The 56305-nt window shown below is 67.4% G+C and carries 50 protein-coding genes, 1 tRNA gene and 1 riboswitch (2 of these 52 running past the window's edge); of the genes, 29 read left to right on the forward strand and 22 right to left on the reverse strand.

Translation table 11 applies throughout. From position 1 onward, the window contains the following. On the reverse strand, positions 1-1535 hold the 5' portion of the coding sequence (recN, locus tag ACFCQI_RS15375; RefSeq protein ID WP_395118126.1) for a DNA repair protein RecN. The gene continues 139 nt to the left of window position 1, outside the view; only the first 1535 of its 1674 coding nucleotides appear in the window; the start codon lies at positions 1533-1535; the stop codon falls past the left edge of the window. 122 nt (positions 1536-1657) lie between these two features. Between recN and hrcA the strand changes: the two genes are divergently transcribed. From hrcA to dapB, 5 genes are all read left to right on the forward strand, one after another. After that, positions 1658-2719, forward strand: coding sequence for a heat-inducible transcriptional repressor HrcA (gene hrcA, locus ACFCQI_RS15380; RefSeq protein ID WP_395118128.1), 1062 nt, complete (start codon positions 1658-1660; stop codon positions 2717-2719). Between the two features lie 81 nt (positions 2720-2800). After that, entirely contained in the window at positions 2801-3334 is a 534-nt protein-coding gene (gene grpE / locus ACFCQI_RS15385) for a nucleotide exchange factor GrpE (protein ID WP_395118130.1), read from the forward strand. A 98-nt stretch (positions 3335-3432) separates the two neighbouring features. Beyond that, on the forward strand, positions 3433-5349 hold the full coding sequence (dnaK, locus tag ACFCQI_RS15390) for a molecular chaperone DnaK (protein ID WP_395118132.1): 1917 nt from the start codon (positions 3433-3435) through the stop codon (positions 5347-5349). A gap of 109 nt (positions 5350-5458) precedes the next feature. Next, positions 5459-6586: a molecular chaperone DnaJ gene (gene dnaJ, locus ACFCQI_RS15395; RefSeq protein WP_395118134.1), complete on the forward strand. Its 1128-nt coding sequence runs from the start codon at positions 5459-5461 to the stop codon at positions 6584-6586. Positions 6587-6668: 82 nt separating this feature from the next. After that, positions 6669-7460, forward strand: coding sequence for a 4-hydroxy-tetrahydrodipicolinate reductase (gene dapB, locus ACFCQI_RS15400; RefSeq protein ID WP_395118136.1), 792 nt, complete (start codon positions 6669-6671; stop codon positions 7458-7460). A gap of 37 nt (positions 7461-7497) precedes the next feature. Here the strand turns inward: dapB and ACFCQI_RS15405 are convergent, their stop codons facing one another. Beyond that, positions 7498-8193 carry a 2OG-Fe(II) oxygenase gene (locus ACFCQI_RS15405; protein WP_395118139.1) on the reverse strand — a complete coding sequence of 232 codons (696 nt, stop codon included), beginning with the start codon at positions 8191-8193 and terminating at the stop codon, positions 7498-7500. A 215-nt stretch (positions 8194-8408) separates the two neighbouring features. Between ACFCQI_RS15405 and carA the strand changes: the two genes are divergently transcribed. From carA to greA, 3 genes are read left to right on the forward strand one after another with little or no spacing between them, the layout of a single operon-like run. Continuing rightward, on the forward strand, positions 8409-9536 hold the full coding sequence (gene carA / locus ACFCQI_RS15410) for a glutamine-hydrolyzing carbamoyl-phosphate synthase small subunit (RefSeq protein ID WP_395118141.1): 1128 nt from the start codon (positions 8409-8411) through the stop codon (positions 9534-9536). A 1-nt stretch (position 9537) separates the two neighbouring features. Then, a complete protein-coding gene (carB, locus tag ACFCQI_RS15415; RefSeq protein ID WP_395118144.1) occupies positions 9538-12765 on the forward strand; it encodes a carbamoyl-phosphate synthase large subunit in 3228 nt (1075 codons plus the stop codon). Next, the gene (gene greA, locus ACFCQI_RS15420; protein ID WP_395118146.1) at positions 12762-13238 is read left to right on the forward strand and encodes a transcription elongation factor GreA; all 477 of its coding nucleotides are present in this window, start codon (positions 12762-12764) and stop codon (positions 13236-13238) included. Before carB ends, greA begins: the two co-directional genes overlap by 4 nt. A gap of 226 nt (positions 13239-13464) precedes the next feature. Here the strand turns inward: greA and ykgO are convergent, their stop codons facing one another. From ykgO to ACFCQI_RS15440, 4 genes are all read right to left on the reverse strand, one after another. Then, positions 13465-13590, reverse strand: a complete 126-nt coding sequence (gene ykgO, locus ACFCQI_RS15425) for a type B 50S ribosomal protein L36 (protein ID WP_007080705.1) — start codon at positions 13588-13590, stop codon at positions 13465-13467. Positions 13591-13652: 62 nt separating this feature from the next. Continuing rightward, a complete protein-coding gene (locus tag ACFCQI_RS15430) occupies positions 13653-14564 on the reverse strand; it encodes a LysR substrate-binding domain-containing protein (RefSeq protein ID WP_395118148.1) in 912 nt (303 codons plus the stop codon). Positions 14565-14795: 231 nt separating this feature from the next. Beyond that, a complete protein-coding gene (locus ACFCQI_RS15435) occupies positions 14796-16814 on the reverse strand; it encodes an FAD-dependent oxidoreductase (RefSeq protein WP_395118150.1) in 2019 nt (672 codons plus the stop codon). A gap of 81 nt (positions 16815-16895) precedes the next feature. Then, on the reverse strand, positions 16896-17153 hold the full coding sequence (locus tag ACFCQI_RS15440; protein ID WP_395118152.1) for an acyl-CoA-binding protein: 258 nt from the start codon (positions 17151-17153) through the stop codon (positions 16896-16898). 104 nt (positions 17154-17257) lie between these two features. Here ACFCQI_RS15440 and cmk point away from each other — a divergent pair, with 104 nt between their 5' ends. The 11 genes from cmk (at position 17258) to bla (ending at position 28166) form a co-directional block, all read left to right on the forward strand. Beyond that, positions 17258-17938, forward strand: coding sequence for a (d)CMP kinase (gene cmk, locus ACFCQI_RS15445; RefSeq protein WP_395118154.1), 681 nt, complete (start codon positions 17258-17260; stop codon positions 17936-17938). 176 nt (positions 17939-18114) lie between these two features. Beyond that, the gene (gene rpsA / locus ACFCQI_RS15450; RefSeq protein WP_395118156.1) at positions 18115-19788 is read left to right on the forward strand and encodes a 30S ribosomal protein S1; all 1674 of its coding nucleotides are present in this window, start codon (positions 18115-18117) and stop codon (positions 19786-19788) included. 72 nt (positions 19789-19860) lie between these two features. After that, positions 19861-20160 carry an integration host factor subunit beta gene (locus ACFCQI_RS15455; RefSeq protein WP_395118158.1) on the forward strand — a complete coding sequence of 100 codons (300 nt, stop codon included), beginning with the start codon at positions 19861-19863 and terminating at the stop codon, positions 20158-20160. 121 nt (positions 20161-20281) lie between these two features. Further along, on the forward strand, positions 20282-20530 hold the full coding sequence (locus tag ACFCQI_RS15460; protein WP_395118160.1) for a DUF1049 domain-containing protein: 249 nt from the start codon (positions 20282-20284) through the stop codon (positions 20528-20530). Beyond that, positions 20527-21699 carry a lipopolysaccharide assembly protein LapB gene (gene lapB, locus ACFCQI_RS15465; protein WP_395118162.1) on the forward strand — a complete coding sequence of 391 codons (1173 nt, stop codon included), beginning with the start codon at positions 20527-20529 and terminating at the stop codon, positions 21697-21699. Before ACFCQI_RS15460 ends, lapB begins: the two co-directional genes overlap by 4 nt. Positions 21700-21706: 7 nt before the next feature. Beyond that, positions 21707-22732: a glycosyltransferase family 4 protein gene (locus ACFCQI_RS15470; RefSeq protein ID WP_395121379.1), complete on the forward strand. Its 1026-nt coding sequence runs from the start codon at positions 21707-21709 to the stop codon at positions 22730-22732. Continuing rightward, positions 22719-24617, forward strand: coding sequence for a polysaccharide biosynthesis protein (locus ACFCQI_RS15475; protein ID WP_395118164.1), 1899 nt, complete (start codon positions 22719-22721; stop codon positions 24615-24617). Before ACFCQI_RS15470 ends, ACFCQI_RS15475 begins: the two co-directional genes overlap by 14 nt. Next, entirely contained in the window at positions 24614-25489 is an 876-nt protein-coding gene (galU, locus tag ACFCQI_RS15480; RefSeq protein ID WP_395118166.1) for a UTP--glucose-1-phosphate uridylyltransferase GalU, read from the forward strand. The genes ACFCQI_RS15475 and galU overlap by 4 nt, the downstream gene beginning before the upstream one ends. Positions 25490-25567: 78 nt before the next feature. Further along, positions 25568-26857, forward strand: a complete 1290-nt coding sequence (locus tag ACFCQI_RS15485) for an NAD(P)/FAD-dependent oxidoreductase (RefSeq protein ID WP_395118168.1) — start codon at positions 25568-25570, stop codon at positions 26855-26857. After that, positions 26854-27201: a tRNA-binding protein gene (locus ACFCQI_RS15490; RefSeq protein ID WP_395118170.1), complete on the forward strand. Its 348-nt coding sequence runs from the start codon at positions 26854-26856 to the stop codon at positions 27199-27201. Before ACFCQI_RS15485 ends, ACFCQI_RS15490 begins: the two co-directional genes overlap by 4 nt. A gap of 92 nt (positions 27202-27293) precedes the next feature. Then, positions 27294-28166, forward strand: a complete 873-nt coding sequence (gene bla / locus ACFCQI_RS15495) for a subclass B3 metallo-beta-lactamase (protein WP_395118172.1) — start codon at positions 27294-27296, stop codon at positions 28164-28166. 18 nt (positions 28167-28184) lie between these two features. Here the strand turns inward: bla and ACFCQI_RS15500 are convergent, their stop codons facing one another. Beyond that, on the reverse strand, positions 28185-29108 hold the full coding sequence (locus tag ACFCQI_RS15500; RefSeq protein WP_395118174.1) for an MBL fold metallo-hydrolase: 924 nt from the start codon (positions 29106-29108) through the stop codon (positions 28185-28187). Positions 29109-29259: 151 nt separating this feature from the next. Here ACFCQI_RS15500 and ACFCQI_RS15505 point away from each other — a divergent pair, with 151 nt between their 5' ends. Beyond that, positions 29260-29601 (forward strand): hypothetical protein, encoded by a 342-nt coding sequence (locus ACFCQI_RS15505; protein ID WP_395118175.1) that lies wholly within the window; start codon positions 29260-29262, stop codon positions 29599-29601. Positions 29602-29610: 9 nt separating this feature from the next. Continuing rightward, positions 29611-30039, forward strand: a complete 429-nt coding sequence (locus ACFCQI_RS15510) for a DUF2231 domain-containing protein (protein ID WP_395118177.1) — start codon at positions 29611-29613, stop codon at positions 30037-30039. Here the strand turns inward: ACFCQI_RS15510 and alkB are convergent. The 5 genes from alkB to ACFCQI_RS15535 form a co-directional block, all read right to left on the reverse strand. Continuing rightward, positions 30017-30673, reverse strand: coding sequence for a DNA oxidative demethylase AlkB (gene alkB / locus ACFCQI_RS15515; protein WP_395118179.1), 657 nt, complete (start codon positions 30671-30673; stop codon positions 30017-30019). The genes ACFCQI_RS15510 and alkB overlap by 23 nt on opposite strands. Further along, positions 30670-31401 carry a 2OG-Fe(II) oxygenase gene (locus tag ACFCQI_RS15520; RefSeq protein WP_395118181.1) on the reverse strand — a complete coding sequence of 244 codons (732 nt, stop codon included), beginning with the start codon at positions 31399-31401 and terminating at the stop codon, positions 30670-30672. Before ACFCQI_RS15520 ends, alkB begins: the two co-directional genes overlap by 4 nt. After that, positions 31398-32474, reverse strand: coding sequence for a bifunctional DNA-binding transcriptional regulator/O6-methylguanine-DNA methyltransferase Ada (gene ada / locus ACFCQI_RS15525; protein WP_395118183.1), 1077 nt, complete (start codon positions 32472-32474; stop codon positions 31398-31400). Before ada ends, ACFCQI_RS15520 begins: the two co-directional genes overlap by 4 nt. A gap of 153 nt (positions 32475-32627) precedes the next feature. Beyond that, a complete protein-coding gene (locus ACFCQI_RS15530) occupies positions 32628-33329 on the reverse strand; it encodes a pirin family protein (protein ID WP_395118185.1) in 702 nt (233 codons plus the stop codon). Between the two features lie 118 nt (positions 33330-33447). After that, positions 33448-35010 (reverse strand): SDR family NAD(P)-dependent oxidoreductase, encoded by a 1563-nt coding sequence (locus ACFCQI_RS15535; protein WP_395118187.1) that lies wholly within the window; start codon positions 35008-35010, stop codon positions 33448-33450. A 280-nt stretch (positions 35011-35290) separates the two neighbouring features. On the opposite strand from ACFCQI_RS15535, the gene ACFCQI_RS15540 reads away from it, so the two are divergent. Beyond that, positions 35291-36187, forward strand: coding sequence for a hypothetical protein (locus ACFCQI_RS15540; protein WP_395118189.1), 897 nt, complete (start codon positions 35291-35293; stop codon positions 36185-36187). 15 nt (positions 36188-36202) lie between these two features. Here the strand turns inward: ACFCQI_RS15540 and gcvP are convergent, their stop codons facing one another. The 5 genes from gcvP to ACFCQI_RS15565 form a co-directional block, all read right to left on the reverse strand. Next, positions 36203-39070: an aminomethyl-transferring glycine dehydrogenase gene (gene gcvP, locus ACFCQI_RS15545; RefSeq protein WP_395118191.1), complete on the reverse strand. Its 2868-nt coding sequence runs from the start codon at positions 39068-39070 to the stop codon at positions 36203-36205. A 38-nt stretch (positions 39071-39108) separates the two neighbouring features. Beyond that, a riboswitch (glycine riboswitch) is annotated at positions 39109-39209 on the reverse strand. Positions 39210-39364: 155 nt separating this feature from the next. After that, entirely contained in the window at positions 39365-40897 is a 1533-nt protein-coding gene (locus ACFCQI_RS15550; RefSeq protein ID WP_395118193.1) for a PepSY-associated TM helix domain-containing protein, read from the reverse strand. After that, the gene (locus tag ACFCQI_RS15555) at positions 40894-41166 is read right to left on the reverse strand and encodes a hypothetical protein (protein WP_395118195.1); all 273 of its coding nucleotides are present in this window, start codon (positions 41164-41166) and stop codon (positions 40894-40896) included. Before ACFCQI_RS15555 ends, ACFCQI_RS15550 begins: the two co-directional genes overlap by 4 nt. Beyond that, positions 41156-41434, reverse strand: coding sequence for a hypothetical protein (locus tag ACFCQI_RS15560; protein WP_395118197.1), 279 nt, complete (start codon positions 41432-41434; stop codon positions 41156-41158). The genes ACFCQI_RS15555 and ACFCQI_RS15560 overlap by 11 nt, the downstream gene beginning before the upstream one ends. A 22-nt stretch (positions 41435-41456) precedes the next feature. Then, positions 41457-43580: a TonB-dependent siderophore receptor gene (locus ACFCQI_RS15565; RefSeq protein WP_395118199.1), complete on the reverse strand. Its 2124-nt coding sequence runs from the start codon at positions 43578-43580 to the stop codon at positions 41457-41459. A 437-nt stretch (positions 43581-44017) separates the two neighbouring features. Here ACFCQI_RS15565 and ACFCQI_RS15570 point away from each other — a divergent pair, with 437 nt between their 5' ends. Continuing rightward, positions 44018-44425 (forward strand): VOC family protein, encoded by a 408-nt coding sequence (locus tag ACFCQI_RS15570; RefSeq protein WP_395121380.1) that lies wholly within the window; start codon positions 44018-44020, stop codon positions 44423-44425. A gap of 210 nt (positions 44426-44635) precedes the next feature. On the opposite strand, the gene ACFCQI_RS15575 is transcribed toward ACFCQI_RS15570, so the two are convergent. Next, positions 44636-44722: transfer RNA gene (locus ACFCQI_RS15575), tRNA-Leu, on the reverse strand. A gap of 134 nt (positions 44723-44856) precedes the next feature. On the opposite strand from ACFCQI_RS15575, the gene rnr reads away from it, so the two are divergent. Genes rnr through ACFCQI_RS15590 form a run of 3 tightly spaced genes read left to right on the forward strand, consistent with a single transcriptional unit; the run spans position 44857 to position 48577 of the window. Beyond that, a complete protein-coding gene (gene rnr, locus ACFCQI_RS15580) occupies positions 44857-47556 on the forward strand; it encodes a ribonuclease R (RefSeq protein WP_395118201.1) in 2700 nt (899 codons plus the stop codon). Then, a complete protein-coding gene (rlmB, locus tag ACFCQI_RS15585; protein WP_395118202.1) occupies positions 47553-48299 on the forward strand; it encodes a 23S rRNA (guanosine(2251)-2'-O)-methyltransferase RlmB in 747 nt (248 codons plus the stop codon). The genes rnr and rlmB overlap by 4 nt, the downstream gene beginning before the upstream one ends. Continuing rightward, positions 48296-48577, forward strand: coding sequence for a hypothetical protein (locus ACFCQI_RS15590; RefSeq protein WP_395118204.1), 282 nt, complete (start codon positions 48296-48298; stop codon positions 48575-48577). Before rlmB ends, ACFCQI_RS15590 begins: the two co-directional genes overlap by 4 nt. 45 nt (positions 48578-48622) lie before the next feature. Here the strand turns inward: ACFCQI_RS15590 and rnt are convergent, their stop codons facing one another. Continuing rightward, positions 48623-49312, reverse strand: a complete 690-nt coding sequence (gene rnt / locus ACFCQI_RS15595; RefSeq protein ID WP_395118206.1) for a ribonuclease T — start codon at positions 49310-49312, stop codon at positions 48623-48625. A 12-nt stretch (positions 49313-49324) separates the two neighbouring features. Next, positions 49325-49831: a peroxiredoxin gene (locus tag ACFCQI_RS15600; RefSeq protein ID WP_395118208.1), complete on the reverse strand. Its 507-nt coding sequence runs from the start codon at positions 49829-49831 to the stop codon at positions 49325-49327. Between the two features lie 132 nt (positions 49832-49963). Here ACFCQI_RS15600 and ACFCQI_RS15605 point away from each other — a divergent pair, with 132 nt between their 5' ends. Further along, positions 49964-50416, forward strand: coding sequence for an Hsp20/alpha crystallin family protein (locus ACFCQI_RS15605; protein WP_395118210.1), 453 nt, complete (start codon positions 49964-49966; stop codon positions 50414-50416). Between the two features lie 106 nt (positions 50417-50522). Further along, positions 50523-51419, forward strand: coding sequence for a DnaJ C-terminal domain-containing protein (locus ACFCQI_RS15610; RefSeq protein ID WP_395118212.1), 897 nt, complete (start codon positions 50523-50525; stop codon positions 51417-51419). A gap of 191 nt (positions 51420-51610) precedes the next feature. Here the strand turns inward: ACFCQI_RS15610 and typA are convergent, their stop codons facing one another. Continuing rightward, complete coding sequence (gene typA, locus ACFCQI_RS15615; RefSeq protein WP_395118214.1) at positions 51611-53437, reverse strand: translational GTPase TypA; 1827 nt, start codon at positions 53435-53437, stop codon at positions 51611-51613. Positions 53438-53649: 212 nt separating this feature from the next. Then, a complete protein-coding gene (locus ACFCQI_RS15620) occupies positions 53650-55047 on the reverse strand; it encodes a GntP family permease (protein WP_395118216.1) in 1398 nt (465 codons plus the stop codon). Between the two features lie 173 nt (positions 55048-55220). Here ACFCQI_RS15620 and ACFCQI_RS15625 point away from each other — a divergent pair, with 173 nt between their 5' ends. Beyond that, on the forward strand, positions 55221-56305 hold the 5' portion of the coding sequence (locus ACFCQI_RS15625; protein ID WP_395118218.1) for a TonB-dependent receptor. It continues 1144 nt past the right edge of the window; the window shows 1085 of its 2229 coding nt (coding positions 1-1085); it begins with the start codon at positions 55221-55223; the stop codon falls past the right edge of the window.

Here is a 56305-nt window from a genome sequence, read left to right on the forward strand (position 1 = left end):
TCCCCGTCGCTCTGCTTGCTCACCCGCAAGTGGGCGTGACCTTGCGCGGCGACCTGCGGCAGGTGGGTCACGCAGAGCACCTGGCGACGGCTTCCCAGCGCACGCAGTTTCTGGCCGACCACCTCGGCGACCGCGCCGCCGATGCCGCTGTCGACCTCATCGAAGACCATGCTGCCGATCGAATCCTTGCCCAACGTAGCCACTTCGATGGCCAGACTGATGCGCGCAAGTTCGCCGCCGGAGGCGACCTTGCGCAGCGGCCGCGGTGGCTGGCCAGGATTGGCGCTGACCAGCAGCTCGCAGCGCTCCCGGCCCTGGGCGTCGGGTTCGTCGCCGGGCGTCGGCACCAGCTCGACGCGCAGTACGCCACCGGCCATGCCAAGTTCGCCCATCAGCGCACTGACTTCCTCGCCGAGCTTCGTCGCGGCAGCCATGCGCGATTGACCCAGCAGGTCCGCCGCGCGGGAGTATTCCTGTTGCAGGCGCTGAAGCTGACCGCTCAACTGTTCCAGTGCGTCGCCGGCGCCTTCGAGTTCGGCGTGCTCGGCGCGCAGCGCCAGCAGCCTCTCGTGCAGGGCTTCCGGCGGCAGCCGGTGGCGGCGCGAGAGCGCGTGCAGATGGCTCAGCTGCTGGTCGAGCGCGGCGTAGCCGGCCGGATCGAGGTCGACGTCTTGCGCATAGCGGCCCAAGCCGTCGGCGGCTTCGCCCAACTGGATACCGGCGTTGTCGAGCAGCTCCAGCCAGGGTGTCAGCCGGTCGTCCAGGGCGGCGAGTTTGCCCAGCTCGGCATGCGCTCGACCCAGGGCCCGGCGCAGGGCGAACTCGCCCTCGCCATCGAGCAGTTCCACCACGCCGGCGCTGCCTTCCGCCAGGCGGTCGGCGTTGGCCAGGCGCTTGTGGTTGGCCTCCAGTTCGGCCAGTTCGGTGGGTGGCAGCGCCCATTGCTCCAGTTCCGCCAATTCATGGCGCAGCAGCTCCAGCCGAAGTTCGCGATCCTCGCCGCCATTGAGCTTGTGCATGCGCTGGTTCAACTCGCGCCACTGCTCCGCCTGGCGGCGCACCTGGGCGATCAAGTCATCGTGGCCCGCATAAGCGTCGAGCACGGCCAGCTGATGGGCCCGCGAGAGCAGCGCCTGGTGTTCATGCTGGCCGTGGATCTCGACCAGCAAGGCGGCCAGCTCGCCGAGCTGGCGCGTGTTGGCGGGGCGGCCGTTGATCCAGGCGCGGGAGCTGCCTTCGGCACGCAACACTCGCCGCAACTGGCAGTTGCCGTCTTCGTCGAGTTCCTCCCGGCGCAACCATGCCTGCGCGTCGGGCAGTCCGGTCAAATCGAACTCCGCGGCCAACTCGGCGCGGTCGCTCTCCGCCCGGATCATGCCGCTGTCGGCGCGTGCGCCGGTCAGCAGCATCAACGCGTCGACCAGCAGCGACTTGCCGGCGCCGGTCTCGCCGCTGACCACGGTCAGGCCGGGGCCGAAAGACACCTCGGCGGCCTCGACGACGGCAAAATGGCGGACATAGAGCGAAGTGAGCATGGGCAGTTCGGCATTGGAATGGGAGAATTGTAGCGGGAGCCCGGGTGGGCAAAACACCGCATTCGCTTGCAAGCCGCGCGTGCAGACCTTATTTCTGTCGGGTCTCAGGAACTGCTACGGACATGATCCTTCCACACGGCCATGACCTCGATGCCCGCACGCGGCGCCTGCTGCGCGCGCTGATCTCCCAGTATCTGGTCGACGGCGAGCCGGTGGGGTCGCGCACGCTGGCGCGCTCCTCGGGGCTGGACGTCAGTCCGGCGACGATCCGCAACATCATGGCCGACCTGGAAGACGCCGGCCTGGTCGCTTCGCCGCACACCTCGTCAGGCCGCGTACCCACGCCGCGCGGCCTGCGCCTGTTCGTGGACAGCCTGATCGAGTTGCAGCCCTTGCCGCGCGCCGAGCTGGCGCGCTTGCAGAGCGAACTGCCACCGGGGCCTGCCACCACGCGCGACCTGCTCGGCAACGTGTCGACTTTGCTCTCGGCGATGACCCGCTTTGCCGGCGTGGTGACGGTGCCGCGCCAGGCCGACTTCCCGCTGCGCCACATCGACTTCGTGGCCCTGCCCGATGCGCGGGTGCTGGTGATCCTGGTGTTTACCGACAACCAGGTGCAGAACCGCATCGTGCAACTGCTCAAGCCGTTGCCCGCCGGTGAGCTGGAGCGGGCGGCCAATTATCTCAACACCCACTTCGCCGGGCTGCGCGTGGACGATATCCGCGCCCACTTGCTGGCCGAGGTACGCGAAACCGGCAGCGAGCTCAACCGGCTGCTGGCCAGTACGGTGGAGCTGGCCACGGCCTCGTTCGCGCCGCAGGCCAGCGATGCCGACATGCTGGTCAGCGGGCAGACCAACCTGATGGCCTGCGCCGAGCTGGCCGACCTGCAGCGGCTGCGCGACCTGTTTGACGCGTTCCAGCAGAAGAACGAGCTGCTCCAGCTGATGGAAGTCTGCGCGAAGGCGCCGGGGGTACGGCTGTTCATCGGCGAGGAGTCGGGCTTCGCGGCACTGGATGGTTGCAGCGTGGTCACGGCCAGCTATGGCGCGCAGGGGCGAATGCTCGGCGCTGTCGGCGTGATCGGACCCACGCGCATGGCCTACGAGCGGGTGATCCCGGTCGTGCAGGCCACGGCCGGATTGCTGAGCGACGCCTTGAATCGGGTCGCGGTGACCCTATAACCGGCAGCAGAGGCGGGATTTCTGGTTGATTTGGATGGCGGGCCACGGTGCCGGCCGCGAACTTTTTGTTGGGAGTGACGCATGCACGACAACGACACCCAGGCGCATGACGAGGCCATGGACCCCGGGTCGGCACCAGCCGTCGACGGCGACCAGTTCGCCAAGCTGCAGGCCCGCGTGGCCGAACTGGAGGCGATCAACGCCGAGCTGCAGGAAACGGTCTTGCGCGAGAAGGCGGAGATCGAGAACCAGCGTCGGCGCCTGCATCGGGACCTGGAGCAGGCCCGGCGGTTTGCCAACGAGAAACTGCTGAACGAATTGCTGCCGGTATACGACGGACTGGAGAGCGGCCTGGCAGCCGAGGGCGGCGACGTCGCCTCGATACGCGAGGGCCTCGGTCTCACCCTGAAAGCGCTGCTCAAGGTCGCCGGGAACCACGGCATGGCGCAGGTCGATCCGATCGGCCAGCCGCTCGATCCCGAGCGCCACCACGCGGTGAGCATGGTCGCGGCCCCCGGCCAGGCGCCGGGCACCGTGGTCAGCGTGCTGCAGAAAGGCTACGTGCTGAACGATCGCCTGCTGCGCCCGGCGCTGGTCGCCGTGGCGAAGGACTGAGCGCATCGCACGCCGCCGTCGGCATTGAATCGCTGCGGCAGAACCCCATCTGAAAACCATCGCGGCCGCCGGGCCGCCAATAGATTCGGAGCATGAACATGGGCAAGATCATCGGCATCGACCTGGGCACCACGAACTCCTGCGTGTCCGTGATGGACGGCAGCACGACCAAGGTCATCGAGAACTCGGAAGGCGATCGCACCACGCCGTCCATCGTCGCCTTCACCAAGGACGGCGAGGTGCTGGTCGGTGCCTCGGCCAAGCGCCAGAGCGTGACCAACCCGAAGAACACCTTCTACGCGGTGAAGCGCCTGATCGGTCGCAAGTTCAACGACGCCGAGGTGCAGAAGGACCTGAACATCGTGCCGTTCGGCATCGTGGCGCACGACAACGGCGACGCCTGGGTGCAGACCTCCGACGGCAAGAAGATGGCACCGCAGGAAATCTCCGCCAAGGTGCTGATGAAGATGAAGAAGACCGCCGAGGACTATCTCGGCGAAACGATCACCGAGGCGGTGATCACGGTGCCTGCGTACTTCAACGACAGCCAGCGCCAGGCGACCAAGGACGCCGGCAAGATCGCCGGCCTGGAAGTGAAGCGCATCATCAACGAGCCGACCGCGGCCGCCCTGGCCTACGGCCTGGACAAGAAGGGCGGCGACCGCAAGATCGTGGTCTATGACCTCGGCGGCGGCACCTTCGACGTGTCGATCATCGAGATCGCCGAAGTCGACGGCGAGAAGCAGTTCGAGGTGCTGGCCACCAACGGCGACACCTTCCTCGGTGGCGAAGACTTCGACATGCGCGTCATCGACTACCTGGTCGAGGAGTTCCAGAAGGAGCAGGGCATCGACCTGCGCAAGGACCCGCTGGCGCTGCAGCGCCTGAAGGATGCGGCCGAGCGCGCCAAGATCGAGCTGTCCTCCAACCACCAGACCGACGTGAACCTGCCGTACGTGACGGCCGACGCGTCCGGCCCGAAGCACCTCAACATCAAGCTGACCCGGGCCAAGCTCGAGGCGCTGGTGGAGGATCTGGTCAAGCGCACCATCGAGCCGTGCCGCACCGCGCTGAATGACGCCGGCCTGCGCGTGTCCGACATCAACGACGTGATCCTGGTCGGCGGCCAGACCCGCATGCCCAAGGTGCAGGAGGCAGTGAAGGACTTCTTCGGCAAGGAGCCGCGCAAGGACGTCAACCCGGACGAGGCCGTCGCCGTGGGCGCGGCGATCCAGGGCGGCGTGCTGGGTGGTTCGGTCAAGGACGTGCTGCTGCTCGACGTGACCCCGCTGTCGCTGGGCATCGAGACCATGGGCGGCGTGATGACCAAGCTGATCGAGAAGAACACCACCGTGCCGACCAAGGCGGCGCAGACCTTCTCCACCGCCGACGACAACCAGACCGCGGTGACCGTGCATGTGCTGCAGGGCGAGCGCGAGCGCGCCAGCGCGAACAAGTCGCTGGGCAAGTTCGACCTGCAGGGCATCGAGCCGGCGCCGCGCGGCATGCCGCAGATCGAGGTCACCTTCGACATCGACGCCAACGGCATCCTGCATGTGTCGGCCAAGGACAAGAAGACCGGCAAGGAACAGAAGATCGAGATCAAGGCCGGCTCGGGCCTGTCCGACGAGGAAATCCAGCGCATGGTCGCCGATGCCGAGGCGAACAAGGAAGAGGACAAGAAGTTCCACGAGCTGGTCGCCACCCGCAACAAGGCCGACCAGCTGGTGCATGCCACCCGCAGCGCGCTGAAGGAGCATGGTGGCAAGGTGCCGGCCGACCAGCTGTCCACGATCGAAGGCGCGTTGTCGGATCTGGAAAAGGCCAAGGACGGTGACGACAAGGCGGCGATCGAGGCCAAGGTCGAGAAGCTGGAACAGGTGGCGCAGGCGCTCTACGCCGCGGCGCAGGGCGGCCCGGCCGATGCCGGCGCGCAGTCCGCGCCGGGCGGCTCGGCGCAGCCGGACGACGTGGTCGATGCCGAGTTCACCGAAGTGAAAGACGACAAGAAGTAAGCGGCATCGTCATCGGCACGGCCCGATGGCCAGCCCGCGCCAGGAACGTTCCTGGCGCGGGCGGTTTTGCGGATGGTGCCATGGGGCGGACGAGCATGTGGATGCATGAATGAGCAAGCGTGATTACTACGAAGTGCTGGGTGTGGAACGCACCGTCACCGAAGTCGAACTGAAGAAATCCTTCCGTCGGCTGGCCATGAAGTACCACCCGGATCGTTGCCCCGACGACCCGACCGCGCAGGACAAGTTCAAGGAGGCCAAGGAGGCCTACGAAGTGCTGTCCGACGAGCGCAAGCGTGCCTTGTACGACCAGCACGGCCACGCGGCGTTCGAAGGCGGCATGGGCGGCCGCGGCGGCGCCGGGTTCGGCGACGTGGGCGACATCTTCGGCGACATCTTCGGCGACATCTTCGGCAGGAATGGCGGTGGCCGCGGCCGGCCGCGCCGCGGCTCGGACCTGCGCTACATCATGGATCTCGACCTCGAGGAGGCCGTGTTCGGCGTCAGCAAGCAGATCGAGATCCCCACCCAGGTCAATTGCCATCACTGCAACGGCAGCGGTTCGGCCGACGGCAAGGTAGCCAAGTGCGCGACCTGCCATGGCCACGGCCAGGTGCGCATGCAGAACGGCATCTTCTCGATCCAGCAGGCTTGCCCGCATTGCGGCGGCACCGGCCAGGCAATCGAGAATCCCTGCCGCAAGTGCCACGGCGAGGGACGCATCGAGGAGACCCGCACGCTGTCCGTGCAGATCCCCGAGGGCGTCGACAACGGTGACCGCATTCGCCTGAGCGGGCAGGGCGAGGCCGGCCCGTCCGGCACGCCGGCCGGCGACCTCTACGTGGAAGTGCGCGTGCGCGAGCATGCGATCTTCCAGCGCGACGGCAGCGACCTGTATTGCGAACTGCCGATCCGCTTTTCGCAGGCTGCGCTGGGCGCCCAGTTGCCGGTGCCGACGCTGGAGGGCGAAGTCCCGATAAGCATTCCGCCGGAGACGCAGACCGGCGCGCAGTTCCGCCTGCGCGGCCGCGGCGTCAAGTCGGTGCGCAGCAGCCGCCACGGCGACCTGATTTGTCGGGTGGTGGTGGAAACGCCGGTGCGCCTGACGCGCCAGCAACGCGAGCTGCTGGAGTCGCTGGAGGCCACGTTCAGCGGCAGCGACGCCGACAAGCACACGCCGCGCGCCAAGGGCTGGGTCGACGGCGTGAAGAAATTCTGGTCCCGCGTGACCGCCTGAGGCGAAGCGGGCCTGCGGCCGCCACCCCGCGGCCAGGCTGCGCGGTTAGCATGGACGCCTGACCCCGAGGAATGCTGCGCCGATGACACGCCCCTTTCGACTCGCCGTGAACGGTGCCTCCGGCCGCATGGGCCGCGCCTTGCTCGACTTGCTGGGTGCCGACGGCGACGCCGAACTGGTGCATGCCGTGGTGGCGCCGGGGTCGATCCACGCCGGCCAGCCCGTGCCCGGTGTGGCAAACGGAACCCTTCGTTACGCGCATGACTGGACGCAGGCGCCGCCGATCGACGTCATTGTCGATTTCAGCACGCCTGCGGCGCTGGGAGCTGCGCTCGACCATTGTCTGGAGCGCGGCATCGCACTGGTCAGCGGCACCACCGGCATCGACGGCGCGCTGACGTCGCGGTTGGCCGATGCCGCGCGGCAGATCGCGGTCCTGCGCGCCGCCAACTTCAGCCTCGGCGTGGCGATGCTGGCGCGGCTGTTGCGCGAGGCGGCGTCGGCCCTGCCGGCCTGGGATCTGGAGATCGTCGAAGCGCACCACGGTCGCAAGCGCGATGCACCATCCGGCACCGCCCTGGCGCTTGGCGAGGCGGCGGCGGCCGCACGCCACACCACGCTGGAGGCTGCGGCGGCATTCGAGCGTGGCGGCGAGCGCGTCGACGGCAGCATCGGTTTCGCCGTGATCCGCGGTGGCGACATCGTGGGCGAGCACCAGGTCATGCTGATCGGTCAGGGCGAGCGGCTGGAGCTGGTCCACCGCGCCACCGATCGCTCGATCTTCGCGCGTGGCGCGCTGCATGCGGCGCACTGGCTCGCAGGCCGGCCAGCCGGTCAGTGGCGGCTGGACGACGTCATCGCCACGCGGCCCTGAGGCACTTCCTCCGGCGCTGCCGGAGCCTGCTCCCGGCTCAATCGCGGTGCGCGGCGTTGCGGCCCCGGCTGGCGCCGAACTTCCGGTCGAGGCCGCCGAAAACCTTCTTGAACGCCCGCGAGAACTTGCCGCGACGGGTCTTGCGCAGCTTCTCTTCCTCGCTGGTGAGCCAGGCGACCTGGATGACGCGGCGTTCGCCCTCGTACGGCAAATGGCCGTGGAAGGAGTTGTCGCAGCGCTTGAACACCGCAAACTCGCCGTACAGTGGAATCAGCTCGGGCATCACCATCGCGTCGATGTCGTCCATGCTGTGCAGGAATCGCAGGCAGCCGGCGCTGGTGTCAGGCCATTGGCCGTTGAGGTAGAGCAGGGCGGTGGCGATCTTCGACCGGCTGTCGGTGTGGATCGTGCCATGGCGCTTGTTGAGCATGCGGCACAGGGTAACCAGGGTGGGATAGCGATCCAGCTCCTCGATGCCCAGGCGCTTGCCGATGGCGCGGGCGAACTCCGGGGAGGTCAGGCCCTCGATCAGCGCATTGACGCTGGCGCCGCAATCGGCCGGTTCGTAGGGGAAGAATCCGGCGCTGGCATAGCGCGGGAAATCGCGATCGAGATCCGCACGCATCTCGTCGGGCAGTTGTCCGTGGGCGACCATGAACGGGAAAGGCTGGTGCCGGATCGTGGTATCCGGGCGATCGAGACGCGCGGGGTCCAGCAGTACGACGGCACCCATGGGACGTCCAGCTCCATTGAAATGAGGCCTAGTGTACCGTTCGCGCTCCATACGCGACGCACCGGGCATCGGCCGATTCATGCTGCCGCAAGGTGGACAGGAACGTGCCTGCAGCCTATCATTGCGACCCGCCCGGAAAGCTTCCCCTCCAAACTCCACAAGCCAGCAATACTGCGGCTTGCGGACTTTGCTGCATCAAAAAGGCGGTCCTTGTTATGTCGCATCCTGCCCTGCTGGCCCTCGAAGACGGCAGCATTTTTCATGGCCACGCCATCGGCGCCGTTGGCGAAACGGTCGGCGAAGTGGTCTTCAATACCGCCATGACCGGTTATCAGGAGATCCTCACCGATCCCTCCTACGCGCGCCAGATCGTCACGCTGACCTACCCGCACGTCGGCAACACTGGTGTCAACGAGGTGGATGTGGAGTCGAATCTCGTGCATGCCGCCGGCCTGATCGTGCGCGACGTGCCGCGGCGTGCCAGCAACTGGCGCTCCACTCGCAGCTTGCCCGACTACCTCGCCGACCACGGCACGGTGGCCATCGCCGGGATCGACACGCGCCGGCTGACCCGCATACTGCGCGAGAAGGGCGCGCTGGCCGGTTGCATCGTGGCGGGCGCGCAGGTCGACGCGGAAGATGCCCTGGCCAAGGCGCGCGGCTTCTCCGGCCTCGCCGGAATGGACTTGGCCAAGGTCGTGGGCACCGGCAAGCCCTACAGATGGAATCAGGGCTGCTATGACCTCGATCGCACGGCGTTCAACCAGCCGGCCATGCAGTTCAAGGTGGTGGCCTACGACTTCGGCACCAAGCTCAACATCCTGCGCCTGCTGGCCGAGCAGGGTTGCGACATTACCGTGGTGCCGCCGCAGACTCCCGCCGCGGAGGTGCTGGCGATGCAGCCCCATGGCGTGTTCCTTTCCAACGGCCCGGGCGATCCCGCTGCGTGCGATTACGCGATCGAGGCGACGCGCGTCTTCCTCGACGCGAAGATTCCGCTGTTCGGCATCTGCCTGGGCCATCAACTGATGGGGCTGGCGTTGGGCGGACGCACGCTGAAGATGAAATACGGCCACCACGGCGCCAACCATCCGGTGAAGGATCTGGACGACGGCCGCGTGCTGATCACCTCGCAGAACCACGGTTTCGCGGTCGATCCGGCCAGTCTGCCGGCCCATGTGCGGCTGACCCACCGCTCGCTGTTCGACGGTTCGCTGCAGGGTTTCGCGCTGACAGATCGCCCGGCCTTCTGTTTCCAGGGCCATCCCGAGGCCAGCCCGGGACCGCATGACATGGGCTATCTGTTCCAACGTTTCGCCAAGCTGATGCAGGAGGCTCGCTGAGATGCCCAAGCGCAATGACATCAAGAGCGTGCTTATCATCGGCGCCGGCCCGATCGTGATCGGCCAGGCCTGCGAGTTCGACTACTCCGGCGCGCAGGCCTGCAAGGCGCTGAAGGAAGAAGGCTTCCGCGTCATCCTGGTCAACTCCAATCCCGCCACGATCATGACCGATCCGGACACCGCCGACGCGGTGTACATCGAGCCGATCAACTGGCAGACGGTGGAACGCATCATCGCCAAGGAGCGCCCGGATGCGGTGCTGCCGACGATGGGTGGGCAGACCGCGCTCAATTGCGCGCTGGACCTTGCCGACCACGGCGTGCTGGAGAAGTACGACGTCGAGCTGATCGGCGCCCGGCGCGAAGCGATCCGCATGGCCGAGGACCGCGAGCTGTTCAAGCGGGCGATGACCGAGATCGGGCTGGACAGCCCCAAGTCGGACGTGGCCAAGAACTTCGAGCATGCAGTGGAGATCCAGGCCCGACTCGGTTTCCCGGTGATCATCCGGCCCAGCTTCACGCTGGGCGGCACCGGCGGCGGCATCGCCTACAACAAGGAAGAGTTCGAGACCATCGTCAAGCGTGGCCTCGACATGTCGCCCACCCACGAGGTGCTGATCGACGAATCCGTGCTGGGATGGAAGGAGTTCGAGATGGAAGTGGTCCGCGACACCGCGGACAACTGCATCATCATCTGCGCCATCGAGAACCTCGATCCGATGGGCGTGCACACCGGCGACTCGATCACCGTGGCACCGGCGCAGACGCTCACCGACAAGGAATACCAGCGCCTGCGCGATGCCTCCATCGCGGTGCTGCGCAAGATCGGCGTGGATACCGGCGGCTCCAACGTGCAGTTCGGCATCAACCCCGACGACGGTCGCGTGGTGGTGATCGAGATGAATCCGCGCGTGTCGCGCTCCTCGGCGCTGGCGTCGAAGGCCACCGGCTTCCCGATCGCCAAGGTCGCCGCCAAGCTGGCGGTGGGCTACACGCTGGACGAATTGAAGAACGACATCACCGGCGGTCGGACCCCGGCCTCGTTCGAGCCGTCGATCGACTACGTGGTTACCAAGATCCCGCGTTTCGCCTTCGAGAAGTTTCCCGCGGCCGATGCGCGCCTGACCACGCAGATGAAATCCGTCGGCGAGGTGATGGCGATCGGCCGTACCTTCCAGGAGTCGCTGCAGAAAGCCTTGCGCGGGCTGGAAATCGGCAAGACCGGCCTCAATCCCACCGGCCTGGACATCGGCACCGACGACGGTCTGGCGGTGCTCAAGCGGGAGCTGCGCGAGCCGCGTCCCGATCGCGTGTTCCACCTGGCCGATGCGTTCCGCGCCGGCCTGTCGCTGGAGGAGGTGTTCGAGCTAAGCCGGGTCGATCCCTGGTTCCTCGCCGCGTTCGAGGACATCGTGCTGGCCGAGACGGAGATCACCCGGCAAGGCATTACCGCGCTCGACGCCCCGCGTCTGCGTGAACTCAAGCGACTCGGCTTCGCCGACGCACGCATCGCCGAGCTGCTCGGTACCGACGAGGCCTCGGTGCGCCACCTGCGCCACACTCTGGGCGTGCGTCCGGTGTACAAGCGGGTGGATTCCTGTGCCGCCGAGTTTGTCACCGGCACCGCCTACATGTACTCGACCTACGAGGAAGAGTGCGAGGCGCTGCCCACCGATCGCGACAAGATCATCGTCCTCGGCGGCGGCCCGAACCGCATCGGGCAGGGCATCGAGTTCGACTATTGCTGCGTGCATGCGTCGCTCGCGCTGCGCGAGGACGGCTATGAAACCATCATGGTCAACTGCAATCCGGAAACCGTGTCGACCGACTACGACACTTCCGACCGGCTGTATTTCGAGCCGGTGACCCTGGAAGACGTGCTGGAAATCGTCCACCTCGAAAAGCCCAAGGGCGTGATCGTGCAGTACGGCGGGCAGACCCCGCTGAAGCTGGCGCGTGCGCTGGAAGCGGCCGGCGTGCCGATCATCGGCACCAGCCCCGACTCGATCGACCTGGCCGAGGATCGCGAGCGCTTCCAGCAGATGATCGAGAAGATCGGGCTGAAGCAGCCGCCGAACCGCACCGCGCGCAACGCCGACGAGGCGCTGGCGCTGGCCCGCGAGATCGGCTACCCGCTGGTGGTGCGCCCGAGCTACGTGCTTGGTGGCCGCGCGATGGAAGTCGTGCACGACGACGCCGACCTGTCGCGCTACATCCGCGACGCGGTGAAAGTGTCGAACGATTCGCCGGTGTTGCTGGACCGCTTCCTCGACCACGCGGTCGAAGTCGACGTGGACGTGATCGCCGATGCCGCTGGCACCGTGCTGATCGGCGGCATCATGGAGCACATCGAGGAGGCGGGCGTGCATTCGGGCGATTCGTCCTGCTCGCTGCCGCCGTATTCGCTGAGCGCCGATATCCAGGACGAGCTGCGCCGCCAGGTCAGCGCGATGGCGAAGGAGCTGAAGGTCGTCGGCCTGATGAACACCCAGTTCGCGATCCAGGGCGAGACGGTCTACATCCTGGAAGTGAACCCGCGCGCCTCGCGCACGGTGCCGTTCGTGTCCAAGGCCACCGGCGTGCCGCTGGCCAAGATTGCCGCGCGCGTGATGGCCGGGCGTTCGCTGGAGAGCATGAACGCGACACGCGAAGTGATCCCGTCGTACTTCTCGGTGAAGGAGGCGATCTTCCCGTTCCTGAAGTTCCAGAACGTCGATCCCATCCTGGGACCGGAGATGCGCTCCACCGGCGAGGTCATGGGCGTCGGGCGCAGCTTCGGCGCGGCGTTCGCGCGTGGCCACGAGGCCGCGGGCATCCGGCCGCCGTCGTTGGGCAAGGTGTTCCTGTCGGTGCGTGACGGCGACAAGGAGCTGCTGTTGCCGGTGGCCGCCGAAGTCATCGCGCGCGGGTTCAGCCTGGTGGCGACCGCCGGCACCGCCAGCTACCTGACCGCGCATGGCGTAAAGTGCGAGCGCATCAACAAGGTGATGGAAGGCCGGCCGCACATCGTCGACGCGATCAAGAACGGCGAAATCGTCTACATCGTCAACACCACCGAGGGGAAACAGGCGATCGCCGATTCCTTCTCGATCCGCCGCGAGGCGCTGCAGCACCGCGTCACCTACTCGACCACGGTGGCTGGTGCCCGCGCGCTGGTGCACTCGCTGGATTTCCGTGGCGGTGGTGAGGTCCACAGCCTGCAGGAACTGCATCAGGAGCTGAGCGCATGAGTCGTGCCCCGATCACCAAAACCGGTTCCGAACGCCTGCGCGCGGAACTGGAACGGCTGAAATCCATCGAGCGCCCGCGCATCATCGCGGCCATCGCGGAGGCTAGGGCGCACGGCGATCTCAAGGAGAACGCCGAGTACCACGCCGCGCGCGAACTGCAGAGCTTCACCGAGGGGCGCATCGCCCAGCTCGAAGGGTTGCTGTCGACCGCCGAAGTCATCGACGTGTCGCGGCTCAATGCGGGCAAGCGGGTGGTCTTCGGCGCGACCGTCGACCTGGAGGATGAGGACAGCGGCACCCCGGTGACCTACCAGATCGTCGGCGACCTGGAGGCGGACATCAAGCAGAACCTGATTGCCGTCTCCTCGCCGATCGCCCGCGCCCTGATCGGCAAGAGCGCCGGCGACAGCTTCGAGTTCACCGCGCCCAACGGCGTCAAACACTACGAAATCATCGACGTCCACTACGACTGAGGGGTTGGAAAGACTCAGCCTCGACGCCAAGGGCGGGGATGGTCGCGTGCCGGCCTGCTTTCGTCATTCGCGCGAACACGGAATCCATCTTGCGGTCCGCCCGGGATCAGGACAGCTTTCGCATGAGCGCCCCTTCGGCCGTCGTGAAGCACCTCGAGGGCCCGATTCCACACGCGCACAAAAAAAGCCGCATGAGCGGCTTTTTTGCCGGCACGTGCGCGATGACTCAGCGCTGGCGAGCCTTGAAACGGGGGTTGCTCTTGCAGATCACGAACACCTTGCCGCGACGACGCACGATCTTGCAATCGCGGTGCCGCGCCTTGGCGGACTTCAGAGAATTAAGCACCTTCACGGCAGGCTCCTGACACCAAATGAAAAACTCAAGCTCGCAAGTATAACGAGGCTCGCGGCAGCTCACAAGCCTGGCGCGACAGCCACTTCCGTGACGGTGGCCAGGAACTGTTGCAGCGCCGGTGAGGGGTCGTTGGTCCGGCAGGCCACGGCCAGCAGCAGAAAGGCGTTCGGGTCCTCCAGCGGCACATAGGCAACACCGGGCAGCCGCACCGTCCGCAGGCTGGACGGCACCAGCGCCAGTCCCAATCCGGCGGCGACCAGCGCCAGCAAGCCGTTGATCTGCTGGGCGTGCTGGACGATGGCGGGCTGGAACCCGGCGTGTTGCGCCAGCGTCACCAGGCGGTCATACAGCGTCGCGGCGAGCGCACGTGGCTGCGACACGAAGGCATCACTGGCAACCTCGGCAAGGTCGACGCTGCTGCGTCCGGCCAGCCGGTGCCCCGCCGGCATGGCAAGCAACAGCGGCTCGCGGTCGATCACGCTGAGTCTCAGGTTGCGCGCGTCCTGCAGGTGCGCCGGCTCGCCACGGACGAAGCCGGCGTCGATCTCGCCGCCCAGCAGCGCGGCGAATTGCGGCTCGGTGTACATCTCGTCGAGTTTCAGTCCCACCTTGGGCGCCACTTGTCCGTAACGGAGCAGGATTCGCGGCAGTGCCGGGTGGAACGATGCCGACACGGTGTAGGCCAGGCGCAGGTGGCCGCTGTGGCCGGCGGCAGCGGCGACGACCTGGCTGCGCGCCTCGTCTGCCTTGGCAAGGAGGTGCCTGGCCTGTTCGAGAAATACCCGGCCCGGTTCCGTCAGCGAGACGTGGCGTTTGCTCCGCTCCAGCAGGCGCACGCCCAGATCCTGCTCCAGTGACTTGATCTGCTGCGACAGGGGCGGCTGCGAAAGATGCAGGCGCAAGGCGGCCCGCGTGAAGCTCAGCTCCTCGGCGACGGCCACGAAGTAGCGCAACTGGCGGAAATCAAACATATAGCAAAGTCGAATAAAAACGAGCGTAAATATATATTGGATACTTTATTCGGTCGATCATAAAATCACCGCGTCGCCCCACTATCCCCTCCCCCAGTGGCGGTGGCCCTCGCCCCGCAGCGACGCTGAATACGACATCTGGTTCAACTCCCCCCCTGAACCCATGTCGATGCGTCGCACCATGCGGGGCGCTTTCTTTTGCGGTGCCGCGCTGGCGTCGTCGCGACCCGTTCAGAGTCGCGCCGCCAGCGCCGTGCCCTGCGCGATGGCGCGTTTGGCATCGAGCTCCGCGGCCACGTCGGCCCCGCCGATCACGTGCACGCTCATGCCCGCGGCGATGAGGGCATCGGCCAGTCGACGATCTGGCTCCTGGCCGGCGCAGACGACCACGTTGTCGACCGGCAGGATCTGCGGCTTGCCGTCGAGCGTGATGTGCAATCCGCGGTCGTCGAAGCGCTCGTAGCCGACCTTGCCCAGCATGGTCACCTGCTTGGCCTTCAAGGTGGCGCGATGCACCCAGCCGGTGGTCTTGTTGAGTCGGGCGCCGGGGCGTCCTTCGCTGCGCTGCAGCAGCCAGACCTGTCGCGCTGGCGCCTCCGGTCGCGCGTCCAGCAGGCCGCTGCGAGCGTGCAGCGCCATGTCCACGCCCCATTCGCGCGTCCAGCGGGCGACGTCGGTGGTGGGCGAGGGCGCGCGTTCGACGAGAAACTCGGCCACGTCGAACCCGATCCCGCCAGCGCCGATGATGGCCACTCTTGCGCCCACGGGTCGGTCCCGCGCCAGCACGTCGAGATAGCCCAGCACGCGCGGGTCGTCGCTGCCGGGGAAATCGACCTGGCGCGGGGTGACGCCGGTGGCAACGACCACCTCGTCGTAGCCGCCATCGCGCAGCATGGCAACGTCGGCGTTCTCGCCCAGACGCAGCTCGACGCCGGTATCGCGCAGCTGGTGGACGAAGTAGCGCAGGGTTTCGTGGAACTCTTCCTTGCCCGGGATCCGCTTGGCGACGTTGAACTGCCCGCCGATCTCGTCGGCGCGGTCGATCAGGGTCACCTGGTGGCCGCGCTCGCCCAGCGTGCTGGCGCAAGCCATGCCGGCGGGGCCGGCGCCGATCACCGCGATGCGCCTGGGCACACGGGTCGGCTCGATCTTCAACTCTGTTTCGTGGCAGGCGCGCGGGTTGACCAGACAGCTGGCGCGCTTGTTCTGGAACACGTGGTCCAGGCAGGCCTGGTTGCACGCGATGCAGGTGTTGATGCGCTCGCTGCGGCCGACCCTGGCCTTGTTCACCCACGCCGGGTCGGCCAGCAGCGGGCGCGCCATCGAGACCATGTCGGCGTCGCCATCGGCAAGGATGCGTTCGGCCACCTCCGGCATGTTGATGCGATTGGTGGCCACCAGCGGGATCGAGACCTCGCCCATCAGACGGCGCGTGACCCAGGCGAAACCGGCGCGGGGCACGCTGGTGACGATGGTCGGCACGCGCGCCTCATGCCAGCCGATGCCGGTGTTGATGATGCTGGCGCCGGCGGTCTCGACGGCCTTGGCCAGGGCCGCGATCTCGTCCCAGTTCTGGCCGTCGTCGACCAGGTCCAGCATCGACAGGCGATAGATGATGATGAAGTCGCGGCCGACGGCCTCGCGTGTGCGCCGCACGACCTCCACCGGAAAGCGCATGCGTCGCTGCGCATCGCCGCCCCATGCATCGTCGCGCCGGTTGGTGCGCGCGGCGATGAATTCGTTGATCAGGTAACCCTCCGACCCCATCACCTCGACGCCGTCGTAGCCCGCTTCCCGGGCCAGTTGCGCGCAGCGGACGAAGTCGCCGATGGTGCGCTCGACGCCGCGTGGCGACAGCGCGCGCGGCGTGGAGGGCGTGATCGGCGACTTGATCCGCGACGGCGCCACGGACAGCGGGTGATAGCCGTAGCGCCCGGCGTGCAAGATCTGCATGCAGATGCGGCCGCCTTCGGCATGGACGGCGGCGGTGAGCTTGCGGTGGCGCGGCTTGTGCCAGGGCATCGTGAGCCGACCGCCGAAGGGCTTCAGCCAGCCCTCGATGCTGGGCGAGATGCCGCCGGTGACCATCAGTCCCACGCCGCCGCGGGCGCGTTCGGCGAAATAGGCGGCCAGTTTGTCGTAGTCGCGGGCGCGATCTTCCAGCCCGGTGTGCATCGAACCCATCAGGATGCGGTTGGGCAAAGTGACGTGGCCCAGATCCAGCGGGGCGAACAGCTTGGGATAGTTCATGCGATCCACGCGGCTTCAAACGATCGTATGAATGTGCCGGCAATGGGCCTGCAAAAGCAAGCGGGGCGGGAGACGAAGCTGTCAGGCCAGCAGTTGCTGCACCAGGGCGATGTAGCGGCGCATGGCTTCCTCGACAGGAACGCCGTTCAACTGCGCCCAGGCTTCGTGCTTGGCAGTGCCCACGAAATCGAAAAAGCCCGGCTGGGTCCGCTTGAGGTCGCCCTCGGTGCCCTGCTTGTACAGGGCGTAGAGCTTGAGCAGGGTGTCGTTGTCCGGCCGTTTGGCCAGGCCTTTGACATCTTCGGCAGCTTGCTCGAACTCTCGACGCAGATCGTTCATGGGGCAATGGACCTGCGGCGGGCGGGAAACGGGATGGATAGCACGCGTTCGGAAGTGGGTCAACGCGTTAGACTGCGCGCTCTCCACGCCGCCAGGATGCTTCGATGAGCCATGCCGCCGCCGTTCCCGTGCTTGCCATCGACGGGCCGTCCGGGTCGGGCAAGGGCACGATCAGTGCGCTGGTGGCAGAGCGGCTGGGCTGGCGCCTGCTGGATTCCGGGGCGTTGTATCGCGCGGTGGGCTACGCCGCCGGCATGGCCGGGCTGGACCTGTCCGATGCCGATGCGATGGCCCGCTGCGCCCAGACGACGAAGATCCAGTTTCGCGCCGCCGAGACGGGAGGCGGGGCGCGGGTGATCGTCAACGGGCACGATGCCACCGACGAGTTGCGCACGGAAACGGCCGGTGCCGCGGCGTCGGCGATCGCCTCCATGCCCAGCGTGCGCGAGGCCCTGGTGGCGCTGCAGTTGGGCTTTCGCAAGGCGCCCGGGCTGGTGGCGGACGGGCGCGACATGGGCACGGTGATCTTCCCGGATGCCGCGTTCAAGGTTTTCCTCACCGCGAGCGCCGCCGAGCGGGCGAAAAGACGCTATAAGCAGTTGAAGGAAAAGGGGCTCAGCGTTACACTTGCCGGCCTTCAGCGCGAAATTGAGGCGCGTGACAGCCGCGATGCATCGCGTGCGGTCGCGCCACTCAAGCCCGCCGATGATGCGGTGCTGGTGGACACCACCGGCATGGCCATCGACGAGGTCGTGGCGAAAGTACTTGCCGTCGTGCAGTCCTGAGCGGATTGCGCGGCGGCTTTTGTGCCCCTGCCGCGGCAGGGGGTTTTGAACCACGGTGACAACGTTCGGCCCCGCAGGGCCGTCGCGGCCACCCCCAACCGGTGGACCGGGAAGTTCGTGCGCAACAACCAACCCAGCGCAGCGGACCCAAGGTCTTTTCCCACTATGGAATCAACATGACTGAAAGTTTTGCCGAACTGTTTGAACAGAGCCAGCAGGCCATCTCCAAGCTGAAGCCCGGCGCCATCGTCACCGGCATCGTCGTGGAAATCCGCAACGACGTCGTCGTGATCAATGCAGGCCTGAAGAGCGAAGGCATCGTCCCGATCGAGCAGTTCAAGAACGAGGAAGGTGTGCTGGAGGTGCAGGTTGGCGACGAGGTGAAGGTAGCCCTCGAAGCCCTGGAAGACGGTTTCGGCGAGACCAAGCTGTCGCGCGAGAAGGCCAAGCGCTCGATGGTGTGGGACGACCTGGAGCAGGCGTTCGACAAGGAAGAGACCATCGTCGGCATGATTTCCGGCAAGGTCAAGGGCGGTTTCACCGTCGACATCAAGGATGTCCGCGCGTTCCTGCCCGGTTCGCTGGTCGACGTGCGCCCGGTGCGCGAGCCGACCTACCTCGAGGGCAAGGAACTCGAGTTCAAGATCATCAAGCTGGATCGCAAGCGCAACAACGTGGTGGTCAGCCGCCGCGCCGTCGTCGAGACCGAGTTCTCCGAGGAGCGCGAGAAGCTGCTGGAACGTCTGGTCGAGGGTGCCGTCGTCAAGGGCGTGGTGAAGAACCTCACCGATTACGGCGCGTTCGTGGACCTGGGCGGCATCGATGGCCTGCTGCACATCACCGACATGGCGTGGAAGCGCGTGCGCCATCCGTCCGAGGTGGTCAACGTCGGCGACGAGCTCGACGTGCGCGTGCTGAAGTACGACAAGGAGCGCAACCGCGTGTCGCTGGGCCTGAAGCAGCTGGGCGACGACCCGTGGGTGAACATCTCGCGTCGCTATCCGGTCGGCAGCCGCATCTTCGGCAAGGTCTCCAACGTCACCGATTACGGCTGCTTCGTCGAGATCGAGCCGGGCGTGGAAGGCCTGGTGCACGTGTCCGAGATGGACTGGACCAACAAGAACGTCAACCCGGCCAAGGTGGTGCAGGTCGGCGACGAGACCGAAGTGACCGTGCTGGACGTGGATGAAGAGCGTCGCCGCATTTCGCTGGGCATCAAGCAGACCCGCTCGAACCCGTGGGAAGCCTTCGCCGCCATGCACAAGAAGGGCGACAAGGTGTCGGGTCAGATCAAGTCGATCACCGATTTCGGCGTGTTCATCGGCCTGGAAGGCGGCATCGACGGCCTGGTGCATCTGTCCGACATCTCCTGGCAGGTGTCCGGCGAAGACCTCGTGCGCGACTTCAAGAAGGGCGAGGAGATCGAGGCGGTGGTGCTGGCCGTCGACCCGGAGCGCGAGCGCATCAGCCTCGGGATCAAGCAGATGGAGCAGGATCCGTTCGGCCAGTTCATGGCGGCCAACCCGCGTGGCACGATCGTCAACGGCACGGTCAAGGAAGTCGACGCCAAGGGTGCCGTGATCGACCTGGGCGAGGGCGTGGAGGGTTACCTGCGCGCCAACGACATCGCCAAGGAGCGCATCGACGACGCTACCCAGCACCTGAAGGTGGGCGACAAGGTCGAGGCCAAGTTCACCGGCATGGATCGCAAGGGTCGCCAGCTGGCGCTCTCGATTCGCGCCAAGGACGAGGAAGACGCCCCCGAAGCCGCGGTCGACTACTCTTCGGCCGCCAGTGGCACGACCAAGCTCGGCGCGTTGTTGAAGGAACAGTTCAACAAGGCCGACTGATCTCTCGTTGCAGGCACGACGCGGGGCGGCACGTCGCCGCCCCGCTGTTTCACGTCACGGACATTGGGGCCCATGACCAAATCCGAATTGATCGAAGCGCTGGCCAGGCGCCAGACCCACCTCGCGTTCGCCGACGTCGAGATGGCCGTCAAGAGCGTCATCGAACAGATGAGCCTGGCGCTGGCCCAGGGCGAACGCATCGAGGTGCGCGGCTTCGGCAGCTTTGCGTTGCACTACCGGCCGCCGCGGATGGGGCGCAACCCCAAGACCGGCGAAGCCGTGGCCCTGCCAGGCAAGCACGTTCCCCATTTCAAGCCGGGCAAGGAATTGCGCGAGCGCGTCAATCTTGACCTGGAGAACAGTGCCGGTTGAGTCCATCGACCGGAGAATGCGAGGCAGGCGGCGCGAGCCGGTCCTGCCTTCTTTTTGCCTGCAGGACGGCTGGCGGCGGCAGCGCCTGTGCCCGACTGCGCCAATCGGGTAAAGTTCGAGCATGCGATTGCTTGCCCTCATCATTCTGGCCATTTTCGTCGCCGCCGGCATCGTGCTGGGCGCGCTGAATGCGGAAATGGTCGGCTACGACTTCGGCTTTGCCCAACTGCAGTTGCCCAAGGGAGCCGCGCTGCTGGGCGCCCTGGTGGTGGGCTGGTTGCTGGGCGGGGTGACCGCGTGGCTCGGTGTGCGGCCACGGCGTTCGCGACGCACTACGGGCGCGGACAGGAAGCCGCCGGCCAAGCCATGAATCCCCTGTATGTGCTGGCCGCACTGCTCCCCGTCGCCTTCGTGCTGGGTTGGTGGGCTTCGCGCCTGGTGGTTGCGCGGCGGGCCGGCGTCGACGTCAGCACCTTGTCGTCGGATTATTTCCGCGGCCTGAACTACCTGCTCAACGAGGAGCAGGACAAGGCCATCGAAGTCTTCCTGAAACTCGCCGAATACAACCGCGACACGGTGGAGACGCACCTCGCCCTGGGCAACCTGTTTCGGCGTCGCGGCGAGGTGGATCGGGCGATCCGGCTGCACCAGCACCTGGTCTCGCGACCGGGTCTGTCCGACGCAATGAAGACCGTGGCCCTGCTGGAGCTCGGCGAGGACTACATGCGTTCGGGCCTGCTCGATCGTGCCGAGGCCTTGTTCGCCGACCTGGTGGCGATGAACTCGCACGCGCCCTCGGCGCTGCGCCATCTGATCTCGATCTACCAGCACGAGCGCGACTGGCACAAGGCGATCGAGCACGCGCGGCGGCTGGAGGTGATGACCGGCGACGACGAGGCGCCGATGATCGCCCAGTTCTACTGTGAGCTCGCCGAGCGCGCGCGTCAGCATGGCGCCCGTGCCGAGGCGCGGGAATACCTGCGCCAGGCGTTCGAATGCCAGCCCGATTGCGTGCGCGCCTTCATGCTCACCGGACGCCTGCATGCCGAGGACGGGCAGCATGCCGAGGCCATCGACGCGCTGGAGGCGGCGATCAGGGCCGACAGCGCCTTCACTCCCGACATCCTGCCGCCGCTGCTCAACAGCTATGCCCGCGTGCGGCAGATGGACCGCGCCGAGACCTTCCTGCGCACCCTGATGGCGCGCTATCACGGCGTTTCGCCGATCCTGGCGCTGACCAACCTGTATCGCCAGCGCGACGGCGAGCGCGTGGCGGTCGACTTTCTCACCGCGCAGTTGCGCCAGCGGCCGTCGGTGCGCGGGCTGATGACCCTGCTCGACGCCACGATGGACAAGATCGAAGGCGAGGCGCGCGAGAATTTCCTGATCCTGCGCGATCTCACCCGCAAGCTGCTCGAAGGGCAGGCGATGTACCGCTGCAACCGTTGCGGGTTCGGGGCCAAGGCGCACCACTGGCAGTGCCCCAGTTGCAAGAGCTGGAGCACGATCCGGCCGATCCACGGGGTGGCCGGCGAGTGACATGGCCATGCTGATGACCATCGGATGGTTGCTGGCAGCCTTCCTGGTTACCGCACTGCTGGTACGCGCCGCGGTCGGTTACGCGCATCGGCGCGGCATGCTCGACCTGCCCGGACAACGCCGCTCGCATCAGGTGCCGACCCCGCGCGGCGGCGGCATCGGCATCGTCGTCGCCATGCTGGTGTGCCTGCCCGGCGTCGCCTGGAGCCTGCACGCGGCGGTTCCCGCGCCCGGGCTGCTCGGGTTGTCCTGCGTGGCCTTGCTGCTGGTGGCGCTGGCGGGCTGGTGGGACGACCATCATCCGCTTCCGGCCTGGCCGCGACTGGCCGTGCAATTGGTTGCCTGCGCCTTGCTGTGCGTCGGGCTGCAGGCCTGGTCGCCGGCCTGGTGGTGGTTGCCGTTGTTGCTGGTCGGCGGCGCGTGGAGCATCAACCTGCACAACTTCATGGATGGCATCGACGGTTTGCTGGCGCAGCAGGCGGCTTTCGTGGGCGGCGGCCTGGCCGTGCTGGCGTGGGCAGCGAACCTGCCTGCGCTGGCGCTGGCCGCGGCCTGTCTGGCGGCGTCGGCGCTGGCGTTCGGGTGGTTCAACTGGCCGCCGGCGCGGATCTTCCTGGGGGACGTGGGCAGCGGCAGCGTGGGCCTGCTGGTGTTCGCATTCAGTGCGATGCTGTGGCGGGCGAATCCGGCGTGGCTGTGGCCGGCGTTGATCCTGTCGTCGGCGTTCGTGGTGGATGCCAGCCTGACCCTGTTGACGCGGGTGTGGCGTGGGCGTCGCTGGTACAGCGCCCACCGTGAACACCTGTATCAATGGCTGGCGCGCCGCGCCGGCAGTCATGCATCGGTGGATGCGGCCTACCTTGGCTGGAACCTGCTGGTAGCGGCCCCGATGACCTGGTTGGCCTGGAGTCATCTGCACGCCGCCTTGGCGATTACCATGGTCGTTTATGCAGGGGCAGCGATCATGTGGTTGTATCTGAAACGTCGCCTGGTGCGGCGCCACACGAGCAAGAGCCTCCATGTCACTGCGTAAGCTTGTCGGCTTCATTCACCCGCGGGTAGCGGTCGTCGTCCACGATCTGCTGATGGCGGCGCTGGCCTGGTGGATCGCCAAGTGGCTGCGCTACACGCTGCGCCCGGACGAGGTGTTCGGTTTCCAGCTGCTCGAGTTCCCGATTGTGCTGCTGGTGCAGGGGCTGATCTTCCGCTGGACCGGGCTGTACAAGAGCGTCTGGCGCTTCGCCAGCCTGCCGGATCTGGTGAACATCGTGCGTGCCGCGGTCATCGGCACGCTGGCGATCGGACTGTGCCTGTTTCTGTATGACCGCCTGCTGGGCGTACCGCGCTCGGTGTTCGTGTTGTATCCGGGACTGCTCGCCGTGTTGCTGGGCGGTCCCCGGCTGGCCTATCGCTACTGGAAGGACAGCCGCGCCGATCTGTTCAAGGGGAGCGACGCCAAACGGGTGCTGATCGTGGGCGCCGACCGCGCCGGCGAAGTGCTGTCGCGCGATCTTCGCCGCGACAACCGCTATGCGGTGGTCGGCTTTGTCGACGACACGCCCAGCCTGCGTGGCGCCAGCATCAACGGTCGCCCGGTGCTGGGCCGGCTCGACGAGCTGCCCGAGCTGGTGCGCAGCGCGGCCGCCGACATGCTGCTGATCGCCATGCCCGGGGCCACGACGGCCGAGATGCGGCGCGTGGTGGCCCTGTGCGACAGCACCGATCTGCCCTACCGCACGGTGCCGCGCATCGAGGACATCGTGGCGGGCCGTGCCCAGCTGAACCAGATCAAGGAGGTGGCGATCGAGGATTTGCTCGGCCGCGACACGGTGGAACTGGACTGGACCGCGATCCGCGAGACCCTGAGCGGGCGGCGCGTGCTGATCACCGGTGGTGGTGGTTCGATCGGCTCGGAACTGTGCCGGCAGGTGGCGCGGCTCGGTGCACAGGCGCTGACCGTGGTGGAGGTGAGCGAGTACAACCTCTACCGGATCACCCAGGAGCTGCGCAACCATTTCCCGGAGCTGATCCTCGACGGCATCCTGGCCAATTGCTGCGACCAGGTGGCGATGCGCAAGGTGTTTGCGGAGGCGCAGCCGCAGGTGGTATTCCACGCCGCGGCGTACAAGCACGTGCCGATGCTGCAAGGCCAGCTGCGCGCCGCGTTCTGCAACAACGCGCTGGGTACCCGCACGGTGGCCGACGCGGCCTGTTCGGTCGGGGTGGCGTGTTTCGTGCTGATCTCCACCGACAAGGCGGTCAACCCCACCAGCGTGATGGGTGCCTGCAAGCGCGTGGCGGAAATCTACTGCCAGAACCTCGACGCGCAGACCGATACCCGCTTCATGACCGTGCGTTTCGGCAACGTGCTGGATTCGGCCGGCTCGGTGGTGCCGCTGTTCCGCCGGCAGATCCGCGACGGCGGCCCGGTCACCGTGACGCACCCGGAAATCTCGCGCTACTTCATGACCATTCCCGAGGCCTGCCAGCTGATCCTGCAGACCGCCAGCATTGGCAAGGGCGGCGAGATCTTCGCGCTCGACATGGGCGAGCCGGTGAAGATCCGCGACCTGGCCGAGCAGATGATCCGCCTCGCCGGCAAGAAGCCGGGCAGCGAGATCCCGATCGTCTACACCGGCCTGCGCGCGGGCGAGAAACTGTTCGAGGAGCTGTTCCATCCGCTGGAGAACTACAGCGCCACCACGCATGCCAAGATTTTCCTGGCGCAGCATCGCGAGGTGTCGTGGGAGTTGCTGCAGGCCCTGCTGCACAAGGCCGCCGAGGCGGCCGACATTTTCAATGAGGAAGAACTTCGCCGCTGCGTGTCCAGCCTGTTGCCCTCGTTCCGCTGGAGCGAAGCGGCGCAGCCTGACAACGTGGTGTCGATCCGCCGTGCCAACCCGGAGATCAATGAGTGAGCAAGCCCCTGCGCAAAGTGGTGTTTCCCGTAGCCGGACTCGGCACGCGCTTCCTGCCGGCGACCAAGGTGGTCGCCAAGGAAATGCTGCCGGTGCTCGACAAGCCGCTGATCCAGTACGCCGTCGACGAAGCGGTGGATGCAGGTGCCGACACCCTGGTGTTCGTCACCAACCGCTACAAGCACGCGATCGCCGACTACTTCGACAAGGCCTACGAGCTGGAATCGAAGCTGCACGAGAAGGGCAAGGCCGAGCTGCTGGCGCTGGTGCAAGGCACCTTGCCGCGGCACGTGCGGGCGATCTTCGTGACCCAGCCCGAGGCGCTCGGCCTGGGCCATGCCGTGCTGTGCGCCAAGCCGGTGGTCGGCGACGAGCCGTTCGGCGTGATCCTGCCTGACGACCTGATCTGGAACGGCGCCGGCAAGGGCGCGCTGCGGCAGATGGCGGAGCTCGCCGAGGCGCAGCAGGCCGGCGTGATCGCGGTGGAGGAAGTGCCGCACACCGACACTGACAAGTACGGCATCGTCGATGCCACACCGGTCGACGATCGCAGCGCCCTGATCCGCCACATGGTCGAGAAGCCCAAGCCGGCCAACGCACCGTCGAACCTGGCCGTGGTCGGCCGCTACGTGTTGCCTGGCCGCATCTTCCAGCTGCTGGAACAGACCACGCCCGGTGCCGGCGGCGAGATCCAGCTTACTGACGCGATCGACGCGCTGCTGAAAGAGCAGGGCAAGGTGCTGGCCTACCGCTTCGAAGGCACCCGTTTCGATTGCGGCAACAAGGCCGGCCTGGTGCGCGCCACCATGCACATGGCGATGCAGGACCCGAAACTCGCGCTCACTGTGCGAGAGTTCCTCGGCCAGCTTTGAACCACGGCTGCCACGACGTCCTGGCATGAAGGATATGCTTGCCCGGTCACGGACACTGGTGCCGCCTGTCGCTGCAGCATGAAATCCCCCTCGCCCACGTCCTACTACCGCGCCACTGCCACGCCGTACCCGGCCTGGGAGCCGCTTCAGGGCAGCACGCACGCACGTGTTGCCGTGATCGGCGGCGGCTTTGCCGGCTTGAACACCGCGCTGGGCCTGGCCGAGCGCGGCGTGCGCGACGTGGTCCTGCTGGAACGTGAGCAGGTCGGGTTCGGCGCCTCCGGTCGCAATGGCGGTTTCGTCTTCGCCGGCTATTCGCTGGGCGAGCAGGCGCTGCTCGACCAGTTGGGCGAAGCGCGTGCGCAGGCCCTGTTCCAGCTGACCACCGCGGCGGTCGGGCGCATCCGACGACGTGTCGCCGACTACGCCATCCCCTGCGACGCGGTCGACGAAGGCGTGATCTGGGCCAACTGGTTCCGTGACCCCGCGGTGCTGCGCCGGCGCCAGCAACTGCTGGCCGAACACTACGACGTGAACTGGCAGTGGTTGCCCGAAGCGGAGTTGCGCGCACGCATCCGCAGCGAGCGTTATCACGACGGCCTGTACGAGCGTGATGCGCTGCACCTGCACCCGCTCAACTACGCGATCGGCTTGGCCGCGGCGGCGGCCGGGCAGGGTGTGCGCATCCACGAGCACAGCGGCGTGCGCCGCCTCGCGCGCGAAGGCCGGCAGTGGCGCCTGCGCACGGCGCAAGGTGAGCTGCTGGCCGATGAGGTCGTGCTGGCCTGCGGCGGCTACCTGGCCGGCCTGCAGAAGCCGATCGACCGGGCGATCCTGCCGATCGCCACCTACGTGATGGTGACCGAACCGCTCGGCGATCGACTGGACGAGTGCCTGCACACCCGCGCGGCGATCTACGACAGCCGCTTCGCGTTCGACTATTACCGCGCGCTGCCGGATACGCGACTGCTGTGGGGTGGGCGCATCTCGGTGCTCAACCGCTCGCCGCGCGGCGTGCAGCGCCTGCTGACGCGGGACCTGCTGCGGGTGTTCCCGCAACTGGCCGGCGTGCGGATCGAGCACGCCTGGTCGGGCCTGATGAGCTACGCACGGCACCAGATGCCGCAGATCGGCGGCAGCGGCGACGGCCTGTGGTGGGCGCAGGCGTTCGGCGGCCACGGCCTGGCCCCGACCTGCGCGGCCGGTGAACTGCTGGCGGCGGCGATCGCCGAGGGCGACGATGGCTGGAAACGTTTTGCCAACTACGGCCTGGGCAACACGCACCGCCCGTTCGGTTATCTGGCGGCGCAGGCCAGCTACTGGTGGCAGCAGAGCCGCGATTGTCTGAAGACGAGGCTGGAAGGATGAGTGCAGCGAATTGCCCCGAAATCAGCTGGGCCGATTTCGAGAAAGTGCTGGTCGTCGCCGGCACGGTGATCCGGGTCGAACCGTTTCCCGAAGCGCGCAAGCCGGCGTGGAAAGTGTGGGTGGATTTCGGCCCCTACGGCGAGAAGAAGACCAGCGCGCAGATCGCCGCGTTGTACCAGGCCGACGACCTGCTCGGCCGACAGGTCGTGGGCGTGATCAACTTCCCCGAAAAGCAGATCGGCCCGTTCCGCTCGCAATTCCTGCTCACCGGCTTTCCCACCGACGAGGGTGTGGTGCTCACCGCGGTCGAACGCCCGGTGCCGAACGGTACGCGGCTGGCCTGAGCGAGCCGCGCCCGCAATTTGCCAGCTGTGCGCCCGCGCCAGCGCCGCGTCGTCGGCGAGCATGACGGCCTCGTCCCCACGGAATCCCCGGCATGAATCCATCTCTCCGCGCGTTATGGTTTGTTGTCACCTTGACGGTGGCGGGTTTCGCGCAAGCGGATGAGGCGCGCTGGAGTGCGCCGCAAAAGCCCTTCCACATTCATGGCAACAGCTGGTACGTGGGCACGCAGGGCTTGAGCGCGATCCTGATCACCTCGCCGCAGGGCCATGTGCTGATTGACGGCACGCTGGAAGGCAACGTGCCGCAGATCGAGGCGAACATCCGCGCGCTCGGTTTCCGCTTGCGCGACGTGAAGCTGATCCTCAACTCGCACGCCCACTTCGACCACGCCGGTGGCATCGCGCGTTTGGCACGTGACAGCGGCGCCTCGGTGGCGGCCAGTGCGGCCGGGGCGAAGGAGCTGCGGTCCGGCGGCAACGACCCGGACGATCCGCAGTACGGCATGGCGACACGCTATCCGGCGGTGGCATCGGTGCAAGTGGTCGCCGATGGCGCGGCAGTGCGGGTGGGGCCGATCGCGGTCACGGCGCACTACACGTCCGGCCATACGCCTGGCAGCACGTCCTGGACCTGGCGCTCGTGCGAGCAGGGGCGCTGCCTTGCGCTGGCCTATGTCGACAGCCTCACCGCGCTCAGCCGCGACGGCTTCCGCTACAGCGACGACCCGGCGCGCGTGGCGGCTTTCCGCCGGTCCTTCGCGACCGTCGCCGCGCTGCCGTGCGACATCCTGATCACCCCGCATCCCGAAGCCAGCGGCTTCATGCAGAAGATTGCCGCACGCGATCGCGAGCACGACTCCGCGGCCCTGATCGACGCCGGTGCCTGCCGCGCCTATGCCGCGGCGGCGCAGCCGCGCTTCGAGGCGCGGCTGGCACAAGAGCGGCGCGACGCACGCGCAAAGTGAGCTGCCAGCGGCGGGCGCTCAGCGCCCCAGCCACACCTCCAGCCCCTGCGCGTTCAGTTCGATGTCCATGCCCAGCAACTGGCGCAGCGCGTCGCGTCCCTGCTGCCAGCCATGGGCCTGCGCGCGGGCGGCATAGAGCCCGGTGAGCGATTCCACCAGCACGGCATGCCGCTCGGGCGAGCCGTGCGCGGCGCGGGCGAGGGCCACCATCGCGTCGATCTGCGCATGCAGGTCGGCGGCCAGCCGCTCGACGCTCTCCACCCGGCCGTAATGGGTGAGGTACATCGCCTCGGGTTTCAGCGCGAGCAGCCGCTCGATCGACGCATGCAGCGCCTCCGGATCGAACTGCACCGGCGAGGTGGTGGGCAGGATGAACGGACCGTTCGCGGTGTCGAAGTCGCGATAGGAAAGGCCGAATACGTCGCCAGTGAAAAAGACGTTGGCGCGTGCGTCGTGGATGGCGATGTGGTGGCGCGCATGGCCCGGCGTATCGAGGCAGCGCAGGGTGCGTCCGGCAAGGTCGACGACGTGGCCGTCTCCCGCCTCGACCACGCGCTCGGCAGGCACGGGCCGCAAGCGTCCATACGTCTGTTCCATCACCGACTCGCCGTACACCGCGCTGGCGCCGGCCCACAGCACATTGGGGTCGATCATGTGGCGTGCTCCGCGCGGATGCACCACCAGCTTCGCGTTCGGCAGTTGTGCGATCAGCTCGCCGGCGCCGCCGGCGTGGTCCAGGTGCACGTGGGTGAGGATCAGCCAGTCGACGTCCGCCGGCGCGATGCCGGCGTCGTCCAGTGCCGCCAGCATGCGCGGCACGGCGAAGTTGGTGCCGCAGTCGATGAAGGCGCCGCGGCCGTTCTCCACGATGAGGTAGGCCGCATCGAACCGCGGTCGCACGAAGCCGGTGTCGATGGTGTGGATGCCGTGGGTGGGTGTCATGTCTGCCTCGCGAACCGGACGATCCGACGAGGGTAGCAAGCCGCGGCGGTGCGGGCACCTGCACCATGGTCGAGCGCGGGAACCTTTGGGCAACCCGCCGCATCGGATCGAATGTTGCTCACTTCATCAACGTGCCAATCGGGGGAACGACATGCTGCTCTATGCGATTCTGGTTTTTGCGATCGCCGCCATCGGCGGCCTGGTGCTGGCTTCCAGCGTGCTGCGCGGCAAGCTGGCGCCGTGGGCAATTTCCTTGCTGCACGCGCTGCTGGGCGCCAGCGGCCTGGTGCTGTTGATCCTGGTGGTGCTGCAGGGTGCGGCGCCGGCGCGGCTCACCGCGGCGCTGGCCCTGCTGGTACTGGCCGCGCTGGGCGGTTTCTTCCTCGCCTCGTTCCATCTGCGCAAGCAGGTTGCGCCGAAGGCCGTGGTATTGGTGCACGCCGGCGTCGCGGTGGCGGGTTTCCTGACCCTGCTCAGCCTGCTGCTGGCCTGAGTCGCTGCCATGCGCCATCCGCTGCATCCGGCCCTGGTGCATTTCCCGATTGCCTGCTGGTCGCTGGCCACCGCGGCGGATCTGGCCAGCCTGGCCTGGGGCGAACCGGCGTGGCGCTTCGCCGGCATCCTGCTGCTGGCGGGGATCGGCTTCTCGATCCCCGCCATGCTGGCTGGCCTGCTCGAACTGGCCAAGGTCGCCGAAGACAACCCGGCGCTCAAGGACGTCAACCGCCACATGCTGATGGTGATGGGCGCGCTCTGCTGCTACGTGGCCAGCCTGTTCCTGCGCCTGCACGGCACGCATTTCATCGCGCCGAGCCTGCTGGCGATCGCTCTGAGCGTGTCGGGTTTCCTGTGCCTGGCCGTGGCCGGCTGGCTGGGCGGCAAGCTGGTGTACGGACACCGGCTCGGCGTCAGCCCGCCCGACGAAACGTGAGATTGATCCGGGTCTCGCCCAGCAGCGGGTGATGATGTGGCTTCAACGGCAGCACGCCGTGATAGCGCAGCCGCGCCGGACCGCCCCACACGACCACGTCGCCGTGCGCCAGCGGCACGCGTTGCGGGCGATCCGCGCGCTGCAGGCCGCCGAACAGGAACACGGCCGGGATGCCCAGCGAGACCGACACGATCGGCTGGCCCAGGTCGTGCTCGTCGCGGTCCTGGTGCAGGCTCAGCCGGGTGCCCGCCTCGTAGCGGTTGACCAGGCAGGCATCCGGCACAAAGCCGGCAAAGCCGGCGTGCGCGGCGGCGTCAGCCGCCAGCTGCAGGAAGGCCGGCGGCATCGGCGGCCATGGCTTGCCGCTGTCCGGGTCAATCGGGTCGTAGCGGTAACCGCGGCGGTCGCTGACCCAGCCCAGCGGTCCCGCATTGGTCATCGCCACCGACATGCGGAAACCACCGGGCGTGACCAGGTGGCGGAGCGGTGCCTGCACCACGACCGCATCGAGCGCCTGCAGCAACGTCGCTTCATCCGCCAACGCAAACCCGCGCAGCACCATTGCACCCTCGCACAACGGCTCATCCCGACGGACAGGCGCGGGCGCGGCGGCGAACAGGTCGGTGGTGATCATGTGGCGTCGTGGAAGATGACGCCGAGCGTGTGGCGATGCCCGCTGCGCACGCGGCTGACGCTGTGGCGCATGTTCACCCGGTAGCTGCCGCGCGCGCCTTGCACCGGCCGCTGGTGCACCGCGAACACCACCGCATCGCCCTGGCGCAGCGGCACCACTTCGGCGCGCGACTGCATGCGCGGGCGCTGCTCGATCAGCACGAACTCGCCGCCATTGAAATCGCGCCCCGGCTCGGACAGCAGGATCGCCAGCTGCAGCGGAAACACGTGCTCGCCGTACAGGTCCTGGTGCAGGCAGTTGTAGTCGCCCGCGCCGTACTGCAGCAGCAACGGGGTGGGGCGCCGCTGGCCGGCGGCGTGGCAGCGCGCGATGAATTCGGCATGCGTTTCGGGGTAGCACACGGCCAGTCCCATCGACGCGTTCCAGCGGTTCGCGATCGGCACCAGCTGCGGGTAGACCGCGCCGCGCAGCTCGGCCACCAGCTCGGGCAACGGGTAGTTGAAGTAGCGGTATTCGCCACGGCCGAAACCGTGGCGGCCCATCACCACGCGGCTGCGGAACCGTCCGTCGTCCGCGTACATGCCTGCCAACTTCCCGCACTCCTGCGGCGACAGCAGGGCTTCCAGCATCGCGCAGCCATGCGCGTCGAGCTCATCGGCGATGCCGGCCCAGTCGTACACCTGCAGCCGTGCATCGGCTTCGGAGGCAGGGCGCAACCGCGCATTCATGCCTGTGCCTCGCGCTCCAACAGCGCGCGCTTGCGCTGCACGCCCCAGCGGTAGCCGGACAGGCCACCGTCGTTGCGCACCACGCGATGGCACGGAATCGCCACTGCCAGCATGTTGCTGGCGCAGGCCTGGGCCACCGCCCGCGTCGCCGTGGGCGAGCCGATCCGCCGCGCGATCTCGCTGTAGCTGGCGGTGCTGCCGGCCGGAATCTCGCGCAGCGCCCGCCACACGCGCTGCTGGAACGCGGTGCCGCGCACGTCCAGCGGCAGGTCCAGGCCGATCGCCGGTGCCTCGATGAAGCCGATCACCTGCGCCACCAGTTGTTCGTAGTCGTGGTCGCCGCCGAGCAGTCTGGCCTTGGGGAAGCGATCCTGCAGGTCGCGCGCGAGCGCGTCCGGATCGTCGCCGAGCAGGATCGCGCACACACCGCGTTCGCTCTGCGCGACCAGGATCGCGCCCAGCGAGCATTCGCCGATGGCGAAGCGGATCTCGCTGTCGGCACCGCCGGCGCGATAGCGCGAGGGCGTCATGCCCAGCACCTCGTTCGCCGTTTCGTAGAAGCGGCTGCTGGCGTTGTAGCCGGCGTCGAAGATCGCCTCGGTCACCGTGTGGCTGCGCTCCAGGCCGCTGCGCACGCGGCGGTTGCGATGCGCCGTGGCGTACTGCTTCGGGGTCACCCCGGCAACCGCCTTGAACACGCGGTGGAAGTGGAAGGGGCTGAGTCCGCTCGGTTGCGCCAACTGTTCGAGCGTGGGTACGGTCTCGGCCTGCTCGATCAGTCGGCAGGCGGCGGTGACCATCGCCGCCTGCTGCTCTGCGAGCGATGGCTGGTCGGGCCGGCAGCGCCTGCACGGGCGAAAGCCGGCGCGCTCCGCCTCGGCGGCGGTGGCGTGGAACGCCACGTTCTCGGGGCGGGCGGGGCGCGCCGCGCAGGACGGCCGACAGTACACGCCGGTGCTGCGCACCGAGTAGAAGAAGCTGCCGTCGGCACGCGCATCGCGTGCCTGCACGGCGGCCCAGCGCGGGTCGGCGAGGGTGGCGGCACGTGCGGCCTGTTTCTCGGGAGTTTTCATGGCTGTTCCTTCCGTCGGATTATCGCTCAAGGCGCAATCTACGGACCGGCAGCCACCGCGGCACTCCGGGTCTTGCGGTCGAATTGGAGCTGGCCGTGCCGGCGCCCGCCGGGGCGTCGGCACCGGCGCCATGCGTGCCCGCATGCGCGAAGCTCAGGGCGCGGTATCGACCAGCACCAGCTCGGCGTCTTCCAGCGCGGTGACCTTCAGCGTCGACTCCTGGCGGATCGCGGCGCCGTCGCGGGCGTCCAGTTGCACGCCATTGAGGTCCACCTTGCCGGTGGCCAGTACCAGGTAGGCGTAGCGGCCGGGGGCCAGCAGGTACTCGGTGCTTTCGCCGGCCTTCAGCGTGGCGCCCAGCACGCGCGCATCGGTGCGCAGCGGCAGCGCCTCGGTGTCGTCCTTGAAGCCGCTGGCCAGTGCCACGAAGCGCCCGGAACGATCGCCCCTGGGAAACGGCCGCGCGCCCCACGACGGCGGCTGGCCATTCTCGTCGGGGATGATCCAGATCTGGAAGATGCGCGTGGTCACATCCTCCCGGTTGTACTCGCTGTGGGTGATGCCGCTGCCGGCGCTCATCACCTGCACGTCGCCGGCCTCGGTGCGGCCGGCGTTGCCCAGGCTGTCCTGGTGGCTGATCGCGCCTTCGCGCACGTAGGTGATGATCTCCATGTCCGCGTGCGGGTGCGGCGGGAAGCCGGTCTGCGGCGCGATGGTGTCGTCGTTCCACACGCGTAGCGCGCCCCAGCCCATGCGATTCGCGTCGTGGTAGCTGGCGAAGGAGAAATGGTGTTTGGCGTTGAGCCAGCCGTGGTCGGCTCCGCCCAGGCGGTCGAAGGGTCTGCGTTCAATCACGGCGTTGCTCCTCATGCTTGATCGCGCCGGATGGCGCCTGTCCGCAAGATAAGGCTACGCAGTGCCGTCTGAAACCGGCGCGAAGGAAACGGATTGTCGTCGCCCCGGCACCAGTGGCTCACCAGTCGGTGGGGCGGTAGTCCTTCAGGAACTGGCCCCACACGTGCTCGCCGGTGTTGATGCCGTGGATGATCGGGTCGACGATGCGCGCGGCGCCGTCGACGATGTCCAGCGGCGGGTGGAAGCGTTCCTCGCGCACCTTCTTCGCGGCCAGTTCGGCGGGGTCCTCGTCGGTCACCCAGCCGGTGTCGACGCTGTTCATGTGGATGCCGTCATTGTGGTAATCGGTGGCCGCGGTGCGCGTCATCATGTTCAGCGCGGCCTTGGCCATGTTGGTGTGCGGGTGGCGGGTGGTCTTGAAGCTGCGGTAGAACTGGCCCTCCATCGCCGACACGTTGACGATGTGTTTGTCGCGCTCGGGCGTGCGCAGCATCAGCGGCTTCAGCCGCGCGTTGATGATGAACGGCGCGATCGCGTTGACCAACTGCACCTCCAGCAATTCGACCGACGGCACCTCGGCCATCAGCAGCCGCCACGAGTTGCGCTGGCGCAGGTCGACCTGCTGCAGGTCCTGATCCAGTCGGCCCTCGGGAAACAGGTGGCTCTGCGCCAGCAGTTCTTCCGGCAGCAGCGGCAGCTGCGACAGCTCGGCGGCGCGGCTCAGCCCGGGCAGGTCGGCGCCGCGACTGGCCAGCGCGCTGCTGCCGGGCAGGATCTCCGCGCCGCTCAGGCCTTCGTAATGGCCGACCAGCCGGCGCACGTGCTCGGGCAGCTCGTGCAGCGCAGCGGTCTCGCCTTCCATCATGTGTGCGTAGAAATCCGGCGGGCGGCGCACGGTCTGGCAGGCGTTGTTGATGATGAAGTCCAGCCGCGGCCGGGTCGCCACCAGCTCCTGGCAGAACGCCTCGACGCTGGGCGTGTGGCGCAGGTCCAGGCCGTAGACCTGCAGGCGGTGGCCCCAGTCGGCGAAGTCCGGCTCGGCCGCGTAGCGCGCCGCCGAGTCGCGCGCGAAGCGCGTGGTGACGATCAGCTCGGCGCCGGCGCGCAGCAGCTTCAGGCCGGCCTGGTAACCGATCTTCACCCGGCCGCCGGTAAGCAGTGCCACGCGCCCGCGCAGGTCGGCCAGTTCGCCGCGCTTGGCATAGTTGAACGCGGCACACTCCGGGCACAGCTGGTCGTAGAAGAAATGGATGGTCGAGTACTTGCGCTTGCACACGTAGCAGTGCTTCGGCTCGACCGACTCGCGCGGCTGCGCGGCGTCGGCCGCGGGCGGCACGTCGTGCGGCAGGAAGCCTTCCGGCGCGAACGCGTTCGGCGTGGTGAACACCGGCTTGCGGCGCAAGGCGCGGATGCCGGTCTGGTTCAGCACGGTGTCTTCGGCCTGGATGCGCGCGGCGTGGCGTTGTTTCTCCGCGGCCTTGAGGCGAATCCGGCGCGCGCCCGGTTCGGGGTGGTACATCCGCGCCACGGCCTGGTGCAGCTGTTGGCGTTCCGCGACGGGCAGCCGCTCGAGCAGCCCGCGGTCGTCGGCAATGGTCTGCAGCAGCCGGATGGCGGCACGCGCCTGCGCCAGCAGTTCGGCGTCCGTTTCGTCGGCAGGGGGCGGGCAGGTCGTGGTCATGAGGGCGTCGGTCGTGGTCGAACAGGGTATCGCCGGCGCGCTGCGGGCCGGGCCGCACGCGGGTTGCGCGGGAAGCGAGCCGCCCATGATGCCTGTTTTTGCGCCAATCGCGGTAATCGGGTGTCGACGGGATCAACCCCGGAATGAGCTCTGTGCCACATTTCGTGCCTTCGACGTGTGCCATCGTGAGTGCGAGGCCGCCTGGTGAGGGCGGTCAGTCCATCAGATCCGGGGCATCGCGGCAGGACATTCGCATCAGCCCCGGCAAACAGGTCGGTTTGTGCGCAAGTCCAGTTCAGTTTTCCTCGCCCATTTCGGGCCATCGGTGATCGGCAACCCCGGGTCCCGCCTTCGTTTTCTTTTCCTGCCGGCGCGCGAGGCTTGCGACCGGCATGCGACTTACCACGGCCATCTGGTCAAGGCCGAAATCCTGCTCGACCGCATCGCCGCCGCCCAGACGGCCGGGTTGCGCGCGGTTGCGCCGGCACTGGACGATGCGGACGAAGCGCGCGCCACGGTCAAGCCGCCACGCGACCTGTTTTCCCCCACCACGCTCGAATATCGCCGCTGGTACACGCCGGATGGCAGCGCGCGGGCGCAACCGTTGACGCGTGAGGCACTGGCCGACCTGCTGGGCGCGGATGGCTTGTCGCCGCGCGAGGCACTCGACCGCGCCACCCACCGTTCGCATGCATTGCCTGCGGCGGATCAGGCATGGCTGATCCGCCGACGCAGCCTGCCGGTGCAGCAGCGTCCGCTGAATCGCCGCGAGTTCCACGAGCTGGTCGACGCGCTCGACGGTGCCTGGCAGGCTCCGGCCGGTGCGCCGGAGGTGACGCGCCACAACCGGCGGCTTGCGCTGCAGGTGGCAACGTCGCTGGCCGGCATGCTCGATGAACATGTCGCGCCGCCGTTCCGCGTCGAGGCATTGAACGAGGCGTTCAACGAACGTCTGCTGGTCCACCTGCGCCAGAGCATCGACGCATTTTGCCGGGCCAACGCAGTCTGCGCGGTGCTGCTGGCGGGGCCCAAGGCGTGGTTTGCCGCCAAGGCCGCCCGCATGCGTGCCGAACATCAGGTCGCGCTGGTGTTGTCGACGCGCGCGCACTCCAGCGGGGTCGGCCCGCGTGCCGGGAACGCGCAGCCCGCGGGCATGCCGCGGGCTGCAACCGGCTGAGCCTGCCCTTCGGGCTCAGGCCTCGGCTTCTTCCTTGTACGCATCCACCGGGATGCAGGCGCACATGATGTGCTTGTCGCCGTAGACGTTGTCGACGCGGGCGACCGGCGGCCAGTACTTCTGCAGCTTCAGGCTGGCCAGCGGGAAGGCGGCCAGTTCGCGCGGGTAGGCGTGGGTCCACTCGCTGGCGCTGACCATGGTGGCGGTGTGCGGGGCGTTCTTCAGCGGGTTGTCCTCGCGGTCGAGCTTGCCCTCCTCGATCGCGCGGATCTCGTCGCGGATCTGGATCATCGCGTCGATGAAGCGGTCCAGCTCGACCTGCGATTCGCTCTCGGTCGGTTCCACCATCAAGGTGCCGGACACCGGGAAGCTCAGCGTCGGCGCGTGGAAGCCGAAGTCGATCAGCCGCTTCGCCACGTCCTCGGCGCCGATGCCGGTGGCGTCCTTGAGCGGGCGCAGGTCGAGGATGCACTCGTGGGCCACCAGCCCGTTGCGGCCGGTGTACAGGGTGGGGTAGTGCGCTTCGAGCCGCTTGGCGATGTAGTTGGCGTTGAGCAGGGCCACTTGCGTTGCCTTGCGCAGGCCCTGCTGGCCCATCATGACGATGTACATCCAGCTGATCGGCAGGATCGAGGCGCTGCCGAAGCTTGCCGCAGAAACCATGCCGACCGGGCTTTCCTCGCCGAACTTCCTCGGCAGGAACGGGGCGAGGTGCGACTTCACCGCGCACGGGCCGACACCCGGGCCGCCGCCGCCGTGCGGGATGCAGAAGGTCTTGTGCAGGTTCAGGTGCGAGACGTCCGAGCCCCACTTGCCGGGCTTGGCCACGCCGACCAGCGCGTTCATGTTGGCGCCGTCGGTGTACACCTGGCCACCGTGGGCATGCACGATCTCGCAGATCGCCACGATGTCCTCCTCGAACACGCCGTGCGTGGACGGGTAGGTGATCATCAGCGCGGCAAGGCGGTCCGAATACTTCTCCGCGGCGCGGCGGATGTCCTCGACGTCGACGTTGCCGTTGGCGTCGCACTTGGTCACCACCACGCTCATGCCGCACAGGTGCGCGGAGGCCGGGTTGGTGCCGTGGGCGGATTCGGGGATCAGGCAGATGTCGCGATGCGCTTCGCCGCGCGAGCGGTGGTAGGCGCGGATCGCCAGCAGGCCGGCGTACTCGCCCTGCGCGCCGGAGTTCGGCTGCAGGCTCACCGCGTCGTAGCCGGTGCATTCGACCAGCATCGCTTCCAGCCCGTCGATCAGTTCCTTGTAGCCCTGCGCCTGGGCGGCCGGCGCCAGCGGATGGATGTTGGCGAATTCCGGCCAGGTGACCGGGATCATCTCGGCGGTGGCGTTGAGCTTCATGGTGCACGAGCCCAGCGGGATCATCGTGCGATCCATCGCCAGGTCCTTGTCGGCCAGCGCGCGCATGTAGCGCAGCAACTCGTGCTCGCTGTGGTGCGTGTTGAACACCGGGTGGGTGAGGAAGTCGCTCTTGCGCAGCAGCGTGCGTGGCAGCGCGTCGTGGACTTCGGCATCGAGCGCGTCGATGTCGATCTCGGCACCGAACAGGCCCGCCAGTGCGACGACGTCGGTGCGGGTGGTGGTCTCGTCCAGGCTGATGCCGAGGCTGCTGGCGTCCAGCTCGCGCAGGTTGATGCCTGCAGCGCGGGCCTTGGCATGGACAGCGGCGGCGTCGATGCCGGTGATGTGCAGCGTATCGAAGAAATCGCCGCCCACCTTCACGCCGGCCCGACGCAGCGCGACGGTCAGGATCGCGGCCAGGCGATGCGTGCGGCGCGCGATGCGGGTGAGCCCGGCGGGGCCGTGGTAGACCGCGTACATGCTGGCCATCACCGCCAGCAGCACCTGCGCGGTGCAGATGTTGGAGGTGGCCTTCTCGCGGCGGATGTGCTGCTCGCGCGTCTGCAGGGTGAGGCGGTAGGCCGCCTTGCCCTCGGTGTCGATCGACACGCCGATCAGGCGGCCCGGCATCGAACGCTTGTACGCGTCGCGGCAGGCCATGAACGCGGCGTGCGGGCCGCCGAAGCCGAACGGCACGCCGAAGCGCTGCGAGTTGCCCACCACGATGTCCGCGCCCCATTCGCCGGGGGCGGCGATCAGGGTCAGCGCGAGCAGGTCGGTGGCGACCGCGACCACGCCGCCGCGCGCGTGCACGGCGTCGGCGATCGCCTGGTAATCGTTGATGCTGCCGAAGGTGTCCGGGTATTGCAGCAGCACGCCGAACGCATCGGTACCGGCCGCATCGCTGTCCGCGCCGACCACCAGTTCGATGCCCAGCGGTTCGGCGCGCGTGCGCACCACTTCCAGCGTCTGCGGGTGCACGCCGCTGGAGACGAAGAACACGTTCGACTTCGACTTGCACGAGCGCTTGGCCAAGGTCATCGCCTCGGCCGCGGCGGTGGCCTCGTCCAGCAGCGAGGCGTTGGCGATCTCCATCCCGGTGAGGTCGGCGCACATCGTCTGGAAGTTGATCAGCGCCTCCATGCGGCCCTGCGAGATCTCCGCCTGGTACGGCGTGTACGCGGTGTACCAGGCCGGATTCTCCAGGATGTTGCGCAGGATGACGTTCGGCGTCAGCGTGCCGTAATAGCCCTGGCCGATGAAGCTGCGGAACACCTGGTTCTTGCCGGCGATCGCGCGGATCTTGGCCAGCGCGGCCTCCTCGGTGATCGCTTCGGGCAAGGCCAGCGGGGCGGCGGACTTGATCGAGCCGGGAACGATGGCGTCGGTCATCGACTCCAGCGAATCGTGGCCGATCACGCGCAGCATCTGTGCGATCTCGGCGTCGTCCGGGCCGATGTGGCGTTCGATGAACGCGCCGTGGTGTTCGAGGTCGCGCAGGGAGGTCGGGTTCTTCGAGGTCATGAAAGGGCATCCGCAGACAACGTGCCGTGCCGCACGTGGGGCGCCCCTCTGTCCTTTTGCCTGAGAGTTTGGAAGCGCGATGGCTGCGCTTCGTGCCCCTTCGGCGCCGGATTTAACCGGTCTCTCCAGAGTGTTTGACGCAGGATGGTATGGAGCCTGAGCGATTACGGGCGTTGCGCCTTCGGCAGCGGCGTCCCCTGCGGAACGGCCGCTTCTCCCACCCTGCGGTTGAAGCGGCCGATTATACAGGCCGGCGAAGGCCGCCACATCGCCATGGCGATGTGGCGGGAAGCATCAGTGCAGGGCCCAGACACTGTTGGGATCGCCCTCGCGGCCTCGGTGCAGGGTGGCCCGGGCCACCCGCCAGTAGGCGAAGGCCAACACCAAGGCCACTGCATCGACGAAGAAACGATGCCAGTGCCCGTGCCAAGCTGCCGCGAGCAGACTCTCGCCCGAACCGATCCAGCCGGCTAACGGGATCGCGGCCGTTGCCAGTGCGCACAGCCAGAGCAGCTCGTGTCCCGCGCGGGCGGGCTGGCGCAGGCAGGCCCACAGCAGGCAGGCGAAGAACACCGTGTAGTACGCCGGCCGGCCCAGGCCCGGTGCCAGCGCGCCGGCGACGAACACCGCCGAGACGCCCGCGACGCAACCCAGGCACACGCCCAAGGTGAGCGCCGCCATCACCCGCGTGCGCCGCGGCTGCTCGACCTGGCGGCGCTTGCGCCGCGCCTCGATCCACAGCAGGTTGCCGCTGTAGAACAGGAAGGCGCCGGCCAAGCCCAGCACGAAATAAAGCCACTTCACCGCATCGTGGCCGAAGTTGCCGAAATGCAGGGTCTGCAGGCCGCGCAGCATGATCATGCCCGGTGTCATCGTCTTCGGCGCCACCTGGTCGACGACCGCGCCGGTGGCCCCGTCCAGTGTCACCGAGCCGAGCTGGTTGAGCCGGCGTTGTTCCACCACGCCGTACAGCGTCGCGCGCGCGTTGGCATCGCCGATGTAGACCAGCGAGATGCCTTCGACCTCCATGCCGGGCAGGGCGGCCTGGCCGCGTTGCAGCAGAGTCTCCAGCGGCAGGGTGGGCTTGGCGACGTGAGCCGCCGCCACCTGCGGTGCACCGTAGAAGTCCCGTTCCAGCAGCTTCAGCAACTTGCCTTCGTAGACCATGGTCTGGAACGGCACGAGCAGCAACAATCCCAGCGCCAGCACTGCGCCGCTCCAGGCGAAGATGATGTGGAACGGCAGCGACAGCATGCCGACCGCGTTGTGTGCGTCCTGCCACATGCGCTTGACGTTCCTGCCCAGCCGCAGGGCGAACAGGTTCCTGACCAGCGTCGGCGTGTAGATCACCACGCCGCTGACCAGGGCCAGTCCGTACAGCACGCAGACTACGCCGAACAGGTAGGTGCCGAACGGCTTGGGCAGGCCGGCGGTGAAATGCAGGTCGTAGATGAACTCGATGAAGTCCTGGCCGAAGGCGTCTTCGTGCAACGTGTTGCTGTCTTCGAGCATGAAGCGGCGCGACTCGCCGGTGCTGGCCTCGAACCAGTAGGCGGAAGGCTGCGGGCCGTGCTCGCCGGGAAGCACCAGATAGACGCTTTCGGCCGCCTGCGGATGCTGCTTCAGCAGGTCGTCGAGCAGTTGCTGTGAGCGCCCCACCGGATCCGCCGGCGTGGCGGCGGCCGCGCCGCTGCGGTTCCAGTCGCCGATCTCATGGCTGAACACCGTGATCGCGCCGGCGTAGAACGCGATGAACAGCGCCATGCCGGCAATCAGGCCGACCCAGGTGTGCAGCGACAGGAAGCGGCGCATGGTCGAGCCCTTCATGCTTGCACCCCGATCCAGCCCAGCAGCTTGAGCCCGTACAGCAGGCCAAAGCAGACCACAGTCGCTCCGCCCAGCCACAGCCACGCGCGTAAGGCATTCCTGAACACGAAGGCCAGCACCATCACGGCGATCCACATCGGGAAGGCCATCATCACCGCCGGCAGCGCGGTGATTTCCTGGTTGCCCGGCCAGGCCAGTGCGAGCAAGCCGATCAGACCGACGCTGAGCGGCAGGCCGAGCATCGCAGCCGCCAGATATCTAGCCCACATCCCGGTTCTCCCGTTGCAGTTGGCGCCAGGCGTCGAGATACGGCAGCAGCACAAGTACCAGCATGACTGCTGTCAGCACCGCGAACACACCGGCCCATGGCCCCAGTCCGGCGATGGCTGCCACCGTGGCCGTTGCCGTGGCGACCCAGGCGGCGACGCGCAGCGCCCGCGCGCGCGCCTGCGCGCCAAGCCAGAGTCGCTGGTGCGCGTTGGATAGATAGAAGCCCAGCGCGGCCAGCACAGAAAGACACAGATAGATGGCTGTCATGTCGATGACCCGTCGCCCTTGGTCAGAACCGCCAGTCCACGCTCAGCATGTAGTTGCGCGGCGCACCGTAGAAACCGCTGTAGCGCAAGGTGTTGATGTACTTCTCGTCGCCGAGGTTGCGCACGTTGAGGCGCAGCGTGGCGTTGGGCAGGAAGTCCCAGGCCACGAAACCGTTGAGCACCGCATAGCTGCCCTGGCGCACCGTGAAGCCGCTGCTTTCCACGTTGGAGATGGCGCTCTGCCAGTGTCCGCCCAGGCCGAAGGACAGCGCGGTGTACGCCGGCAGATGGGCGCTGAGCAGCAGGTTGGCGGTGCGCCGCGGCACCCAGCGGTAGGTGTCGTCGCCATCGGCGCCGGTCAGCTTCAGCGAGGTGTAGCCCAGCACCAGGTCGACGTTGTCGCCGAGCTTGCCGGTGGCTTCGAACTCGACGCCCCTGGAGTGCACGTCCACCGGTGCGTAGATGGACTGGCCGTACTGGTTGTACCGGCCGGTGGGCGTAGCCAGCCCATTCTGGTCGGCCCTGAACACGGCCAGCGTGGTCAGCAGGCGCCTGTCCAGCCAGTCGGCCTTGATGCCGGCCTCGTAGTTCCTGCCTTTGCTGGCGTCGAGGTAACGGTCGTTCGCGTCGACCTGATCCTGCGGCTGGTAGATGTCGGAGTAGCTGACGTAGCCCAGCACGTGCTGGTTGAAGTCGAAGGTCAGGCCGCCGTAGGGGCTGGTGTGGCTGGTGGTCTGGTCGAAGCCCTCCGCATACGAGCTACCGTTGCGGCGGTACTGGGCGTAGTTGAGGCCGACGATGAGCTTGAGCCGATCGTTCAGCGCGATCCGGCTGGTGCCGAAGGCACGCTTCAGCCGTTGATCCAGTACCGAGTAGACGCTGGGGTCGCTCCAGGCGGGTTCGGGAATGGCGTAGGGGCTGTACGGGAACGCCGGCAGGGCGCCCCAGGCCGGGGAGGAGAAGTCGGCGCTTTGTTCCCGTCCGGTCGAGGTGCTTCTGGCCACGCTGGCGCCGAACATCGCTTCCTGGTCGCGGCCGAACAGTTCGAAGTGGCCGTTGAGCGTGGCCTCGCCCATATGCGCGGTGGCCGTGTCGATGCCGCCCCAGGGGTAGCCGACCAGGCCAAGGCCCGTGGCGGGATCGAGGGCTTCGGAGATGCCGTCGCCGTCCGGATCCGGCATGTAGGCGTAGAACATCTTCTCGTCGCCGCTGGAGTGACGGTAGTTGTACGACAGCTTCAGCTGCCAGTCCTCGCCGAGCTGGTGGACGTATTCGGCAAAGCCGGTCTGGTTGGTGGTGTTCCAGTACGTCCAGTCCTGGGTGGTGGAAGCATCGGTCGGCCAGACGGACTGGTTGCCGTCGCTGTTCATGAAGGTCAGCGCGCCCCACATGATGCCGTCGGACTTCGCCCGCTGGTAGGAGTAGCCCAGGGTCAGGGTGCCGTTGTCCCCGACCTGGCCATCGACCACGCCATAGAGGAAGTTGCGGCTGTTGTGGTTGTCGCGCAGGTGGGTGGCGCCGTCTTCATGCGCGGTCACCACGCGTCCGGCCCAACGGCCGTCGGCGGTGAGCGGGGTGGAGTAATCGGCTTCGGCGCGCGTGGTGCCCCACGAGCCATAGCTGACGCCGACCGTGCCTTGCCGCTGGTTGGTCGGGCGCTTGCGCACGTAGTTGATGGTGCCGGCGGCGTTGCCGACGCCGGTGAGCAGGCCGTTGGCGCCGCGGATCACTTCCACCTTTTCGTAACCGAAGCTGTCGGTGGCGCCGGTGGAGACACCCCAGTCGTTGGGCAGGCCGGCGCCGTCGATCTGCGTATTGAGGATGTCGAAGCCGCGTGCGCTGTAGGTGGTGCGGTTGGTTTCCCATTCGTCGACCTGCACGCCGGTGGCCAGGCGCAGGGCCTCGTTGACGCTGTCGGCGCCGAAGTCGCGCATCTGCTCGTCGGTGACCACGCTGATCGACTGAGGCGTGTCCTTGATGGCAAGGTCGAGATTGGTGGCGCCGTTGCTGACGCGCTCGGCGCGCTGGGCCACCACCATCACCTGGCTCAGATTCTTGACGTCGGCGGGTGAAGGCGCCGCGTCGTCGGCATGTGCTTGGACACTGGCCAGCAGCAGGCTGGCGGCCAGCAGGGAAAGGCGTGGCAAGGCGCTCGCACGATGGTGGCAAAAAGGCATGGAATCCCCTGGATCGTTCGATGGTCGGGTGGGGCGGCGTGACGGCTGCCCGCGGGCCGGGTGCATTGTATATGCAAATGATTCGCATTTGTATATTGGAGCGAGGTGGGAACCGCGTTCGCCATTGGCTGATCCGCGTTTCCTTGCTTGCCGCGGAAAGCGGGCGGCGCGTGTCACCACCTTCGGCAGTCGCAGGTGCAGACGCGAGTCCTTTTCCGCCGCGGCCCTCAACGCGCGCGACGCGTCGCCGGCCCAAGCTGCGCGGTGTCTTGCCGCCACCCCCGGTGGCAAATAGAGTGAGCCGGGCGGAAGCGGCTCCTCCACTCCCGCGACGGCGTCACGCGAACGGATCGATGTCCGCATGCCGCCGCCGTGCCCACGCCCCCATCAATGCCTTGGACATCGGCATGATCCGCATAGGTGAAATCGACCACGTCGTGCTGCGTGTCGTCGATCTGGAAGCGATGACGCGTTTCTATTGCGAGGTGCTCGGCTGTCACGAGGAGCGCCGGCAGGGTGGGATCGGCCTGGTGCAACTGCGTGCGGGGGCATCTTTGATCGACCTGGTGTCCGTTGACGGCAAGCTCGGGCGTCAGGGCGGCGCTGCTCCGGGCAGGGGCGGCCACAACATGGACCACTTGTGCCTGCGCGTGGAGGATTACGACGAGGCAGCGATCCTGGCCCATCTGCGGACGCACGGCGTGCGCATCGGCGAACTGGGCTCGCGCTGCGGCGCGCAAGGCGAGGGCCCGTCGATCTACCTCTACGACCCGCAAGGCAACATGGTCGAACTGAAGGGGCCGGCAGCCGCTTGAAGTGCGAAAGACTGCACGCACACCGTTCGCCCTGAGCGTAGCGCAGCGAAGTCGAAGGGGCCGTCGGCTCCTGCGTCGTGACCCTTCGACTTCGACGCTTCGGGTCTACGCTCAGGGGAAACGGTGCACGCAGGACAGGCGGCCTTCCTGACTTCAATGCAGGCCCGGAAAAGACGAAGGCCGCCTTGAAAGGCGGCCTTCGTTTACAATTGGTGCCCAGAAGAGGACTCGAACCTCCACGGAGTTGCCCCCGCTAGCACCTGAAGCTAGTGCGTCTACCAATTCCGCCACCTGGGCAAGGTGCCACACCGCTCAGCGAGCTGCGTGAGCCGCGTAATGTAGGCATCGACCGCTGGCTTGTCAACTCTTTTTCACCCTCATCGCACGCGCCGTGTCATTCTCTGCGCCGCGTGACACCACAAGGATACTTAGTGACCAGAAAAACTCCCCCCACGTCCGGCCGTTCCCCGGATGCGCGCCCCCCGAAGAAAACCGGCAGTCGCTCGTCGCGCGGGCCATCCGCGCCGGACAAGCGCGGCAAGGCTGCCACCGGCGCCGTGCGCGACCCGCATGCCAATCGCGAGGCACAGCGCTATGCGCGCCCCATCCCCAGCCGCGAGGCGATCCTCGCCCTGCTGGAAGAGCGCGGCGAACTGCTGACCGAAGCGCGCATCGCCGACGCGCTGCAGATTCACGATGAAGTCGACCTCGAGGCACTGCGCAAGCGGCTCGCGGCGATGGTGCGCGATGCCCAGTTGCTGCTGGGCCGGCGCGGCGGCTACGCGCCGACGCGCAAGCTCGACCTGATCGCCGGCCGCGTGCTGGCCAACGCCGAGGGCTACGGGTTCCTGCGCCCCGACGAGGGCGGCGAAGACCTGTACCTGTCGCCGCAGCAGATGCGTACGGTGCTGCATGGTGATCGCGTGCTGGCCAGCGTGGTCGGCATCGACCGTCGCGGCCGCAAGCAGGGTGCGATCGCCGAAGTGCTGGAACGTCGCTCGCCGCGCCTGGTCGGCCGCGTGTTGATCGAGGATGGCGTCACCCTGGTCACGCCCGACGATCGCCGCCTGAACCAGGACGTGATCATCAAGCCGGGCCAGGAGCAGAGCGCCGAGTCCGGCCAGATCGTGGTGGTGGAGATCACCGACCCGCCGACGCCTTACCGCGGTCCGCTGGGCGAGATCCGCGCGGTGCTGGGCAATCGCCTGCAGCCCTCGCTGGTGGTGGAGATGGCGATCGCCAGCCACGACCTGCCGCACGAATGGCCGGCCGAAGTGTTGCGTGATGCGGCGCAGGTGGAAGCGGAGGTGACCGCTGCCGAGCGGGAAGGCCGTACCGACATCCGCAAGCTGCCGCTGGTCACCATCGACGGCGCCGATGCCCGCGACTTCGACGATGCGGTGTATGCCGAGCCGAGGCGTGGTGGTGGCTGGCGGCTGATCGTGGCGATCGCCGACGTGTCGCACTACGTGCAGGCAGGCAACGCGCTGGATCGCGAGGCATACGAGCGCAGCACGTCCACCTATTTCCCCGGCTTCGTCGTGCCGATGCTGCCGGAGACGCTTTCCAACGGCATCTGCTCATTGAACCCGAAGGTCGAGCGGCTGTGCATGGTCTGCGACATGACCGTCGACGCCGAGGGCAACGTCGCCCGTTCGAAGTTCTACGACGCGGTGATGCGCTCGCATGCGCGGCTGACCTACGACAAGGTGTGGCAAGCGGTCGGCCTGCGCGAGAAGGACGCACGCCACGAGGTCGCCGACGTGCTGCCGCAGCTTGAGAACCTGCACGCGCTGTACAAGGCGATGGCGGCGCAGCGCAAGCGCCGCGGCGCGATCGACTTCGAGACGCCGGAGGTGAAGTTCCGTCTCGACCAGACCGGCGGCGTGGAGTCGATGGGTGCCACCGAACGCAACGACGCGCACAAGCTGATCGAGGAGTGCATGATCGCGGCCAATGTTCAGGCCGCGCTGTTCCTGGAGAAGAGGAAAATCCCCGCGCTGTTCCGCGCACACGAGCCGCCGCCGGCGGAGAAATACGAGGACCTGCAGCAGTTCCTGCGCGAGTTCAAGCTGCGCATGCCGCCGGTGGAGGAGGTGACCCCGGCCGACTTCTCCGAGATCCTCGCACTGGTGCGCGATCGCCCCGAGCGCGAACTGATCCAGAGCGTGCTGCTGCGCTCGCAGAGCATGGCCGCCTACCAGCCCGACAACCGCGGCCACTTCGGCCTGTCGCTGCAGGCGTACGCGCACTTCACCTCGCCGATCCGTCGTTATCCCGACCTGCTGGTGCATCGCGCGATCCGATACGCGCTGACCGGCGGCAAGCCCAGCGACTACACCTACACGCCCGCCGAGGTGGCGGCGATGGCCGTGCATTGCTCGCAGCGCGAGCGTCGTGCCGAGGAGGCCGAGCGCGACGTGGACGAGCGCTTCAAGTGCGCGTGGATGGAGAAGCACATCGGTAGCGAGTTCGACGGCGTGGTCACCGGGGTCACCTCGTTCGGCCTGTTTGTGGAGCTGGACGAATCGAAGGTTTCCGGCCTGGTGCACATCAGCCAGCTGGTGAACGACTACTACCACTTCGACGCGGTGCGCAAGCTGCTCAAGGGTGAGCGCACCGGCGCGCAGTTCCGCCTCGGCGACCACGTGCGCATCCAGGTGCTGCGCGCCAGCCTGGAGGATCGCAAGATCGACTTCCGCCTGGTCTCGCCGCGCACGTCGGCCCCGGCCCCGGCCCCGACCGGCAGCGGCAAGGCGTATGACTATGCCGCCGCGGGCGAGCGCTATTCGCTGCCGAAGAAGGCGGCCGCCACGACCAAGGCACCGGGCATGTTCGGTCGCGCCGCCAAGGCGATCGGCCGCGCATTCGGCCGCAAGGAGGCCGAGGTTGCCACACCGGCGCCGGCCCCGCGCAAGGTGGCGGCGAGCGATAATCCGCCGCCGCGTGCACAGTCGCCGGCAGGGCGCCAGCATGCCGGCGGCCAGCATCAGGGCCGCAGGGTCGAACCGTCGTCGGATCGTCGCCCGCGCAAGGACGGTTCCGCCAGGCGCGCGCCGGCCCCGGCTGCCGTCCCGCCGGCGCCGAAGAAGCACGGCGGCCGCAAACCGAAACCGAAAGGCAAGCCATGAGTGAGAGCTGGATCGTCGGCATCAATCCCGTCGAGGGCGCATTGAGCAACGATGTCGAGCGCGTGCGTGAGCTGCTGGTGGAGAACGGCCAGCGCAACGCCCGCGTGCTGGAGCTGGCCGAGCGCGCAAAGAAGCTGGGCATCGCGGTACGCCATCGTCCGCGCGAGGAGCTGGACAAGCACGCGGGCGAAGCGCGCCACCAGGGCGTGGCGGCGCGTTACGAGGCGGCGCCGGCCGCGCACGAAAGCGACCTTGCCGGCCTGCTCGAACGCGACGGCAGCGATACCCTGGTGCTGGTGCTGGACGGTGTCACCGATCCGCACAACCTCGGCGCCTGCCTGCGCAGCGCCGCCGCGGCGAAAGTCACCGCGGTGATCGTGCCGAAGGATCGCGCGGTCGGCCTCACGCCGGTGGTGCGCCGCGCCTCGGCCGGCGGCGCCGACCGGGTACCGCTGATCGCGGTGACCAACCTGGCGCGTACGCTGCGCGAGCTGAAGGATGCCGGCGTGTGGATCACCGGCCTGGCGGGCGACACCGAGACCACGATCTACGGTATCGACTTCAAGGGACCGGTGGCGCTGGTGCTGGGCAGCGAAGGCGAGGGCATCCGCCGGCTCACCCGCGAACTGTGCGATTTCGTGGCGAAGATCCCCATGCCCGGTTCGATGGAAAGCCTCAACGTCTCCGTCGCCACTGGCGTGGCCTTGTTCGAGGCGTTGCGCCAGCGCGGAGCGAAGCGATGACTTTCTTCTGGTACGACTGGGCCGGCTATCTCGGCGTGGCGCTGGTGTTGCTGGCCTTTCTGCTGCTGCAGGGGCATCGCCTGCATGGCAACGGGCTGATCTACCAGACGATGAACATTTTCGGCGCGCTCGGTGTGCTGTTATCGCTGGTATTCGGCAGCTTCAACCTGTCCGCCTTCCTGCTGGAGGCCGCCTGGATCGCCATCGGCGTCTATGGCGTGGTGAACAACTGGCGTCGTCGTCGCACGATGCCGCCGCCGGCTGGCCACGCGCCATAGGTTGGCTGCCTGAATCCGCGTGCCGCCGGTTCCGCGGGTGGCCCGTCAGGCGATCGGGACGTCGCCACCTTGGGCAGCGGACGCGCCGAGGTCGAGGCTCGCCCGTTCCACCAGCTCCAGTTGCCGCCAGCGGTTGACGATGCTGCAGAACAGCTCGGCGGTGCGCTCGGCGTCGTAGACGGCCGAATGCGCCTCGCGGCTGTCGAAGGTCAAGCCCGCCGCCAGCACTGCCTTGCTCAGCACGGTCTGGCCATAGGCCAGGCCGGCCAGGCTGACCGTGTCGAAACAGCTGAACGGATGGAACGGATTGCGCTTGTACCCGCAGCGGCGCACCGCCTGGTTGAGAAAGCCCAGGTCGAAGGCGGCGTTGTGGCCGACCAGGATCGCCCGCTGGCAACCTGCCTCGCGCACCGCCTCGCGCACCACCTGGAAAACGTGGTCCAGCGCCTGGCGTTCGGGCAGGGCGCCGCGCAATGGATTGTCCGGATCGATCCCGGTGATCTCCAGCGAACGGGGATCGAGGTTGGCGCCGGGGAACGGCTCCACGTGGGTGGTGACCAGCTCCTTGGTGCTCAGGAAGCCGGCCTCGTCGATGCGCAGCGGTATCGCGGCGATTTCCAGCAGCGCATCGTGTTCGGCATCGAAGCCGCCCGTCTCCACGTCGACCACGACCGGCAGGAAACCACGGAAACGCTCGGCCATGCGGGCCACGGCAGGGTTGTTGACGATATCCATCGGCGCAGCATATCAGCCGCCGTGCGGTGCACCCGGCGCCTGGCCGATCGCCGCGAGCATCGCCTCGGCGGTGGACACGCGCAGTTCGCCCGGCGCTTCCAGCTGCAGTTCGCGCACCACGCCGTCCTCGGCATACAGCGCGAACCGGCGCGCGCGGATGCCCATGCCGAAATCGCTGCCGTCCAGTTCCAGGCCCAGCGCGCGGGTGAAGCTGGCGTTGCCGTCGGCCAGCATCAGCAACCCGCGCGGCACGTGCTGCGCAGCCGCCCACGCCTGCATCACGTAGGCGTCGTTGACCGCGAGGCACATCACCGCGATGCCGCGCGCCTGGAACTCGGCGAACGCCGCCACGTAGCCGGGCAGGTGATGGTTCGAGCAGGTCGGCGTGAACGCGCCAGGCACGCCGAACAGCACGGCCTTGCGTCCGCCGAACAGCGCGCCTGTGTGCACGGGCCGGATGTCGCCGTCGATCATCTTGATCGCGACGTCGGGCAGGGTGTCCCCGGGTTGGATGGTCATGGATCGCTCAATGGTGAACAACGCTTGCATGCTAGTGGTTTTGGCGGTCGGGTGCCTTGAATCGCCGCGGCGAGCACCTATTTCCGGAGCAGGCGGCGATCACGCCGCAAACCCGTCAGAGGAGGCACTGAAATGAACGTGAGCCGTCAATCCGTGTGGAACCGCGAGTTCGGTACGCCGGACGATTTCCGCCAGGTCATGAGCCGCTTTTTCGGCGCCGGGGACAATGACCAGTCCACCGTGGAAACCAGCCAGTGGGCGCCGCGGGTGGACATCCGCGAGGAAGACAAGCGCTTCATGATCCTGGTCGACGTGCCCGGCGTGGACCCGTCCACGATCGAGGTAAGCATGGACAAGAGCATCCTCACCATCAAGGGCGAACGCACCGTCGACAACGAAAAGGACGGCGGCAGGCTGACCCGGCAGGAGCGCGTCTACGGCACCTTCCATCGCCGCTTCTCGCTGCCGGAGAGCGCCGACGCGGAGAACATCAGCGCGCATGGCCGTTTCGGTGTGCTGGAGATCGCGATTCCGAAGAAGCCCGAAACCACGCCGCGTCGCATCGCGATCGACACCGGCAACTGACCTGCGCTGCACACGCAACGCGGTATGAAGACCCGCCCCGTCGTGGATAATGCTCCGCGGCGGGGCGCAGCCTTTCAGGCTGCGGTACCGACGAAAAGGAGCGGGTGTGGAATTCAAAGATTATTACGAGATCCTCGGCGTCAAGCCTGACGCCAGCGAGGCCGACATCAAGGCGGCGTATCGCAAGTTGGCGCGCAAGTACCACCCGGACAAGAACAAGGACGCGGGCGCCGAGGAGAAGTTCAAGGCGGTCAACGAAGCCAACGAGGTGTTGAAGGACGCCGAGAAGCGGCGCTCCTACGACCAGTTGCGCGCCGGCGGTTATCGCCAGGGCGAGCAGTTCCGCCCGCCGCCGGGCTGGCAGGAGCAACAGGGCTTCGGTGGCGACGCCGGTGATTTCAGCGATTTCTTCGAAAGCCTGTTCGGTCGCGGCGCTGCGCATGGCGGCCATCGCGGCCAGCCGCGGCCGCGGCGTGGGCAGGACGTGCAGGCCTCGGTGCAGATCGACCTGCAGACCGCCTTCGACGGCGGCCCTACGCGGTTGGCCATGCACGATTCGTCCGGCGGCGAGCGCGTGCTCGAGGTGAAGATCCCCGCCGGCATCCAGAGCGGCCAGGTGATCCGTCTCTCGGGCCAGGGTCAGTCGGGCATGGGCGGTGGACCCAAGGGCGACCTGCTGCTGGAAGTGATCATCCGTGACGACCCGCGCTTTCGCCTCGACGGTCGCAATGTCGTCCACGTGCTGCCGATCGCGCCGTGGGAAGCCGCGCTGGGCGCGACCGTACCGGTGCCGACGCTGGCGGGCACCGTGGACCTGCGCATCCCCGCCGGCTCGCAGTCAGGCCGCAAGCTGAGGCTGAAGGGGCGCGGCATGCCGGGCAGCAACCCCGGCGACCAATTGGTGGAATTGTCCATCCGCACGCCGGCGGCCGACAGCGACGCGCAGCGCAAGGCCTACGAGGCGTTGCGCAAGAGCTTCGCGAACTACGATCCGCGAGTTTGAAGGTCCCGGGTCGTAGGGGCGGGCACCGCCCCCGGCCATCTCTCGAACGCCGATGGCGGGCTTTGCCCGCCCTGCGCACGACGCCTTCCGTCACGTGACGAAGGGCATCGCGCACAACGTGCGCTCCTGCAGAGCAGCGCGGACCACGGGGCGGGCAAAGCCCGCCATCGCCGTATCGCGGCGCGATCGGATCAGCTGCGCGAGGCGCGCTTGCGGTCGATCTCGGTGAGGTGCTTCTTGCGCAGGCGGATTTCCTTCGGGGTGACCTCGACCAGCTCGTCGTCGTCGATGAAGTCCAGTGCCTGTTCCAGGGTGAACTTGATCGCGGGGGTGAGCTGGATCGCGTCGTCCTTGCCCGAGGCGCGCATGTTGGTCAGCGGCTTGGGCTTGATCACGTTGACGGTGAGGTCGTTGTCCTTGGCGTGGATGCCGACCAGCTGGCCTTCATACACGTTGTCGCCCTCGGCGGCGAACAGCTTGCCGCGATCCTGCAGCGGCCCGAGCGAATAGGCGGGGGTGGTGCCGCCGGCATTGGCGATCATCACGCCGTTCTGGCGCTTGGCGATCTGGCCTTCTTCCTTCGGGCCGTAGTGGTCGAACACGTGGAACAGCAGGCCCGAGCCCTGGGTCAGGGTCTTGAACTGGTTCTGGAAGCCGATCAGGCCGCGCGCCGGGATTTCGTAATCCAGCCGCACGCGGCCCTTGCCGTCGGATTCCATGTTCTTCAGCTGGCCCTTGCGCATGCCCAGCTTCTCCATCACGCCGCCCTGGTGGATTTCCTCCACGTCGACCACCAACTGCTCGATCGGCTCCATCTTCTGGCCGTCGATCTCCTTGATGATGACTTCCGGGCGCGACACGGCCAGTTCGTAGCCTTCGCGGCGCATGTTCTCGATCAGCACCGACAGGTGCAGCTCGCCGCGGCCGGAGACCAGGAACTTGTCGGCGTCCGAACCCTGCTCCACCTTCAGCGCCACGTTGTGCACCTGCTCGCGCTCCAGCCGGTCCTTGAGCTGGCGGCTGGTGAGGAACTTGCCGCCGGAGAGATCCTTGTTGCCGGCGAACGGCGAATTGTTGACCTGGAAGGTCATCGAGATCGTCGGTTCGTCCACGGTCAGCGCGGGCAGCGCTTCGGGCGTGTCCAGCGCGCAGATGGTGTCGGAGATGGTCAGGTCGGCGATGCCCGAGATGGCCACGATGTCGCCGGCCTCGGCGGTTTCCTGCTCGATCCGCTCCAGGCCCAGGAAGCCGAGCACCTGCAGTACCTTGCCCTGGCGCTTCTTGCCGTGGCGATCGATCACCGCCACCGGCATGTTCTTCTTCAGGGTGCCGCGCTGGATGCGGCCGATGCCGATCACGCCGACGAAGTTGTTGTAGTCGAGCTGGCTGATGCGCATCTGGAACGCGCCGTCCGGATCCACGTCCGGCTTGCTGACGTGCTGCATGATCGCCTCGTACAGCGGGGTCATGTCGCCCTCGCGCACGTTCTCGTCCAGGCCGGCATAGCCGTTCAGCGCCGAGGCGTAGACGATCGGGAACTCCATCTGCTCGGGCGTGGCGCCGAGGCGGTCAAACAGATCCCATACCTGCTCGACGACCCACTCCGGGCGCGCACCGGGGCGGTCGACCTTGTTGATCACCACGATCGGCTTGAAGCCCATCGCGAACGCCTTCTGCGTCACGAAGCGGGTCTGCGGCATCGGGCCGTCCATCGCGTCGACCAGGATCAGCACCGAGTCGACCATCGACAGCACGCGCTCGACCTCGCCGCCGAAGTCGGCGTGTCCGGGCGTGTCGACAATATTGATGCGGTTGCCCCGCCACGTGATGGCGGTGTTCTTGGCCAGGATGGTGATGCCGCGTTCCTTTTCCTGGTCGTTCGAGTCCATCACGCGCTCGGCCAGCACGGTGCGCTCGTTGAGCGTGCCGGACTGCTTGAGCAGGCAGTCCACCAGCGTGGTCTTGCCGTGGTCGACGTGGGCGACGATGGCGATGTTGCGCAGATTTTCTATGGACATGGGATCGACTCGGGTGGCGCGTGCAGCCACCACGTGGGTAATTTGAGGGTTAACCGGTCGATTATACGGGTTTGTGCGCCCGCGTGTGGGCACCCGTGCGACAGCCGGTCAAGGCACGCGACACCACCCGCCTCGGCGAACGGCCGGTGGCACGGGTCGGTCATCGCCCGAGGCGGGCGCCGTCCCAGGGTTCAAGCGGCGGGCGGAGTGCGCTAGACCACGCCCAGCAGGTAGTACGCGGTGATGACCACGGCCACGGCCAGGGTCTTGATCACGGTGATCGCGAAGATGTCCTTGTAGGACTGGCGATGGGTCAGCCCGGTGACCGCCAGCAGGGTGATCACCGCGCCGTTGTGGGGCAGGGTGTCCATGCCGCCGGAGGCCATCGCGGCCACGCGGTGCAGCACCTCCATCGGGATGCCGGCGGCGTTCGCGTTGTGGATGAAGGTCTCCGCCATCGCGCCCAGCGCGATGCTCATGCCGCCAGAGGCCGAGCCGGTGATGCCGGCCAGCGCGGTGACGGTGACCGCCTCGTTGACCAGCGGGTTGGGAATGGTGTGCAGCGCGTCGGCCACCAGCTTGAAGCCGGGCAGGGCGGCGATCACCGCGCCGAAGCCGTACTCCGAAGCGGTGTTCATCGAGGCCAGCAAGGCGCCGCCGACCGCCGCCTGAGTGCCTGCGGCCAGCCGCCCCATCACTGCACGCCAGGCGAACACCAGCACGCAAAGAATGCCTGCCAGCAGGGCGCCCTCGACCGCCCAGATCGCGGCGACCTTGGACACCTCCTGCACCACCGGCCTGGCGCTGCCGACCACGCTGGGCAGGAACGATTGCGTCTCGCCGTAGAGGTGCGGAATCCAGTCGGTGAACAGCTTGTTGCATACGCCGACCAGCACCAGCGGCAGCAGGGCGATCAGCGGATGCGGCAGGCGGGTGGCGTCGAACGGCTCCGGTTCGTTGACCAGGTTGCTGCCGTAGCCCTCGCCGGCTGCCGCGGCCTTGCGCCGGCGCCAGTCGAGATAGCCCAGGCCCACGACCAGGATGAAGATGCCGCCGATCGTGCCCAGCCACGGCGCGGCCCAGGTATCGGTGCCGAAGAACGCGGTGGGGATGATGTTCTGGATCTGCGGCGTGCCGGGCAGCGAATCCATGGTGAAGGTGAACGCGCCCAGCGCGATGGTGCCGGGGATCAGCCGCTTGGGGATGTCGCTGGCGCGGAACAGTTCCGCCGCGAACGGGTAGACCGCGAACACCACCACGAACAGCGACACGCCGCCGTAGGTCAGCAGCGCGCACACCAGCACGATGGACAGGATCGCCCGGCTGCGCCCGACCAGGCCGATCGTCGCCGCCACGATCGACTTGGAGAACCCCGACAGCTCGATCAGCTTGCCGAACACCGCGCCCAGCATGAACACCGGGAAATACAGCTTGAGGAAACCGACCATCCTGTCCATGAACAGGCCGGTGAACATCGGCGCCACCAGCGCCGGCTCGGTCAGCAGCACCGCGCCCAGCGCGGCGATCGGGGCGAACAGGATCACGCTGTAGCCGCGGTAGGCCGCGAACATCAGGAAGCACAGCGCAGCCAGCACGATCAGAAATGCCATCCGTAGTGGCTCCCCAGTTTGGCGGTGGTCGGGACTCGGCGAAGGCACGAGTATCCGCGGCTGCTCCGGCATCGGGCACTGTACGAAGGTACAAGTGCCGTTGCGCCGGCAGCTGCCTAATCTGCCCGCATCAGCCTTCATCGTCGATGTGGGCTTCACTGCGAGGGGAAATCATGAAGCTCACGTCTTTGAGTTTGGCGATCGGACTGGCCACCGGCCTGTTCCATGTCCTGCCGGTTCACGCGCAACAAGCCGACAACGCCCCGGTCGCCACGGATACCGCCAAGCCGAAGAACGCCAAGCAGCTCGATACCGTGGTGGTCACCGCACGCAAGCGCGAAGAAACCCTGCAGGACGTGCCGATCGCGGTCAGCGCCTTTACCGCGCAGTCGCTGGAACGGCAGAACGTGCAGAGCCTGTCCGACCTGCAGGGCAAGGTCCCCTCGCTGCAGATTTATGCCGCGCGCGGCTCCAACACCACGCTCACCGCCTATATCCGCGGCGTCGGCCAGGCCGACCCGACCTGGGGCTTCGACCCGGGCGTGGGCATCTATCTCGACGACGTGTACCTGGCCCGTCCGCAGGGTGCGGTGCTGGACGTGTTCGACGTCAGCCGCATCGAGGTGCTGCGCGGCCCGCAGGGCACGCTGTACGGCAAGAACACCATCGGCGGCGCGATCAAGTACGTCTCCAATCCGCTGCCGGTGAAAGCCGAGGGTTCGGTGGAAGTCACCGGCGGCACCCATGGCGAGAAGGACGTCAAGGCGAGCCTGGGCGGCGCCAGCGCCGACGAGATGTGGCGCGGCCGCATCGCCTACGCCAGCAGCCACAACGACGGCTTCGGCGAGAACATCCTCACCGGCAGCCGCAACGGCAACAAGAACACCAACGCCGCGCGCGCCACGATCGGCTTCTTCCCGTCCAGCACGTTCAACGTGCAGCTGTCGGTCGACGGCGTGCGCGACAACTCCAACCCGCGCGGCGCCAAGATGCTCGTGGCGAACAAGCTCGACCCGGCCTACCAGCCGCTGGACAGCGATTTCGACACCCGCAGCGGCTTCCCCCAGGTCAACCACACCAAGCTCTACGGCAGCGCGCTGACCATGAACTGGATCGCCAGCCAGGATTGGTCGCTGAAATCCGTCACCGCCGTGCGTGGTTCCCACACCGACACCAACATCGACTTCGACACGCTGCCGGAGAAGATCGCCGACGTGAACGCGGTCTACGCCGACCACCAGTTCACCCAGGAATTCCA

Source organism: Rhodanobacter sp. FW102-FHT14D06, from assembly GCF_043950705.1.
Classification (GTDB): Bacteria; Pseudomonadota; Gammaproteobacteria; order Xanthomonadales; family Rhodanobacteraceae; genus Rhodanobacter.

Excerpts from the sequence above, each read along its gene's own strand:
- ACFCQI_RS15510 (WP_395118177.1), top strand. The coding sequence starts at position 29,611 with ATGCGCCATCCGCTGCATCCGGCCCTGGTGCATTTCCCGATTGCCTGC.
- ACFCQI_RS15570 (WP_395121380.1), top strand. The coding sequence starts at position 44,018 with ATGATCCGCATAGGTGAAATCGACCACGTCGTGCTGCGTGTCGTCGAT.
- dnaJ (WP_395118134.1), top strand. The coding sequence starts at position 5,459 with ATGAGCAAGCGTGATTACTACGAAGTGCTGGGTGTGGAACGCACCGTC.
- carB (WP_395118144.1), top strand. The coding sequence starts at position 9,538 with ATGCCCAAGCGCAATGACATCAAGAGCGTGCTTATCATCGGCGCCGGC.
- typA (WP_395118214.1), bottom strand. The coding sequence starts at position 53,437 with ATGTCCATAGAAAATCTGCGCAACATCGCCATCGTCGCCCACGTCGAC.
- ACFCQI_RS15475 (WP_395118164.1), top strand. The coding sequence starts at position 22,719 with ATGTCACTGCGTAAGCTTGTCGGCTTCATTCACCCGCGGGTAGCGGTC.
- lapB (WP_395118162.1), top strand. The coding sequence starts at position 20,527 with ATGAATCCCCTGTATGTGCTGGCCGCACTGCTCCCCGTCGCCTTCGTG.
- grpE (WP_395118130.1), top strand. The coding sequence starts at position 2,801 with ATGCACGACAACGACACCCAGGCGCATGACGAGGCCATGGACCCCGGG.
- ACFCQI_RS15460 (WP_395118160.1), top strand. The coding sequence starts at position 20,282 with ATGCGATTGCTTGCCCTCATCATTCTGGCCATTTTCGTCGCCGCCGGC.
- ACFCQI_RS15500 (WP_395118174.1), bottom strand. The coding sequence starts at position 29,108 with ATGACACCCACCCACGGCATCCACACCATCGACACCGGCTTCGTGCGA.
- ACFCQI_RS15555 (WP_395118195.1), bottom strand. The coding sequence starts at position 41,166 with ATGTGGGCTAGATATCTGGCGGCTGCGATGCTCGGCCTGCCGCTCAGC.
- ACFCQI_RS15455 (WP_395118158.1), top strand. The coding sequence starts at position 19,861 with ATGACCAAATCCGAATTGATCGAAGCGCTGGCCAGGCGCCAGACCCAC.
- carA (WP_395118141.1), top strand. The coding sequence starts at position 8,409 with ATGTCGCATCCTGCCCTGCTGGCCCTCGAAGACGGCAGCATTTTTCAT.
- bla (WP_395118172.1), top strand. The coding sequence starts at position 27,294 with ATGAATCCATCTCTCCGCGCGTTATGGTTTGTTGTCACCTTGACGGTG.
- cmk (WP_395118154.1), top strand. The coding sequence starts at position 17,258 with ATGAGCCATGCCGCCGCCGTTCCCGTGCTTGCCATCGACGGGCCGTCC.
- ACFCQI_RS15430 (WP_395118148.1), bottom strand. The coding sequence starts at position 14,564 with ATGTTTGATTTCCGCCAGTTGCGCTACTTCGTGGCCGTCGCCGAGGAG.
- ACFCQI_RS15440 (WP_395118152.1), bottom strand. The coding sequence starts at position 17,153 with ATGAACGATCTGCGTCGAGAGTTCGAGCAAGCTGCCGAAGATGTCAAA.
- ACFCQI_RS15605 (WP_395118210.1), top strand. The coding sequence starts at position 49,964 with ATGAACGTGAGCCGTCAATCCGTGTGGAACCGCGAGTTCGGTACGCCG.
- ACFCQI_RS15560 (WP_395118197.1), bottom strand. The coding sequence starts at position 41,434 with ATGACAGCCATCTATCTGTGTCTTTCTGTGCTGGCCGCGCTGGGCTTC.
- rnt (WP_395118206.1), bottom strand. The coding sequence starts at position 49,312 with ATGGATATCGTCAACAACCCTGCCGTGGCCCGCATGGCCGAGCGTTTC.
- ACFCQI_RS15535 (WP_395118187.1), bottom strand. The coding sequence starts at position 35,010 with ATGACCACGACCTGCCCGCCCCCTGCCGACGAAACGGACGCCGAACTG.
- ACFCQI_RS15620 (WP_395118216.1), bottom strand. The coding sequence starts at position 55,047 with ATGGCATTTCTGATCGTGCTGGCTGCGCTGTGCTTCCTGATGTTCGCG.
- ACFCQI_RS15470 (WP_395121379.1), top strand. The coding sequence starts at position 21,707 with ATGCTGATGACCATCGGATGGTTGCTGGCAGCCTTCCTGGTTACCGCA.
- ACFCQI_RS15505 (WP_395118175.1), top strand. The coding sequence starts at position 29,260 with ATGCTGCTCTATGCGATTCTGGTTTTTGCGATCGCCGCCATCGGCGGC.
- ACFCQI_RS15550 (WP_395118193.1), bottom strand. The coding sequence starts at position 40,897 with ATGAAGGGCTCGACCATGCGCCGCTTCCTGTCGCTGCACACCTGGGTC.
- rlmB (WP_395118202.1), top strand. The coding sequence starts at position 47,553 with ATGAGTGAGAGCTGGATCGTCGGCATCAATCCCGTCGAGGGCGCATTG.
- hrcA (WP_395118128.1), top strand. The coding sequence starts at position 1,658 with ATGATCCTTCCACACGGCCATGACCTCGATGCCCGCACGCGGCGCCTG.
- ACFCQI_RS15520 (WP_395118181.1), bottom strand. The coding sequence starts at position 31,401 with ATGAATGCGCGGTTGCGCCCTGCCTCCGAAGCCGATGCACGGCTGCAG.
- ACFCQI_RS15590 (WP_395118204.1), top strand. The coding sequence starts at position 48,296 with ATGACTTTCTTCTGGTACGACTGGGCCGGCTATCTCGGCGTGGCGCTG.
- alkB (WP_395118179.1), bottom strand. The coding sequence starts at position 30,673 with ATGATCACCACCGACCTGTTCGCCGCCGCGCCCGCGCCTGTCCGTCGG.
- gcvP (WP_395118191.1), bottom strand. The coding sequence starts at position 39,070 with ATGACCTCGAAGAACCCGACCTCCCTGCGCGACCTCGAACACCACGGC.
- dapB (WP_395118136.1), top strand. The coding sequence starts at position 6,669 with ATGACACGCCCCTTTCGACTCGCCGTGAACGGTGCCTCCGGCCGCATG.
- ACFCQI_RS15490 (WP_395118170.1), top strand. The coding sequence starts at position 26,854 with ATGAGTGCAGCGAATTGCCCCGAAATCAGCTGGGCCGATTTCGAGAAA.
- rpsA (WP_395118156.1), top strand. The coding sequence starts at position 18,115 with ATGACTGAAAGTTTTGCCGAACTGTTTGAACAGAGCCAGCAGGCCATC.
- ACFCQI_RS15600 (WP_395118208.1), bottom strand. The coding sequence starts at position 49,831 with ATGACCATCCAACCCGGGGACACCCTGCCCGACGTCGCGATCAAGATG.
- ada (WP_395118183.1), bottom strand. The coding sequence starts at position 32,474 with ATGAAAACTCCCGAGAAACAGGCCGCACGTGCCGCCACCCTCGCCGAC.
- greA (WP_395118146.1), top strand. The coding sequence starts at position 12,762 with ATGAGTCGTGCCCCGATCACCAAAACCGGTTCCGAACGCCTGCGCGCG.
- ACFCQI_RS15485 (WP_395118168.1), top strand. The coding sequence starts at position 25,568 with ATGAAATCCCCCTCGCCCACGTCCTACTACCGCGCCACTGCCACGCCG.
- ACFCQI_RS15435 (WP_395118150.1), bottom strand. The coding sequence starts at position 16,814 with ATGAACTATCCCAAGCTGTTCGCCCCGCTGGATCTGGGCCACGTCACT.
- ACFCQI_RS15405 (WP_395118139.1), bottom strand. The coding sequence starts at position 8,193 with ATGGGTGCCGTCGTACTGCTGGACCCCGCGCGTCTCGATCGCCCGGAT.
- dnaK (WP_395118132.1), top strand. The coding sequence starts at position 3,433 with ATGGGCAAGATCATCGGCATCGACCTGGGCACCACGAACTCCTGCGTG.